Genomic DNA, 57,671 nt, shown 5'->3' with positions numbered 1-57,671 from the left:
TACAGCGCCGCCAGTCGTGCCGGCAAGTTAATGCACGGGCTGGGTTTTTCCGCCGAACAGGAATCGGTGCCGGTGCGCGAATTTTCCGGCGGCTGGCGCATGCGCCTGAATCTGGCCCAGGCGCTGATGTGCCGCTCGGATCTGTTGTTACTCGATGAGCCGACCAACCATCTGGATCTGGAAGCCGTGGTCTGGCTGGAAGAGTGGTTGCGTGCCTATCCCGGCACGTTGTTGCTGATCTCCCACGATCGCGACTTTCTGGATCGGGTGACCACCCACATCGCGCATATCGAGCAACAGAGAATGACGCTGTATACGGGCAACTACTCCGCCTTTGAAGTCCTGCGCGCGCAGCACCTGGCCAACCAGCAATCGGCGTATGAAAAACAGCAACGCGAAATCGCCCATATCCAGAAATTTATCGATCGCTTTCGGGTGCAGGCCAACAAGGCGCGCCAGGCGCAAAGCCGGATCAAGGCGCTGGAGCGCATGGAAGTGATCAGCCAGGCGCATGTCGACTCGCCTTTTCATTTCCGGTTCTACAATCCCGATCAGTTACCCAACCCGTTATTGCAACTGGATGAAGTCGATATCGGTTATGCGCAGGAACCGGTACTGAACCAGGTCAAGTTGACCATCGCCCCGGGGGATCGCATCGGTCTGCTGGGTTACAACGGGGCCGGCAAGTCGACCCTGATCAAGTTACTGGCCGGTGAGCTGATCCCGCTGGCGGGAGAAATCACGCCGGCCAAAGGACTGGCAGTCGGCTACTTTGCCCAGCATCAGCTGGAGCAACTTGATCCGCAGGCCAGTCCCCTGTTGCATTTGCAGCGGATCGATCCCAGGGCGAGCGAACAGGCCCTGCGCAATTATCTGGGCGGTTTCGGCTTTGGCAACGAGATGGCCCTGTCGCCGGTGGCGCCGTTCTCCGGCGGGGAAAAATCGCGCCTGGTGCTGGCCATGCTGGTCTATCAAAAACCCAATTTGTTATTACTCGACGAGCCCACCAACCACCTGGATCTGGAAATGCGTCATGCCCTGACGCTGGCGCTGCAGGAATTCGACGGTGCCATGGTGGTGGTCTCGCATGATCGCTATCTGCTGCGCAGTGTCGCCGATACCCTGTTGCTGGTTGCCGATGGGACGGTTTCGCCCTTTGACGGCGATCTGGACGATTATCGCCAGTGGGTACAGGAACAGGAAAAAGCCTTCGCGGCGGACTCCCGTGGTAAAACCGCACCCGGGCTCAACAAAAAGCAGCAACGCCAGCAGGCCGCCGAACAGCGCCGTCAGATGCAGCCGTTGCGCAACAAGATCAAAAAACTCGAGCAGCGGTTGGATATCCTGGCCAAACGTCAGGAAGAATTACATGCCGAGCTGGCTGATAACAGCCTGTACGAGGAGGCGAACAAGGACGAGCTACAGGAACTGCTCGCCAAACAGGCCGATCTGCAACAGCAGCAACAGGCGGCCGAGGCCGAGTGGCTGGAAGTCACCGAACAGCTCGAGGTGTTCGAGCCGCTATAAAGATTCACCACGAAGACACGAAGACACGAAGACACGAAGAAGTAATTATGAAAAATATGATCCCCGGATGTCCTGGTGGTGAAAGGTTTTCCGCACAAGGCAGGCTGGACAGAGCAACGCGGTGTCCGGCAATCCGGAGGTGTGCCCGATACCGCGGAGTTTATGCCCGCAGGGTGCTATATCGGGCCGACGATTGGAAAGAAAAATCGGTTCCATTGATTGTAGGAGCGCCTCTGGCGCGACAGGTTGTGCCGGCGGTGAGGTCTATCGCGGCGCAGCCGCTCCTACCTCATCATTTCACTGCCAACTCAGCACTCAGCACTATCTCAGGGTTTACCCTGAGAATATGATGGTGTTACAGGGATGGCAGGAAAGAAGAATTGTTATATGATTAGCATAGAAAATAGCCACTGATCAGACACGGAGGCCGGCGCCTGTCGACACAACATAACTGACGCCATGCTGTTTACAACAAAACCCAAAACCGACAAACCCGAGCCGGATCTCGATAGCAGCCAGTTTGGCCATTTCGGCAACCTTACCAGGCCTTACAAGGATGCCGAGCGCAAGGATCTCGACAGGGAGCGTTATCTGCAAACGTTGACCAATTACCAGCGGGCGCCGGTGCGGCTGCTGGAAGAGGCGGTGCGCATCCAGGCCAGTCTCAATCGCCTGAAAATGAAACCGGAAAAACGCGAGCAGCTGACCCAGACGGTACTGGGGCAGATTTATCCGGTGGTGGCCATGTGGTACGAGAAATTCCAGGCGGAGCAAAGCAGCCTGCCGGAGAGTAATGAACGGCGTAATGCGCTGGAGACCAGTATCAAGGCCGTTGAGCAGGTGGCGATCAGCTACAAACTGCTGTTTCACGCCGATTACAGCGCCAGTCCTTCAAGTTTCGCGCGTAACCAACAGCAGCTGTATGCCCGGGGCCTGCGGATTATCGAGCTATTGCGGTTGATGCAGCGGTTAAAGGCTCTGCGTTATCAGAAGATGAGCAAAACCGACTGGCTGGACGTCAATCAGGTGTTTTTCTCCATGTTGTTGCACAATGCCGTGAACGATAAGCTGGATCTGCTGGGCACGGTTGGCGCCAGAAGCCGGCAGAACAAATCGGAGCGCAGCAGCACCTCGAAAGGCTCCATGCAGGAGATCTACCTGTCTATCCAGCTGTTTGGTCTGCTTGAAACCAATAGTTGGTCGACCCGTTTGTTGCATATACCGGATGCCTGGCTGAATACGTTGGGCATGGAGAGTTTCCGGATAGTGGCGGACACTCATGCCCCTTTGCAGCCGGGAAACCTGATTACCTATCTAAATAATAACAGTCCGCCGCAATTCCAGCGTCGCGAGGACATCAAAGGCCCGAGTATACTGATCGACTATACCGGGTTGTACAACGCGCTGGTCAAGGAACATGAAAACATTGGCAAGATGAGATTTATCGGGGCTGTTGATCCGAAAAAACTCACCAAGCCTTTGCAGGAACTCAACGACGAAGAGCGGTTACCGGTTATCGAGTCCATGCTGATCGCACTCATACAGCGCAGCCGGCAGAAGAAACGCCACCGTGTCCACACTTATGATGCGCTACGCGTTTATTTCGGGCTTAACGAAGTTTTTCGATTGTTGAGAGATATTTCTTCCAAAGATATGCAGCGGATTATCGACTCGCGTCAGTTTGTCGACAAACTGGCCCGGCAATCCTCGTTGTTGGCCGATGATGCAAAGTCGCACATGAATACCCAGTGGGCTATGATCAACTTCAGTTCCGGCGGCTTGCTGATCGGGACCGAAGAAACCGCCTTCAGTACACCCATCAAGATTGGTCAGCTGGTCGCTTTCGGTCCAGTTGACGCAGAATTGCATCGGATTACCCTGGGCTATATTAACCGGTTGCATCGCACCGAAGACCACCGTGTGGAAGTCGCCATTGTCCGGCTGTCGAGCCATGCCGAAGCGGTGGTAATTCAGACTGAACAGGATATTCAGGAAAAATCGGGCCATACTGCAATATTGGTGAAGGATTTGCGTGGCCAATGGCAGTTAATTGTCAATACTGGCCTGGCGGTCAAAAGTGGCGATCCACTCAAATTGATCCGCAACGACGGTTCCCGGTTGCCGGTCAGGCTGGGCGAAGTCTGGCTGGTGGAAAAAGAGTTCACTATATACGAGCTGCGTTCGCCGGGACTTAGATGAATTTTGAATTTTGAATTTTGAATTAATGTAAAACAACGCTGGCGCAGCCAGCGTCTCATCAACTCAACATTCAAAACTCAACATTTATCATTCGCTAACCCGCATCGACAGATCCACGGCCTGGATGTCCTTGGTCAGGGCACCGACGGAGATGAAATCAACACCGGTCTGTGCGACATCGCGAATATTTTCCAGTGTAATCCCGCCGGAGGCCTCCAGTATCGTGCGGCCGCTGTTCAGGCTGACAGCCTGCCTCAGTGTCTTGAGAGACATGTTATCGAGCAGGACCCGTTCGACGCCGGCTTCCAGGGCCTGCTCCAGTTGCTCCAGGGTTTCGACTTCCACTTCGATTTCGAGTTGCGGTGATAATCGTCGCGCCGTTTTGACCGCTTCCAGCAGGGAACCGGCGGCAGTGATATGATTCTCCTTGATTAATACCATGTCATACAGGCCGATACGGTGGTTGGTGCCGCCACCGCAACTGACCGCGTATTTTTGTGCCAGACGCAGGCCGGGCAGGGTTTTTCGTGTGTCGAGGATTTGCGCACCGGTATCGGCTATCTGATCGACATAGTGGCGCACAGATGTAGCGGTGCCGGAAAGCGTTTGCAAAAAGTTGAGCGCGGTACGTTCGCCGGTTAACAGCGAGCGAACCGGGCCGTGCAACTCACAAAGTAATTGCTCGGGTTCGACACGCTCGCTGTCGTTGACCTGCCAATGGATAGTGATAGTCGGGTCGAGTTGTCGAAATACCTCGTCAAACCAGGCACGGCCGGCGATTATCGCGGACTGGCGACAAATGACCCGCGCATCGACCTGATCGGCTTCCGGTAACAGGGCAGCGGTGACATCACCGCTGCCGATATCTTCGGCCAGAGCGAGTTCGACCTGTTGTTGAATTTTCTCGGGGGAGACGGTAAACGGCATAGTCTGTTTTTACCTGGCTTCGGCAAAACCGGTAATGACATCGCGCAACTCATTATTGAGTCGATCATTCAGACTCTGGAGTGCCCGTTGACGAGCAAGCAAGGGTTGACTGGCGGCCTGCTTGATCTCCCAACGATGGCTGCCCTGCACGGACTTGTTGGACAGGGAGCGTAGCACGATGGTCAGGTTACCGTGCACCCAGTGCCATTGTTGATCCGGGAAGGAGGTCAGATCCAGACTGGCATCAAGCTGGTAATTGGCATGGTCATCAACCTGCCGGAAACCCGCTTCGGCCAGGGCGCCATTGATAATGGTCGGTAATTGCCCGCTCGCATCCTGTTCGATATGGGTACGGATGCGGACTCGCTGGGCCAGATTATTACGGTCATGCAGCAGTCTTTCGAGTTGATAACGGCTCGGCACGCCCCTGCCGATGGGATCGATCACCTGCAACTGGCGTTGCAGGGCACGGCGCTGCAGCTGGGTCTCGACGGCGCGATTGGCCCGCGCGAGCTGGCGCAGCAGTTCACTTTGCTGCCAGGCATCCTCGATCACCTTACCGGTCAGGTTATCCAACTGTTGGATTGCATCCCGCAGCTGTTGTCCGGCCTTGAGGCGATCGAGTACGGCAAGGGCGTGATGGCGCCCGCTGTCGGGGTCCTGCCATATCTCGGCGATTTCGATATTTGACAGGGTCTGGTCGGTGCGGGTGGCGATCTGCCGTGAGATGGCAGTCTCCAGGCTGGATTGGGTTTGCTCGCCGCTGCCGGTGGTTCGACTGTATTCGGTGATATCCCGGCTCTGTTCGCTGATGCTGACCTCAAATATCTTGGCCAGATCAGCGCGGGCCCGATCCCGGGCCACAGCGGCATGTTCCGCTTCACCGCGGCCAATCAGGTATTGTTCGGTCGGATAGGCCTTGCTGTTACCGCTGATCCACGCGGGTCTGTCGTCACCCGTGCCAGGACCGGCACAGCCGGTCAACATCATGACCAGCGCGGTCATGACAAGGGGAGAAAAAAAACTGGCGGGGTTGTTCATGCTAGTGCCTCGTTGTTGGGTAAGCCGGGAACCATAAATAGGACAGATAACGTTTGCCGCCGCGTGTCAGATTGATTCGATCGAGCTGCCGGGTAGCAGTCACCTGGCCGGCTTGTCCGATCAGCTCCAATGTCACATTATAGTCGCCCGGCGGCAGTGTGACACGCGCCATCTGGATCTCGCCGGGCAGGGTCAACCAGCTGCGGGTATCGGCCTGCTCGGAGATCACGCCGGCGATATTCATCAACAGGCCGGCAAGCCCGTCGTTTTCCCCGGCCTGGCGTGACATCTTGTATTTGATCACCGCGCGGGCCAGCGCGCGGGCGGTGATCGCGGGCATACTTTCCTGCAGGGTGCGCAGGGCGATGCCGCTGATGTTTTCCATGGGTTCGGTACGGACCCGTTGCTCAGCGACCACAACCCGGGCATGACTGAGATAGCTGTGGCGTGGTTCATAAACCGGCACGGCAAAATGGACCAGATAGCCGCTAGCGGGATCGACCTGGGCGATCCGTTGTGAGCGTTTGATAGGGGCCAGGTCCTTGTGAAACAGCACGATTAGCTCGGCCCCGTCCCGGTCAAACTGTCGGGCATCGGTGTCAAAGCGCGCACGATATTCAGCGTACTCTTCGGTGAGTCCCAGTTGTCGACTCAAACGTAACAGATCCTGCTGGAGGATCCGGGGGACATTGATAGCGTAGACTTTTCGGTGTTCCAGGTAGGCGTTATAGGCCTTGCGGTAGGCGATCATGGCGTTGTCGCTTTCACCCAGTTGCTCGTAGATCAGCCCGGTGAGATAGCGGACAAAGGGATCGATGCTGAGAATACTGTCGGGATTGGCATCCTGTAGCTGGCGCAGGCGCACATCGATCTGCAATGCCTCGACCCGGGCCGCATCCACCTGATTTTGCAACAGATAGTTGATGGCCGCGTAGACGTGCAGCATCAGCTGTTCGAGTGACGAGCCGGTGTAGGTGCGGGTACCGTCGTTGATGAAAAATGCCGCACTCTCCTCAGAGATACTGGCTGCCTGGTAGTGCTCAATAATTTTCTTGGCCTGCTCGAACTCGTTGTTGCTCTCAGCGTAGTCGCCGAGCATGTGCAATAACATGGCTTTGTTCAGGTGATAGAGCAGCTGGTTGCGTTCGGGATGGTGCTGTTTTTCCAGTACTTCGAGAGCGGCAGCCGGATCCCGGCTGGCAAGGTTCTGAACTTCCTGTTCAAAGTTGCGGCTGTAGGTGGTACAGCCGCTTTGCTGCAGAAGCAGAACGCCGGCCAATAGCCAGCCGGCATAGCGAACAGGGCGCTGTGGCAGGCGCAGGCGCATGAGATAAGCCTGGCGGCGCCATCTAGTAACGCAGCTTGCTATTGACGACCTCTTTTTTGATCTTCTTCTGCCCCACCCAGGCCTTGCGATTATCCGTCAGACTGATCAAGGTGAGATCCACCTGGTAGTAGCGGACCTGGGTGCGCCCTTCCATGTCGATGATGGTGTTGATCTGGCCGCTGAGCATGTAATCGGCGCCGTATTCCTGACCCATAGCTTTGCGGGTTTCCGCACTGGCATGAATGTCCTGATCCAGCCGTTCATCACGAATCTCGTCACGTTCGACACGCGAGGCGACGAATGTGACCCGCCCGGAGTTGGTCAACTCGCGCTGGATATCGTTGACGAAAGTATTGGTGTTGATGTGTTCGTGGCTCAGGTTGCGCACGGTGCCGACGATGACCACCGGCTGCTTGCCGGTCTGGCGTTTGAAATCATTCACCCAGGGACGTGACAGCATGTCGCTGATCATCTCCTCCGAGACCAGGCGCGAGTCGGTATCGTTCCAGGCCCCGCTGAGATCGCGTACCTCTTCGGGCTCCAGTCGCTCGACCTGGGTGCCGCAACCGGCCAGCCCCGCCATCAGGAGGACACCGCCGAGTAAAAGGAAAAGGGTTCGGATAGTACGATACGGCATGCTCAGTTCTCCTGCGCCAGTGAATCGAAAATGTTGCCGCCCTGATCGCTGATATAACGTTTCAGATCGGCGTTCATGTCGTCGACCTTGTCCAGCGTCTCGGCTATCCGGGCCATGTCCAGTTCCGCGATGGACCAGATATTCCCGGTCTGCTCGTTTTGCCAGTGGCCGATGATCCTGACGCCGGTCAGGTTCACCCTGGTCAGATTATTAATCTGCCGCGAGACGTTTTGCTGGTTGATCGAACGGCCGGCACTGGCGGCATGGGCGCTGTAATCATCGCTGACCACATCCATGTACGAACTGAGAATCCGGGCTACTTCCGCGCGGGCCCGGTTATCGGCGGTGGCGATTTGCAGCGACTTGTCACCCATTGGCGGGGTATGGCCGACACCATGGAACAACCGTCCGTCCCGGTCGTTCAGATACTGGGTGCCTTCGTTGACCCATTCGGGCCCGCCACGGATACCCAGATCGCTTTCCACCTGAGTCTTGCCGCCGCAGGCCGCCAGCCCGATGACGAGGCTGATGAGCAATCCCTGTTTCAGGAGCTGCAATTTGTTCATAGGTCGATCTCCTTGTCGATAGCTGCCACAGCAGGCCGAATTCATTCTTTCATTCTAGCGCGTTCAGCCCGGCATGCGACGGAAATAATCGTCGGACAGCTTTTTCGCCAGCCCGGCGAGCAGGATCAGGCTGATCAGGTTCGGGGCCGCCATCAAAATATTGGCGATATCGGCAAAGTTCCACACCAGCTGCAGCGGTACATAAGCACCGACCACCACCAGGACGGTGAATATAACGCGATAGGGCATCACCGCCCGTTCGCCGAACAGGAACTCGGCACTGCGATCGCCGTAATAGGACCAGGCGATCATGGTCGAGTAAGCGAAAAACACCAGGCCGATGCCGACGATCCAGCCGCCGATGCGACCCAGCCCCTGTTCGAAGGCGTAGGCCGACAGGGCCGCGCCTTCCAGTCCGTCGGGCCGGGCCTCGCCCCAGGCGCCCATGATCACGATGACCAGCGCGGTCATGGTACAGATGACGATGGTGTCGATGAACGGCCCCATCATGGCCACCAGCCCCTCGCGCACCGGTTCGCTGGTGCGCGCGGCGGCGTGGGCCATGGGTGCCGAGCCCAGCCCTGCCTCATTGGAAAAGACCCCGCGCGCCACGCCGTACTGGATGGCGGCACCGATGGCCCCGCCGCCGGCGGCCCAGGGATTCAGAGCCAGGTTAAAGATGGTGGCAAAGGCGGCCGGAATCTGCTCGATATGTAAAAACAGCACCAGCAGCGCCGCGCCGCAATAGAACACCGCCATGAAGGGGACGATGCGGGAGGTCACCTTGGCGATACGCTTGATGCCGCCGATGATCACCAGGCCGACCAGAATGGCGATGATGACGCCGATCCCGAGCCGGTAGTCGATGATGCCGGGAAAGACATAGGCCAGCCCGTCTACCACCGAATTGGCCTGCACCATGTTGCCGATACCGAACGAGGCGATCAGGGTAAAAGCCGCGAACAGGACAGCCAGAGTCTTGAAATTGAGTCCGTACAGCAGGGTGTACATCGGCCCGCCGGAGACCGAGCCGTCGGGGTGAAAACGGCGAAACTTGAGCGCCAGCGAGCAGGAGGCAAATTTGGTCGCCATGCCCACCAGCGCGGTAATCCACATCCAGAACACGGCGCCGGGCCCGCCGAAGGCGATAGCCGTGGCCACGCCGGCGATGTTGCCGGTACCGACCGTGGCCGACAGCGCCGTGGACAGCGCCTGAAAGTGACTGACTTCGCCGGGGTCGGCCGGCTTATCGTAGTTGCCGCGAATGATTTGCCAGGAGTGCTTGAAGCCGCGCAACTGCACAAAGCGCAGGCGAATGGTCAGATAGAGTCCGGTGCCGACCAGCAGGATAATCGAGGGAATGCCCCAGGCATAATCCGAGACCGTGCCGGTCCATTCGGTCAATGCGGCCAACAGGTTGTCCATGCGGTTCTCCCGTGATGGTTATTTTTGTATTCAGGACAGGGCGGGGTGCTGTTGGTGATATTAACAGTCTGTGGCGGATGGTGTAATGTGAAGTACACAAAATTCAGGCTTGTCATAACCGCACAAGCGGGCTTACCACAGGAACGTTGCAGGGTGATGGAATAACCGATGCGGATCGATCTTCAAACCGGGCTGCTGCAGGGCGCACGACAGTGCCCCTCCCCCAATTACAACGCGCGCCCCGATCCGGCGGATATTTCCCTGCTGGTGATCCACGGTATCAGTCTGCCGCCGGATCAGTTCGGCGGGGTCGACATCGACCGGTTCTTCACCAATTGTCTGGATCCCGACCGGCATCCCTATTTTCGGGAGATTTGCGGTTTGCAGGTCTCTTCCCATTTATTGATTCGCCGCGACGGCGAGGTAGTGCAGTATGTGCCATTTGGCGAGCGGGCCTGGCACGCCGGTGACTCGGAGTTTGGCGGACGGACCAACTGCAACGACTTTTCCATCGGCATCGAGCTCGAAGGCAGTGATGAACTGCCTTACGAGCCGATTCAGTATCAACGCCTGCAAGAAGTCACCCGCCTGTTGCAACAGGCCTATCCGGCGATTACCCGTGAGCGGATTGTGGGCCATTGTCATATTGCGCCGGGGCGCAAGACTGATCCGGGGCCGGTTTTTGACTGGGGTCGGCTGCTGGCCGGGCTCTGATCACCCCCGGAAATGGGGAACAAGGCTTGATATTTACACCTTTTATATAGACACTTGGCATCATGAATCTGATAAGTATATTGCTGGCACTGGCGGTGGAGTTCTTCTACAAGCCGGTGTCCGATCTGCGCCGTTACGACTGGTTCGATCGTTACCACGAAACCCTCTATCAGAAACTCGAGGGCCAGCCGCTGCGCGACGGGCCGGTGGGGGTCATCCTGCTGATCGGGCTGGTGGCGCTGGCGGTCTGGATCGTGCTGGCGGCGCTGGGCGCCCTGACCGGGTTGCTGGCCTTTTTATTCGGGCTGGTGGTACTGATTTTCACACTCGGTCCGCGCGATCTGGAAGAGGATGTTCAGCCGGTACTGGACGCCCTGGAGCGCGACGATCCCGAAGCGGCGGCACTCGGTGCCCGCCAGCTCGGCGACGAGGCAGAAATCACCGCCGAATCACCCGCTGAACTGGTACAGCAGGTACGCGATCGGATTCTGGTGGAAGCCAACACCCGCATGTTCGGTGTGTTGTTCTGGTTTTTGATTCTCGGCCCGATCGGCGCGGTGTTGTTTCGATTAAGTTGTCAGGTGCGCCAGCAAGCCCCGGTCACCGACGAATATCGCAATGCCGCCCGCGATCTGTACCGGATACTCGCCTGGATTCCTGCCCGGCTCACCGTAGTGTGTTACGCCCTGGCGGGTAATTTTGTCGACACCCTCAGCCGCTGGCAGAGCCCCAAAGACCTCTGGGAACAGGACAGCGACACCTTCTTGATCGTCAGCGGTAACGGGGCGATACAGGGTGAATATACCGAGTCCGACGATGAAGCCGCGATCAATATTGCCCCGGCTCAACATGCCCTGGCGCTGGTCAAGCGGTCGCTGGTGGTCTGGGTGGCACTGCTCGCGCTGCTGACCCTGATGGGTCTTACTTTCTGATTTTCGTTCCAACTCATGCAGCAATTGATCCTTGGCGGTGTCCGCTCCGGTAAAAGTCGCTATGCCCAGCAATTGGCGCAGGACAGCGGCAAACCGGTCATCCTGATCGCAACGGCCACCGCCGGCGATGCCGAGATGGCCGAACGCATTCGTCGCCATCAACAGGATCGACCCGCCGCTTGGCAGGTCATTGAAGAACCGCTGGCGCTGGGCGATGCCTTGCAGAAAAGGGATGATCCCAGGGCAATTATACTGATCGACTGTCTGACCCTGTGGCTGACCAACCTGTTACTCGACAGCGATCCGCAACGGCTGGAACAGGAACAGAACAAACTGCTGGCCTGCCTGCCGTCGTTGCAGGCCGATCTGTTGTTTGTCAGTAACGAAGTGGGGCAGGGCATCATTCCCGCCGATCCGCTGTCGCGTCGCTTTGCCGATGAAACCGGCCGCCTGCATCAGCGCCTTGCCCGGGTGTGTGATCGGGTGACCCTGATCACGGCCGGATTGCCGCAAATACTCAAAGGATAAGTCATGACCTCACCCTGGCTGCAGCAGCCTGTCCACACGATCGATGTAAGTGCTCGGCACGCCGCGCAACAGCGGCAGGGCCAATTGACCAAGCCACCGGGGTCACTCGGTCGACTGGAGTCACTGGCCATTCAACTGGCCGGCCTGCAGGCGAACCCGACACCGGTGATCGAACACAGCTGGATCGCGGTATTTGCCGCCGATCACGGCGTCGCCCATCAGGGCGTATCCGCCTTTCCGCAAATCGTCACCACCGAGATGGTGCGCAACTTTACCCGTGGCGGTGCCGCGATCAGCGTCCTGGCGGCGCAACAGCATGCCCGCCTGGAAGTGGTCAATGTCGGTACCGCGCACGATCCGGGTAAACTGCCGGGGGTGGTCGACCAGCGCATTAGCGAAGGCACGGCCGACTTCAGCCGGCAACCGGCCATGACACCCCAACAGGGAGAGCAGGCGCTGAAGGCGGGCCGCGATTCGGTACAACGCGCACTGGAAGACGGAAGCCAGATCTATATCGGTGGTGAGATGGGCATCGCCAACACCACCTCGGCCGCGGCACTGGGGTGTGTATTGTTGCAGCAACCGGCCCGGGAACTGGTCGGACCCGGCACCGGACTGGATGATGCCGGTGTGCGACACAAGGCCGAGGTGATCGACGCGGCGATCGCCTGGCACGCGCTCGATCCCGATGATGTGCAGCAGATGCTTTGCTGTTTCGGCGGCTTTGAGATCGCGGCTCTGAGCGGGGCGTTTATGCATGCCGCCCAGCGTGGCCTGCCGGTGCTGGTGGACGGGTTTATCTGCAGCGTCGCGGCGCTGATCGCTGAACGATTGTTACCCGGCTGCAGTCAATGGTTTATCTACAGCCACCGCTCCGCCGAGCCGGGTCACCGGGCGATCCTGGATGCGCTGGGAGCCGTGCCGCTGCTCGATCTCGGCATGCGCCTGGGCGAGGGCAGCGGGGCGGCCGTGGCCCTGTCACTGCTGCGCCATGCCTGCGCGTTGCATAACGGCATGGCCACATTCGAAGAGGCGGCGGTCTCAAACAAAGAGGCGGGGGATGATTGACTGTCATACCTCTTCTTTAAGATATTCTGGAAATTAACGCAGAGGCAGAAAATAATTTTGAATTTTGAATTTTGAATGCTGAATTAATATCAATTTGCGGCGGAGATCATTGGCTTGATATCTCCCAGGTATGAGAGCTACTGGATGTGTTCACGTCCCCGGGTACAAAAATTCAAAATTCAAAATTCAGAATTCAACATTTATAGCCAGACCCTGGCGTCCTCTGTGGTAAAAAAACGAACTTGATTATGGCTGAAAAATCTGTAGTAACGACGGTTGACCTGCTGCGCCACGGCGAACCGGTGGGCGGCAAGCGCTATCGCGGGCAGATCGATGATCCGTTAAGCGAACTGGGTTGGCGGCAGATGCGCGAAGCGGTGGCCGATCACTGCCCCTGGGATCGCATTGTGACTTCCAGTTTATGCCGATGCCATGACTTTGCACGGGAGCTGGCCGAACGTCATAGCCTGCCGCTGCGGCCGGAACCGCGTCTGATGGAGATCGGCTTCGGCGAATGGGAAGGGCGTAGCGCAGAAGAGTTGATGGCCGAGGATCAACAGCGGTTGTTTCGTTTCTGGTCCGATCCGCTTAACAATACGCCACCCGGCGCCGAGACCCTGCACGAGTTCGAGCAGCGGGTGATCGGTGCGTGGGAAGACCTGTTGCAACAACATGCCGGCGAACATCTGCTGGTGGTCGGGCATGCCGGGATGATTCGAATGATCCTGCGCCATGTGCTGAATATGCCGTTGTCGAGCATGTTTCGTTTGCGCGTGGACCTGGCCGGGATTACCCGTATCGAGATCGAATCCCACGAGGGTCAACAACTGCCCCGGCTGATCTTCCACGGCGGCCAGCTCAAATGAGCGCGCTGCAGGCCCTGATCACCGCACTGCAATTGCTGACGCGTATTCCCCTGCGTCTGCCCCGTTATGCTACTGCCAATCAGGCGGCGATCGCCGGCTGGTCGGTGTTGTTCTATCCCGTGGTGGGATTGTTGATCGGGGGCCTGTTGCTACTGGTGTGGTGGTTGCTACAGGTTGTTGCAAACAGCGAGGCGTCTTTGCTGCTGGCCGGGTTACTGGTGTTGTGCTGGGTGGGCATCACCGGTGCCCTGCATCTGGACGGACTGGCCGACAGCGCCGATGCCTGGCTGGGCGGGTTCGGCGATCGCGAACGGACCCTGGCGATCATGAAAGACCCTTACGCCGGACCGGCCGGGGTAACGGCGATCGTCGTGGTTCTGCTGCTCAAATTCGCCGCGCTCGGCGAAATGACCTGGGCATTCTGCCCGCAGTTGCTGGTCATTCCGGTGCTGGCACGCTTGCAGGTGATGTTGCTGTTTCTGACCACGCCCTATGTTCGCTCCGGCGGCATGGGCTCGGCTGCCACCGAACACCTGCCGCGCAAGACAGCGTGGCTGTGGCTATTGTTAATCGCTGTGGCCGTGACCGTGTTGATCGAGACGGGCTGGTTGTTGATCGTCGGGATGGTCGTGGTCTTTATCGTGTTGCGCGCGATCATGCAACAGCGGCTCGGTGGCACCACCGGCGATACCGCCGGGGCCCTGATCGAAATTACCGAAGCGGTGTTGCTGTGTCTAATAGTTCTGAGTTCTGAGTTCTGAGTTCTGAGTTCTGAGTTCTGAGTTCTGAGTTCTGAGTTCTGAGATGAGTTGGCAGTTGGCAGTCATCAGTTGGCAGAGTGTAATAATTGGATGGGGGTTTGATATTTAGTTTATTTTTTTCATTACACCAACATGGATGAAAAATGACAAAATCAGGGAAGAAAGGTCCCCTCTCCCTCCGGGAGAGGGACAGGGTGAGGGGATCAAAATTCAAGGCACATGCACGATTTTGGAATCATGACGTTTTGGTAAATACCCGGGATGTCCTTGAAAGGATACGCCAGAGCCTGATTGATATCCCCTCACCCCCACCCTCTCCCTGAGGGAGAGGGAGTAGATTGTTCCTGTCTGCAGGATCGGCGCACGCGAAAAAAGCTAATGCTACTCCAGGCCTATAATGTTTTTTAGTTTGGCTATGTCCAGGTGCTGTTCGAGTGTAGTGGCCAGTCGGTCGATGGCGGCTTCCTGCAGTTGTTGATAGTCCGGTTGTGGTTCCGATTGCCGGGCAAGTCCGGCCCATTCCAGCAGGGCCTGGCAGGCCCGGGGTTCGTCGAATAGGCCATGCAGATATGTTCCCATGACATTGTTATCGCTCGATATCGCCCCGTCGTGGCGATCGTCGAGGATCACGGCCGGGGACGCGCAGGCGGGACCTTGCGTGTGGCCCATGTGAATTTCATAACCGCTGACCGGGACACCGGCAATGGTCAGGCGACCCTGCACGTTGTGCAGTTGTTTGACCGGTTCCAGGGTGGTTTCCATGGGCAGATAACCGAGTCCGGTTGTCGAACCGGGCGGCCCTTCCACTCCCTGCGGATCGTGCAGCTGCTCGCCCAGCATCTGAAAACCGCCGCAGATGCCGATCAGCTTGCCGCCGTAACGCAGATGCCGGGCGATGGCGGCGTCCCAGCCGTGCTCGGTCAGCCACTGGCGATCGGCGCGCACGTTCTTGCTGCCGGGCAGGAGGATCAGATCCGCCGGCGGGATCGGATCGTGGGGGCTGATATAGTGAAAGTTGATACGCGGATCCACGCGCAGGGGATTGAAGTCGGTATGGTTGCTGATCCGCGGCAGCAGCGGGACGATGACCTCAAAAGGCCGGTCAGTGTCACACTGCTGTTCAAGGTTGAGGCTGTCCTCGGCGTCGATCTGCAGATTCATCAGATAGGGAATCACCCCCAGTACCGGGATGCCGGTCTCTCGTTCCAGCCAGTCGAGGCCCGGTTGCAGCAGGCTGACGTCGCCGCGAAAGCGGTTGATGATAAAGCCCTTGATCCGTTTGCGCTCCGAGGGAGCAAGCAGTTGCACGGTGCCGACCAGCTGGGCGAAGACGCCGCCGCGATCGATGTCGGCGACCAGCACCACCGGGCAGTCCACCGCCTCGGCGAAGCCCATGTTGGCGATATCGTGTTCGCGCAGATTGATTTCGGCGGGGCTGCCGGCGCCCTCGACGAATAACAGCTCATACTGGTTCGCCAGCCGCTGCCAGGAGTCCAGCACCGCGGTTTTCGCGGTCTGTTTGTATTGGTGGTATTCTACCGCGTCCATGTTTCCCAGCGCCCGGCCCTGAATGATGATCTGCGCCCCGGTGTCGCTGGCGGGTTTGATCAGCACCGGGTTCATGTCCGTGTGCGGGGCCAGCCGCGCGGCCTGCGCCTGCACCGCCTGGGCCCGGCCGATCTCGCCGCCGTCCGTGGAGACCGCGCTGTTGAGCGCCATATTCTGTGGCTTGAACGGCGCGACGCGCTGGCCACGATTGGCAAACAGCCGGCACAGGCCGGTGACCATGATGCTTTTGCCGGCATCGGAGGTGGTGCCCTGGATCATCAGGGCGCGAGAGGTTCTCAAAATAACATCCGGTATCCAGTGAAACGAATCCGCTATTTTAATACAGAATGCCCCCCTGCCGGGTCACAAACCCGATGCTGAGCGTCGCGATCGTGCTGGCGGCCGTGGTGCTGGACCAGTGGCTGGGCGATCCCCGGCGTTATCATCCGCTGGCCGGGTTTGGTCGCCTGGTTCTCTGGCTGGAAGCCCGGGTTTACGGGCCACCTTCGGTGAGTGCCGCGCGGCGGCGCTGGCGCGGCCTGCTCGGTTGGCTGTTGCTGGTGGCGCCGCCGGTGGGGCTGACCGCCTGGCTGGTGATGGTTCTGCCGCTGTGGGGCGGGGCCGTGCTCGAGTTGCTGTTGCTTTATCTGGCCCTGGGCGGCCGCTCGCTGGCGCAACATGCGCGGCGGGTCGCCCGCAAGCTGGAGCAGGCGGATCTGGACGGGGCGCGCCACGCCGTGGCGATGCTGGTCAGTCGGGATACCGGGGTGCTGGATGCCTCGCAGATCAGCGCCGCCACGGTGGAATCGGTGCTGGAGAACGGCAACGACGCGGTATTCGCCACCCTGTTCTGGTTCCTGCTGCTCGGCGCGCCGGGGGTGGTGCTCTTCCGGCTGGCCAATACCCTGGATGCGATGTGGGGTTATCGTAACGACCGCTACCGGGATTTCGGCACCCTGGCGGCGCGTCTGGACGATGGTCTGAACTGGCTGCCGGCGCGGCTGACTGCCCTGAGCTATGCCCTGCTGGGCCACACTCGCCAGGCCCTGCGCTGCTGGCGGACCCAGGCGCCGCACTGGGAAGGCATCAATCCCGGCGTGGTGATGGCCAGCGGCGCCGGGGCGCTGAACCGGACGCTGGGGGGCCCGGTCAATTATCATGGCGCGCTGCGCGAGCGGCCGCCGCTGGGTGCCGGCCCCCCTGCCCGGGTGGGTGATATCACCCGGGCGGTGCGTCTCGTACAATACACGCTGATTTTATGGCTGGTGATCATCGCGATCGCAGGAGGTCTGTTTGCCACAACATGGGGGTAATCTGCTGGAAGCGGCACGCCGTTACGGGCGGGCACCGGACGCGTGGCTGGATCTGTCGACCGGGATCAATCCCGGGGCGTATCCGGTGCCGTCGCTGCCGCCGCGTGTCTGGCAGCAGCTGCCCCAGCAGGACGACGGTCTGATCGACATCGCCCGCGATTATTACGGTGCGCCCGCGCTGCTGCCGGTGGCCGGCTCGCAGCAGGCCATCCAGCTGTTGCCGGGCCTGCGCGCCCCCGGCCGCGTCGGGGTGCTCTCCCCGAGCTACAACGAACACGCCTGGCGCTGGCAGCAGGGTGGCCATACGCTGGTGCCACTGCGCCTGAATACCCACGGAGATACCCTCGAGGACAGCCTCGATTCGCAACTCGATACGCTGGATGTGCTGGTGGTGGTCAATCCCAACAACCCCACCGGCCACCGCTTTGCGCCCGCACAACTGCTCGACTGGCACCGGCGCCTGCAGGCCCGCGGGGGCTGGCTGGTGGTGGACGAGGCCTTTATCGATGCGACGCCCGAACTGAGTCTGGCCGCCCACAGCGCTCGGCCGGGGCTGATCGTGTTGCGCTCCATCGGCAAGTTCTTCGGCCTGCCCGGGCTGCGCGGGGGCTTCGTGCTGGGCGAGACCGGGCTGCTCGCGGCACTGTCCGAGCGGCTTGGCCCCTGGGCCGTAGCCGGCCCGGCCCGCTTCATCATGCAGGCGGCGCTGGCGGATGACGCCTGGCAGCAGCGGATGCGCGAGCAACTGCCCCGGGCCAGCGAACGACTGGTGCACTTGCTCAGTGAATACGGTTTGCCGGTCGGCGGTCATTCGCCGCTGTTTGCCTGGTTGCCGACATCGACGGCACGCGCGCTGCACGAGCAGCTGGCCCATGCAGGGATCTGGAGCCGCTATTTTGACCCGGCCGCCGGCGGTCCCGGTTTGCGCCTGGGGCTGCCGGGCGAGGAGGCCGACTGGCAGCGACTCGGGATCGCGCTGGCACAGATTCATCCATCGAAACGCAACCAGGCGGTGCAGGCATGAAATATCGTTGGATCGCAACAGGCTGGCTCTGTCTGTTCGCCGGGCTGGCGAGCGCCGGGACCTTCAGCGTCACTGATTATACCGGGCAGAAGGTCCAGCTGGATCAGCCGGCCCGGCGCATCGTCAGCCTGGCGCCGCACATTACCGAGTTGCTGTTCAGCATCGGCGCCGGCGAGCGCGTGGTGGGAGCGGTCAATTACAGTGATTATCCCGAGGCCGCCGAATCGATTCCACGAGTCGGCGGGTATAACGCGCTGGATCTGGAACGCATTGTAACCCTTGAGCCGGATCTGGTGGTCGGCTGGCAAAGCGGCAATAATCCGGCCGACCTGGAAAAGCTCCGGCGTTTCGATCTGCCGTTGTTCATCAATGAACCCCGCCGCCTGACCGATATCCCCGATACCCTGCGGCGCCTGGCGGTATTGACCGGTAATCAACAACAAGCCGAGACGGTGATCGTCGAGTTCAAGAATCGCCTCGAATATTTGCAGCGTTTCAGCGACCGGCAACCGGTCAAAGTCTTTTACCAGATATGGGATCGGCCGTTGATGACGGTTAATGATGAACACCTGATCGGCGATGTGATCCGTTTGTGCGGCGGGCATAATGTCTTCGGCGAGACGGTCAGTCTGACGCCGCAAATTTCAGAAGAAGCGGTGATCGCAAGAGCGCCGCAGGCTATCGTGATCGGCGGTATGGGCGAGCAACATGCCGAATGGATCGAACGCTGGCAGCGCTGGAAATCGATTCCGGCGGTGGCGCAGGATCACCTCTTTATGATCCAGCCCGATCATCTGCAACGCCACACCGTGCGCATCCTGCAGGGGGCCGAGACCCTGTGCCGGCAATTGGAGCAGGTCCGCACAGACCACGATACTTCTTCCCCCGCAAAGAACTAGGGTGCTTTTGCTCCAGACGCCCGGGAAGCTCGGAACAAATCCTTTCTCGTCAGAATCTAAATAACGAATTCTGTCGGTCACGCTGGCGTTAGCCTGCGTGACATCCCTGCCGATACGGAGAATGTCAGGTAGCGCTGCGCGCAACCTGACCTACACCTACACCTACACCTAGGAGCCTGGAGACTAGCAACTGTTCTGTATCTCCCGCAGTTTGGGCACCTTGAGATCGGCCTCGTCGGCGTAAGCCAGGGCACGGGCCAGCCGTTTCGGGGCGCTGCGGCCGGTGCACTGGTGGCGCAGATCGCCTTCGATCGCTTCGACCATGCCCTCGATCAGTTTGTCCCGTTCCAGATGATGCCCGACCAGCCAGGCCTGGATGTCCATCACTTCATCGGCCACCTGGCGGGCCAGATCCCGATGTTGATCCCACAGTTGCTCCACGTCGCCGCCGACCACCATGCCGGCAATGTTGGTGGTCAGGATATAGACATTCTTGCGCACCAGCTCGAACTCTATCGCTTCGGGCGTGGCGACTTCCCAGGTCGGAATCTCGAGCGTCGCCAGGGCGTTTTCCAGCAGCGGCGCCTGGGGGCCGTAAGTGGGGGAGGGAATCAGTACCTTGTAGTCCTGACCCTTTTTCTTCTCGAACCAGACCGAAATGACGGTCGGGTTGGCGATGTCGTGCTGCTTCCAGTCACCCGGCAGCAGTTCGTTCTGCAGCAGGCCGAGATGATTTTTCCAGGCATCTGGCAGGCCCTTGAGCGTGGGGTGCAGATCGTCCTCGCCGACCGACACCAGCACCAGCCGGGGATCGGGCACCGCGGCGGCGATCCTGTCCATGTCCGAGTGGCGGGTGACCGGGAAAACCGGGTGGCCAAGACGCAACAGGCCGCGGGTGAATACGCCGCCCATCTCGCCGATGCCGACGACTATGACAGGATCATTCATGAAGCAGATTCCTTGATTTGGCTTGGTTTATTTTGGGTCATGAGACGGATAGACTGAAATTGTACGAGTCGCCGGGACCTTTGGCCAGCATAGCCGTTTTTCGGTCAGGTTGCCGGGCAGGATAGCTCAAAAGGACAACAGGGAATGCCGCTATATAGAGTGAACCGCTGCTTGTATTGTATTTCTGTCTGGCAGGCGGAGGATATATTTGCCAGTATCGGGAATCACCGCACGGTGATGGCTACCTTATCTTTGGACAGGACAGTCGGCGATCGGGTTTGAATAACAAGACACTGCTCAATATTCCCAGCGTTCGCATCTCGGCCGCCCGTATCGCCGCCTATTACGGGCTGTTCGGCATTGCCTGGATACTGCTCAGCGACTGGTTCGTGTCGCTGGTGGCGGTAGATGCCGATGCGCTGAGCACCCTGCAAAGTGCCAAGGGCCTGATTTTCATCGGGCTGTCGACCCTGTTGGTTTTCCTGTTGTGTGTGCGCGAGAACTATCGCACCCACCGTGCCGCCGAGGCACTCAGCGAAGAGCGCCGGCGGCTGGCCGGCATCCTCGAAGGTACCCGCGCCGGTACCTGGGAGTGGCATGTGCCCAGCGGCCGGACGGTGTTCAACGAACGCTGGGCCGAGATGATCGGCTATACCCTCGACGAGCTGGCGCCCGTCTCCATCGACACCTGGTCGGAACATACTCATCCCGATGATCTGCGCAAGGCCAATGAGCTGTTACAACGCCATTTTAACGGTGAACTGGACTATTACGAATGCGAATGCCGTATGCGTCACAAACAGGGTCACTGGGTCTGGGTGCAGGATCGTGGCCGACTGCTTACGCGCACGCCGGAGGGCAAACCGTTGTTGATGCTGGGTACCCATATCGATATTACCCGGCGTAAACAGTCCGAGGCGGAGATCCAGCGTATGAGCCGTCTCTATGCGACGCTCAGCGAGACCAATCAGGCGATTGTCCGGATATCGGAACAGCAGGAACTGTTTCAGCGGATCTGTGACATCGCCGTCGAGCACGGCGGTTTCAGCCTCGCCTGGGTCGGCTTGCCGAATCAACGGGAAGAGAGTATTGAAGTGAGCGCGGCCAGTGGACAGACGGGCTATCTGGAAGGTCTCCATATCGCCATCGATCCCGAACAACCGGAAGGTCGCGGGCCGACCGCGCAGGCTTATCGAACAGGGGAACGTCGGATCATCAACGATTTTGCGCAGAACGAAATGACCCGGCCCTGGCACGAACAGGCGGCGCAATTCAATATTTGCGCCTCGGCCGCATTTCCCCTGCGACGCAACGGCATGATATTTGGTGTATTGAATATCTATGCCAGTGAACCCGGCTTTTTTCAGAACAAAGAGATCCATCTGTTGGAAGAGATGGCCGAGGATATCGGCTTTGGGATGGAGAACTATCAACGGACTCTTGAGCTGGCCGCCAGCGAGGCCCGCTTTCATGCTATCGCCGAGGGTATTGGCGATGCCATTGTCATGGCCGATCCGCAACGAAATATCCGGTGGATCAATTCCAGGGTTATCGAGATATTCGGTTACAGGCTGGATGATATTCAGGGCAAGCAGAGCGAGGCTCTTTACGAGAGTGCCGAAGAGTATATTCGACAAGGGCAGTTGAGATATAACCGGGACGCCAATACACATGAGGACCGCTACGAGGCCCGTTACCGACGCAAGAACGGCGAGATATTTATCGGCGAGACCATTGGAACCGCCTTGCGTAACGAGAACGACGAACTGCTGGGTTATGTGGCATTGATCCGGGATGTAACCGAGCAGCGGGCGACTCAAGAACAATTACGCATTGCCGCTGTCGCATTCGAAGTGGAAAACGGTATTATGATTACCAATCGGGAACAGATTATTGAGCGGGTTAATCGGGCGTTTACCCGCATCACAGGTTACGAGGCCGACGAGGTGATCGGCAGGGTTCCGACCTTTCTGAAATCGGGCCAGCACAGCAAGGCTTTTTACCAGCAGATGTGGCAAGAGATCAATGAGCAAGGTTACTGGGAAGGCGAAATCTGGAATCGAAAAAAGGGCGGGGATATCTACCCAGAGTGGCTGACCATCAGTGTTGTGAAAAATAATCAGGGCCAGGTCACCCACTACATCGGTTCGTTTTCCGATATTACTGAGCGTAAGGCGGCCGAGCAACATATCCATCAACTGGCGTTTTATGATCCGCTGACCCGGCTGGCCAACCGGCGGCTGTTCATCGATCGTATCGAGCATGCGAGGTTGACCGGTGAACGCAGCAAACAATATGGTGCGATTTTGATGCTGGATATGGACCACTTCAAGGTATTGAATGATACACGGGGACATCATGCAGGAGATCAGTTATTGATCGAGGTGGGGAAAAGACTCAAAGAGCAGGTGCGCGAAGCAGACACAGTGGCCCGCTTCGGTGGGGATGAATTTGTGATTTTGCTAGAAGGCCTGAATTCAGAGAGGGATGTCGCCGTTAACCTGGCCAGTGATCTGGCCGATAAAATCCAATCTGCTCTAACCATTCCCTACCATCTTGATGAAGTGAAGGACTATCGCATCACACCCAGTATCGGCGTGGTTCTGTTTCTCGGGCGTGATACCAGTGTGGAGGAGCTCCTCAAGCAGTCAGATGTGGCATTGTACGAAGCCAAGGCGGCAGGACGTAATGCCGTTCGCTTCTTCAATCCGGAGATGCAGGACAAGGTGGAACAGCGCGCCAGACTGGAAACGGCCTTGTCCAAGGCGCTGGAGCAGGAAGAGTTTCTGCTCTACTACCAGCCACAGGTCAACCACAACGGCGAGTTGCTGGGCGCCGAAGCCCTGTTGCGCTGGGTACCGCAAGACAGTGGCTCCATGGTCTCACCGGCGGACTTTATACCCCTGGCCGAGGATACCGGCCTGATCGTGCCGATTGGTTACTGGGTGATCGAGACCGCTTGCCGGCAATTGCGTGCCTGGCAACAACAAACCCCAAACAGGTCGTTCAACCTGGCGGTCAATATCAGTGCCCGGCAATTTCATCAACATGATTTTGTACATCGCCTGCAGGAAATTGTTCAGAATACCGAAGTTAATCCGAGCAGCCTGAAGCTGGAGTTGACCGAGACGGTCGTGCTGGATGATATCAACTACGTTATTGAACGCTTGCAGGAATTGAAAAAACTCGGCATCGGCACCTCGATGGATGATTTTGGTACCGGGTATTCATCATTGTCTTATCTCAAACGCCTGCCGATTGAGCAGATCAAGATTGATAACTCCTTTGTGCGGGATATCGCGCATTCCATGCATGACTCGGCAATCGTTCGCGCGATTATCGCCATGGGCCACTCGCTGGGACTTCAGGTTGTCGCCGAAGGGGTCGAAACCGAAGAGCAGAGGGCCTATCTGGAAAAATACCAGTGTGATGTCTATCAGGGTTATCTCTTCGACCGGCCGATGCCGGTGAGAGACTTCGAGAAGTGGCTGAGCTGATTCGGGTTATTTACTCATATTACGCAAGTATAGAAGGTGCAGTGACAGTACGCGTGCGGTGCTGCGGTAATCTTTCGATCCGGTCGTTGAATGAATAAAGGACCGCACTGGCTGATTTGTGAACTCCCCTGTATTCGACATTGCCCCGGAATGACTTGATCATTATCAAGGCGGCCTCAACGCCCGCCGGGTTGTGATGGCACAGATTTTGGTATGCTAACTGGATTTAGACCAGTTCTATTGCTACATCAAAAAATCATATGGCACGATAAAAGTGTTGATATGTATTGAATAATAAAACCGGATAGCATGCGAAATAATAACCATTTTTCATAAGGGAGGAAGCGGGATGTCTGGTGAATTGGTGTTTGCCCTGTTGTGCGCAGCGGGGGCCATTGGGTACGGGATCTTCTCCACGTTTCGGATTCTGGCACTGCCGGGCGGCAGTGACGAAGTCAAGCGAATCGCTCTGGCGATCCAGGAAGGGGCCGCGGCTTATCTGAAAAGACAGTACATGACGATCGGGGTGGTCGGTGTGCTGCTGTTGATTGTGATCTGGTTTGCACTCGGGTGGCTGAGTGCACTTGGCTTTGCGATTGGCGCGATCTTTTCCGGGCTGGCAGGCTTTATCGGCATGCACGTGTCAGTGCGAGCCAATTCGCGCACGGCCGAAGCCGCTAAATCCGGTATCAATGCCGGTCTGCAAGTCGCCTTTCGCGGCGGTGCGGTGACCGGCATGTTGGTGGTGGGCCTGGGCCTGCTCGGGGTTGCCGGGTTTTACGCGCTACTGGAGTTTATGACCGAAACGGGCGAAACCGTGCTGGCTCCCCTGATCGGACTGGCCTTCGGGGGCTCGCTCATCTCGATCTTTGCCCGTCTGGGTGGCGGTATCTTTACCAAGGGGGCTGACGTCGGCGCCGATCTGGTCGGCAAGGTCGAAGCGGGGATCCCCGAGGATGATCCGCGCAACCCGGCGGTCATTGCCGATAACGTCGGCGACAATGTCGGTGACTGCGCCGGCATGGCGGCGGATCTGTTCGAGACCTACGCGGTGACCATCATTGCCACCATGATTCTGGGCAGTTACTGGATGGGCGGCGACACTCTGCAGGCAACCCTTTATCCGCTGGTCATCGGCGGTGTTTCGATCATCGCTTCGATTATCGGTACCTGGCTGGTGCGGGTGCGCGAGGGCGGTAAGGTGATGAATGCGCTCTACAAGGGGTTGATTACCGCCGGCGTTCTGGCCGGTATTGCATTTTATCCGGTCACCGAAATGATGTTTCCCGGCAGCAGTCAGGAGACGATCAACGGTCTGTATAGCGCGGCACTGGTCGGACTGGGTGTGACCGGCATGTTGGTGATGATCACCGAGTACTATACCGCCACTGATTTCTCCCCTGTACGGCGGGTGGCCGAAGCCTCCACCACCGGTCACGCAACTAACATTATTGCCGGACTGGCCTTGTCCATGCGCTCCACCGCGGGACCGGTACTGGTGGTTTGCCTGGGTATTTTACTGGCGCACTATTTTGCCGGGCTTTACGGCATCGCTATCGCCGCCACCTCCATGCTGTCGATGACCGGCATCATCGTGGCCCTGGATGCCTATGGCCCGATCACCGACAACGCCGGTGGTCTGGCGGAAATGTCCGATATGGATCCGGAAGTCCGCAAGGTGACCGATGAGCTGGATGCAGTCGGTAACACCACCAAGGCAGTCACCAAGGGCTATGCCATCGGCTCCGCCGGTCTGGCCGCACTGGTGCTGTTTGCCGACTTCACTCGTGAGTTGTCCCACGTTGGCGGGGCGGGCATGACGTTTGATCTCTCCAGCCACAAGGTGATCATCGGACTGTTCATCGGCGGGCTGGTCCCGTATTTGTTCGGTGCTCTGGCAATGGAAGCCGTCGGACGTGCCGCCAGCGCGGTGGTCGTGGACGTGCGTCGCCAGTTCAAGGAGATGCCGGGGATCATGGACGGCACCCAGAAACCGGACTACTCGCTGACCGTGGACATGCTGACCACCGCCGCGATCAAGGAGATGGTTCTGCCCTCATTGTTACCGGTGCTGGTGCCCATCGCGGTCGGTTTCATTCTCGGCCCGCAGGCGCTGGGTGGCTTGCTGGTGGGTTCCATCGTCACCGGCCTGTTCGTTGCCATCTCCATGACCACCGGTGGTGGCGCCTGGGACAACGCCAAAAAGTATATCGAGGATGATCATCATGGCGGCAAGGGTTCCGAGGCGCACAAGGCCTCGGTGACCGGCGATACGGTCGGCGATCCCTACAAGGACACCGCCGGACCGGCAATCAACCCGCTGATCAAGATCATCAACATCGTGGCATTGTTGATCGTGCCCTTGATCTGAGGAGATAAGGATCTGAGGAGATAAGGATCTGATGAGAAGGGTATGCAGGTAATATCACATTTTTATAGTTCACTGTGAATAACGCGGAGGACGCAAAGGCGCAAAGACGTTTATGCCCGTTGTTTGGGTGCAGAGAAACAAAGGAAATTGGTTCTGACTAGTAGTTGGCATTAACGGTATGGGAAGGCGATCCGCCCGGGCCTTGTATCCGGCCCGCTCGCAAGCCCGGAGACCGGCCTGAAGTGAATGGTTGGTATTGCGGAGGGCGATGCGACGGCCGGCAGATCATTGACGCTGTTTCCGTCTGAATCACATTCTCCGCTGAACTTGTTATTACTGATACGCGTGGTTTGACGCGAGCGGAGGAAACTTCATGGTTTTTTGTCCCGCACTTTTCATTGCGGCACCGGCTTCCGGACAGGGCAAGACCACGGTGACAGCCGCACTGGCGAGACATTACCGGGATCGGGGGAACCAGGTCCGGGTGTTCAAGTGTGGACCGGATTTTCTTGATCCCATGATCCTGGAATACGCTTCCGGGGCACCGGTCTATCAACTCGATTTGTGGATGGGCGGGGAGCAACACTGTCGTCAACTTCTGCACGATGCGGCAAAGGAAGCCGATCTGATCCTGATCGAAGGGGTGATGGGGTTGTTCGATGGCGAACCGTCCAGCGCCGATCTGGCGACTTTGTTCGATATTCCGGTACTTGCGATCATCGATGGCAGCGCCATGGCCCAGACGTTTGGCGCCATCGCGCATGGCCTGTCAACGTATCGCGACGATCTGCCGTTTGCCGGGGTCTTTGCCAATCGGGTGGCGGGTGAGCGCCATTACCAGATGCTCGCCGAGAGTCTGCCGGCCGGGATGACCGCCTACGGCTGGCTGGCACGGGATACCGAACTTGCATTGCCGGAACGTCATCTTGGTCTGGTGCAGGCCACCGAGGTGGGCGATCTGGAGTCACGCATAGCCCGGGCCGCTGCGGCGCTTGGCGAGATGAATATTCCGTTACCGCCTGCGGTCGAAATCACCGCTCCGACACCGCACTCCCTTGAACCGCGATTGAAAGGGCGGCATATTGCTGTGGCAAAGGATGCCGCTTTTGCCTTTTTATATCGCGCCAATCTCGAGCTTTTACAAACTCTCGGTGCCCAACTTGAATTTTTCTCGCCGCTTGATGACGAAGCCGTTCCCGACGCCGATGCTCTGTATCTGCCCGGGGGATACCCCGAGTTACATCTTGAACAACTGGCATCCAATAGCGCCATGAAAAACGCCATCCTGGCATTTCATGCCAGTGGCAAGGCCGTCGTCGCCGAATGCGGCGGGATGCTGTATCTGCTGGAGTCGCTGACCGATGTCAAAGGTGAACAGGCGGATATGCTGGGCTTGTTGCCGGGGCAGGCCAGCATGCAGAAGAAACTGGCCAACCTGGGCCTTCACCATGTCGAATTACCCGAAGGCAGATTACGTGGACATACGTTCCATTATTCACAGGTGGAAAGTTCACTTGTTCCCGTTGCCTGGAGTGAGGGGCAACGTGCCGGGCGCCGCGGTGAGCCGGTCTATCGGGAAGGCAATCTGGTCGCCTCCTATTTTCACTTCTATTTTCCCTCTAACCCTCACGCCGTTGCGAAACTGTTTGCACCGTCGCTTTAATGCTCTCGCAGCCGATTGCCGGACACCGCGTTGCTATGTCCGGCCTACCACTGCGAGAGATAAGCTTTTTTAATTAACTTACCTTCGTGTCCTTTGTGGTTTAAAGTAGTATTAATCTGCTGACCAGTGGTTTTCGAAAACGAGATCATCCAGGCTGGCGCGTTGCGCCCAGTTTTCCTGTTCCAGCATGGGCTTGTCATAGAATGCTTTTACATGGCCCAGGCAAAGTATAGCGACAGGCTCGGCTCCTTCCGGGGCCTGTATCAATTGGGCCAGTTCGGCGGGATCGAACAGCGAGACCCAGCCCAGGCCCAGCCCTTCGGCCCGGGCGGCCAGCCACAGGTTCTGAATGGCGCAGGTAGCCGAGGCGAGATCCATGTGGGGCATGGTGCGCCGGCCAAATACATGCTTCTCGCGCCGGTCCATCAGCGACACCACCAGCAATTCGCCGCAATCGAGAATACCCTCGACCTTGAGCCGCATGAACTCCTCTTGCCGCTTGCCCAGCGCCTCGGCGGTGGTCACTCGTTCCTGATCGACCAGTTGATGAATGTTTTGGCGCAGGTTGTTGTCGGTTATTCGAACAAACCGCCAGGGCTGCATATAACCGACACTGGGGGCGTGATGGGCAGCCTGCAGCAATCGTTGCAGCAGGGTCGGGTCGATCGGATTCGGCAGAAAATGGCGCATGTCGCGGCGTTCTTCTATCACGCGATAAACCGCGTCGATCTCCGCTTGTGAATAGCGATGCGATCGGTCCATTACAGCTCGACGCCCTGCTGGGCGCGGATCCCGGCCTTGAAGGCGTGCTTGATCTCTTTCATTTCCGTCACCGTATCGGCGACCTCGATCAGTTCCGGTTTCGCGCCGCGGCCGGTGAGGATGACGTGTTGCATGGCCGGTTTGTTGGCCAGCGCGTCAATCACTTCATCCATCGGGATATATTTGTATTTGAGGGCGATGTTGATCTCATCCAGCAGCACCAGGTTGATAGCCGGATCCAGCAGCATGGCCTGCGCTTCTTGCCAGGCGTGATAGGCCATCTCGGTATCCCGTTCCCGATCCCGGGTCTCCCAGGTGAAGCCTTCTCCCATGACATGATACTGCACCTCGGGAAAACGACGGAAAAAGGTCTCCTCGCCGGTGGAAAAGCTGCCCTTGATAAATTGCACGACACCAACCTGCATGTTGTGGCCCAGGGCGCGCGCCACCATGCCGAAGCCCGCGCTGCTTTTGCCCTTGCCGTTGCCGGTATGTACCAGGATCAGGCCCTTGTCCTGATCGGCCCGGGCGACTTTCTCGTCCACCACGGCTTTTTTGCGTTCCATGCGGCGTTGATAACGTTGTTCTGCGGTTTCTTCATTACTCATGTTCTTCTCCAATCAAAATCAGCTTGCCGGTTTTGCGATCGCGGTAGACTTTGCCGACGGACTCATAGCCGGCGCCGGCTTCACCGGCGACGCTCGGCATCTCCGGGATCTCTCTGCCCTGTTCAATGGTTTGACCGCCGGCCCGGGTATAATCGGCCAGGCCGCCCTGGCTGGCGGCCAGCGCGGCGATCAGCCCGCAGGCGAAGACCAGCATAATATCCACCAGATTGGCCAGCGGGCCCAGCGGCTCCTGATCCGGCGGATCGAAGCGGTTGCTGTCGAGACGATGTCGGGACTCTCCGTGCATAGTGGTCGCCTCCCTATACCGCGCTGGGGATGGGGGTCAGCGTGCGGATTAACAGGATACTCATGTCACTGAACGAGTCGGGACAGCTGGCCAGTGTCCCCGACCAGTGATCCTCCTCGCCGCTGAGATTTTCCCATACTTCCAGAGGATGCCGCTCATCGACGCCCTGCTCGATCAGATAACGGCTGATCTCGTGCGGCATGAAATCCCACGGGCGGGGAATCACGATCGCGTTCCAGCCTTCCTGCAGGGTGTTTACCAGCCGTTGCTGGAAAGGCTGCAGATCGCCGCGTCGATGGAAGGTGATGAAAGTGGTCTCGTCAAAGCAGACATCGCCGGCGGCGGCGACCAGTTGCGCGGCGCTGATCCCGGGAATGCGTTCCACCCGCTCGCCGCAGGCCCGCTCCAGCCGTTCCAGCATCTGATAGCCCGAAAACAGGAAATCGCCCATGAACAGCACCGCGCAACGCGCGCCGGCGGCATGCCGGGCGGCCACGTGCGCCAGTTGATCTTCCTGGTTGCGGTAGGTCAGGACCACGCGCTCGGCGCTGGCGGGAATCAGTTCGCCGGCCAGTTTCAGGACCGTCTCAAAGCCGACCACGAGTTCGGCTTTTTGCAGACGGGCTTCGCCAAGGCGGGTCATGTAGTTGGGGTCGCCGGGACCGATGCCGATGGCGCTTATCATGCGGTGCTCTCCTGTGTGCGGGTTTCCAGGGTGTCGAGAAGCTGGTCGTACCAGCGGCGGCGCAGGCGACCGAGGATAAAGCCGGCGATCCCGACCAGCAAACCCAGGACGGTCGTATCGAAGGCGACGGTGACGGCGCGGGCCAGGGTCTGCAGATCCCCCTGGCCGAGCGCCGCCAGTCCCGGGCCCAGGGGGATCAGCGTGCCCATCAGGCCGAGCATGGGGCCGATACGGGCCAGCAGATCGGCCCGTTCGATCCGTCGGCGTCCCTGCGCGGCGCTGCGATCAGGATTGTTCTGTTGCACCAGTTTATTCAACCCGCCGAAACGTTCGCTCAGGGCGATACCGCTCTCCCACAGGGCGGCCAGTACCACGAACAGCAGGCAATAGATGACCGGTTGTAACAACCAGTCCACGGCATAATGCATCATCTGAATGGATTGTTGGGTAAACATACTCATCGACCTCGGTTTGTTGTCAGCCGGCGCCCCGACAAATAACGTTCATACAGGGCACCGCCGGTTATCACCAGCAGGGCAATGGCCAGGATCAGCCACTTTTCCTTGCCCGGTTCATGGGGTTCGGACGGTTTCGCTTCGCTCTCACTGGCAGGCGATTCGGTTTGCGTCGTGCTGGATTCAGGTTTGATTTCACTGATGGTGGTGGTCACGGTGTCCGGTTTAGCCGGCTGTTGGGGGCCGGCGGCCGCCGCCAGCACGTTTTCGAACGTCCGGCGGGTCGGTTCATCCAGCAGGGGCTTGATCCCCTGCAGCATGGGATGGTCCGCCCGGGTATGCCCGCTGCCGGGCAGGCCGTGGCGGTTGACCAGTTGCGCAAAGGCCCGGGCCAGTTCCTGTCGCGTCTGCGCGTCGACCTCCCAGAATTCCTTGTGCGCGGCGACCAGCATGATCGCCAGCATGTTGGTTTTCACATGCGCGTTCCGGCCCTGTTCCAGAAACTCGTCCAGGCCAAGCTGGTGACGATCGTCGATGTAGACCGCTTTGACCTCATCCCAGACCCAGGACTTGATGATCGCCGGGTTGGTGATTTGCCAGCCCCACAGGTATTCCATAAATTCACTGCCCATGGTGCGTGCGCCGGCATAGTCATGTTTCATCAGAGCTTTCAACCAGGCCGGATTGAGAAACCGGCCGCGCAGTTCCTGCAACAGGGCGCTGTCCAGGGGCTGGATACCGGCATTGTTTGGATCGGCGTGCTGGATGACGTGATTATCCGGTGCCGTGCCGGCGGTGTGTTCCACCGCCATGCTCAGGCCGCCCAGATAATCAAAGGCATCGTTGTTATCCATCAGCCCGTACAGGTTGCTGGCGCGGCCGAGATAGGTGTGCCGAACCTTGCCCAATGAGGCCCTGAAGCTGTCATGGGCGGGCAGGCCGTCAAGATCGGCGCCGTAGGCATGCCCCATGCGATGGATATAGGTCTGGCTCAGTTGCCGCCGATCCGACCAGGCGCCGGAACGCTCGGCGAGCCGGTTTACGCCGGCACCGTAGGATCCCGGCGCATCGCCGAACAGGCGCAATGTCGCCAGTCGGCCGGCCAGAGCCGCGTTTTTATTCTTATTAATAAGTTCCTGTGCCTGCTGGACCCAGTTGGCGGCGACGTGATTTTGGGCCAGGGATTCGTTGCCGGGATCGCGCTCGTCGCCCAGCGGGGCCAGCGCATGCTGCAGGGCCTCGGCCAGTTGCGGATGCTCGCGGCGGATGGTTTCGCTGGCGCCATTCAGGGCCAGCAGCACTGCCTTGTCCAGCCAGACCAGCAGGTTGGCGTAGAGATCGCGAAACAGGCCCGAGGTAGTGAACACCATATCACGACGCTGGCGACCCGCTTTCAGTTCGAGCCGTTCGATGCCCTTGAAGATGCCGCGACTGTTCCAGATTGGCTTGATCCCCAGCATGTCCATCCCGAAGGCGACCATCGCCCCTTCGTCGCGCACCGTATCGGAGGCCCACAACACCAGCGCCTCACTGCCCGGTGCCTCGTCGCGGTTGTTGTGACGGGCCTCGCGGGCCAGTTGCACGCCCAGTTCGTACCCGATCCGGGTGGGTAGTACGCTGCCGTCCAGTGCGTGAAAATTTCGGCCGGTCGGTAACGCCTCGGGGGTGCGGATCGGATCGTTACCCTTGCCGGGTTTGACGAAGCGGCCTTCCAGCCCGGCGAGCAGGGCGCGGATCTCCTGCGCCGGTGAGTTTTCCAGCGCCGCGCGGGTATCATCGCCGGGGCGGCTATCCCCGGATCGATCCGTCCCGGATTGATCCATCCCGGATTGCTCGATCCTGGATTGTTCGATCATGGAAGCGAGCATGGTGTCGACGGCCTCGCTTTCCCAGTCGCGACCGAACACATGCAGTCCCAGCGGCATGAAGCGTTCCTGCATCTCGGTCAGATAATGCCCCACTTCGTGGACCAGCAGATCGTCGTCGACCTGTTCGAAATCGATCTGGCGCACGGCCAGCTCTTTTTGCATCACCGCCTCGAGTTCCTCGCGCAGGTTGAGTTCGTCGATCAGCGCGCGAATTTTTTCCACGGCCTGCGTGCGAGTCGGGCTGTTATCACGCGAGGCTTCGAAGCTTTCGACCAGCTGGCGCAGCTGCAACAGATCATCGTACAGCGGCGTGGTCTTCAGCGGCGGCGTCAGGTGATCGACGATCACCGCCAGGCCGCGTCGCTTGGCCTGGATGCCTTCGCCGACGCCGTCGACGATATAGGGATATACCCCGGGGAGGTCGCCGGCCATCAGGGTCGGATAATCCTCGCCGGTCAGCCCGACCCGGCGTCGCGGCAGGAACTCGTACGTCGAGTGGCGACCCAGATGCACCAGGGCATCGGCCTTGAATTCATTTTGCAGCCAGCGATAGAAGGCCAGATATTGATGCAGCGGCGGAAAGGCGAGGTTGGCGTGTAGCAGCTCCTCGTTCACCTCCCAGCCGCGCGGCGGTTGCGGGCCGATAAAGACATTGCCGAAACGGATGCCGGGCAGCACAAACCGGTTGTCGTGTACCATCACCTTGCCCGGCGGCTCGCCCCAGCCGCGCAGTCCCTCGATCCCCGTGTTTCGCAGCGCCCGGTTCAGGCGCCGGATCGCGTTGTTTCGATCCTCGCCGGCCAGCGACGCCCGGTGGGCCGTCTGCAACTGCTCGAGCAGATCCAGCGCCCGTTGCCGGGCCGGGTGGTCGACACTCTCCAGCAGATGACGGATATCGTTCATCGTCCGTTCAAGTAGCGCCTTGCCGATCCGCGGTTGCTGGCGCTCGCGCGCCTGTTTCAACATGGCGGTGAGATAGGCCAGCGGTCCGTGGCTGAGCTCATCGCGGACCGCCTCGGGCAGGGTGTCGAACCAGTCTTGATAGTCCGCCAGGCTGAGCCGGCTTGTCTTGCCTGCCATCCGGGTCAGGGCAGCATGATCCTCGGGCAGGTTGAGCCCCTGATCCTGGATCCGCTCCAGCAGGGCTTCGGGGTCTTTGGGGAGCGGCCCGGTGCGGTAACCGGCCTTTTTTAAATGCTGCAACAGATCCCAGAGCGAGGCGGGCACATCGAGGTTGTCGGCGCCGACGTTGTGCCGTCCCGGCGGATGATTGTAGTAAATAACGGCAATGCGCTTCTCACTGTTGGGTTTGCGTTGCAGCCGGTGCCAGTTGGACAGGCGCGCAACGATCCGATCCACCTGACGGGATGCCGGTTCGAGCGGCGCAATCTCCAGCCCGGTCAGCGGATCGATAAAGGGTTCGCGGCGGGTGGCCAGCACCAGCGGCTGGCTGCTGCCCTGGATCTCCGGCATGGCGACCTTGTAATGGACGTCATTCCAGGGAACGCCGTCTTCGGAGAGTTGCCACTGATCCGCCGTGCGCTCGGCCAGGCGGATGCCTTTTAATACCGGGACATCGATCTGTTCCAGCAAACGGGTCGCCTCGCGGCGATGTTCCCCGCCGCCGACCGCGAAATCCTGCAAGTTGATGATGGCAACCGGTTTGCCGCCGGGGATCCCCTGTGACAATTGCCGCAGTGCCTGAACACTGGCCTGGCCCCAGCGGGCGAGGATGCCCAGGCACTGAAAACGTCGTTGTTCAAGCCGCTCGCACAACATCTCCAGCAAGTCGATATCCCCGGCCCGATCGCCGGTGTGGTAGTCGAGAATGGCGATCAGCGGTTTGTCGGGATCAAGCTCGAGTTTATCCGCTGACGTCATTCGCTCGTCATTGTAATAACGTACGGCGGCCCGGGGGTTCAGTGGCGGTACGCTGATTGTGGGGTCGGTCTTTTGTAAAAGACTGGCGATCAACCCGGCCACATTGTCGCTGCCGCGGTTTTGCCAGTAGGCGCGCAATTCCAGCCAGCGTTGTTGCGCCGGGTAGGCGTCGATCAGGTTTGCCAGATGCGCCCGGTACGCTTCGTCGTGCGCCGGGTTCTCGTTGATCGCATTCAGTTGCTTGTCATCGAGGTCTTGCAGTACGCGCTTGCCACCAAGACGGGAGAGGCGAATCAGTCGTCGGTCGCTGTGGGTGATGAACAGTGGGATATCTTTCGCCAGCGCGGTTTCGTCAAGCAGCCGCTGCAGGCGGGGAACCGGCTCGGAAAAGATCGCGGCGATCAGGATGGCGTCGGCCTTTTGCAGTTGTTCCACAAGCTGCTTGTCCGAATAAGCGGCGATCTGCGAGGGCGTGCGCAGCTTGAGCGTGTGTCCGGGGTGGCTTTCAGCGAATTGTCTGGCGCCGGCGACCAGGTCCTGGGCGGAGCGCTCCGAGACAATACCAAACAGCGTGGCGCTGCTTGCCGTGCCGGAGGCGAACAGCCCGGCGCAAAGCAGCAGCGCCTGAAGGATTCTTATTATATAGGCATTCATCGGGATCGCCTGTGAGTTGGCCGCGCGGGGAGGCGTTCCCCGCCTGTCGGGAAAGTGAGATCGTTATCGGTTCTTCCCCGGTTGCCACAGGACTTCCTCGCCGTTTTCAAACCGCGCCAGCACCCGGGCGACGACAAACAGCAGATCGGAAAGCCGGTTCAGGTAGATGAGTCCCGCCGGGTTGATTGCTTCACTGGCGGCCAGGGCCACAGCGTCGCGTTCAGCGCGGCGGCAGACCGCGCGGGCCAGATGGCAGGTGGAAGTAGCGATGCCCCCGGCGGGAAGAATGAACTCCTTGAGGGCCGGCAAGGTGTCGTTGAATTTGTCCAGCTCGGTTTCCAGACGCTCTGCATAACTTGCATCGACGGCTTCGTAGCCGGGCACGCTCAGCTCACCGCCGAGATCGAACAGATCGTGCTGAATCGCCACCAGGCAGTCACGCACGGCCTGCGGCAGCTCATGCGCCAGGATCATGCCGATCAGGCTGTTGAGTTCATCCACCGTGCCGAAGGTTTCCACGCGCGGGTGAGTCTTGCTGACCCGACTGCCGTCGCCCAGGCCGGTTTCGCCCTGATCGCCGGTGCGGGTGTAAATTTTCGATAAGCGGTGTCCCATGTTCAGCCCTCCGTGAGGATGTATTGGATGGGTAATTTTATTTTGACGCTGGGCTCATGCACCAGTTGGTTCGCCCAACCGACCGCCATGCGACTAGCCGCGTCTCTGGCGGCCAGATCGAGGATCCGGTAGCCGGAACTTTTCAGGATCTGAATCTCGGCGATATACCCTTGCCGATGCAGTTCGATTCCCAGGGTGACCGTGCCCTGGTAGCCCTGGCGGCGCGCCAGGCGCGGATAATAGAAATGATTGGGCATTTCCTGTTGCAAACGCTGCTGTACCAGTGCCCTGTCGGTGGTCGGTTCTGCCGGTGTTGGTTCTGCGTGTAAGGTCTCGGTCTTTTTTATCTGCCTGTTCTGTTTTTGATCGGGTGTCTTAATCGTTTCGGATTGGCGTTGCTGTTCCTTTTTCTGAGAATCCTTGTCCTGTTGCTCAGGTGTTGGTTCTGGCTTGTGATTTACCGGTTCTGGTTCTGTTTCAGATGGCATTTTTTGCCTGGCGACGGTTTTTGCCTCGGAGTCGTCCGCGGTCCGGTTGTGTGTGGCGCTTGCCGCGATCCGTACAGACATGCCCGGCGCCGAGTCGGCGACGGGCAGGATCACCGGCGCGGTAAAATAGGCGAGCAGGGGCAGGTGGAGCGCCAGCGAGAGTGGCAGCAGCAAGACAAGGCGTTGCCGTGACTGTGGTTGCCAGCGCTCCACCATGGCCTATTTCCGGTTATCGAAATAGTAGATAAAGTCGATAAACATGCTGCGTCCGATAGTGTTGTAGTCTCCACCGTAACTGCTGGAGAGCACATACTCCTCGTCAAACAGATTCTCGAAACGAATCCGGCCGGTGGCCTGTTTGGCATAATCCCACTGGTAGTTGAGATTGAAGATGTGATAGCCATCCAGCTCGACACTGCCATCCCGGTCCTTGCGCGTTCCCGCGCCAAGCAACTCCATGGTCAGTTTTTTATCATCTTCGCTCCACAGCGCCTGAAGCTTCATTTTTTCCCTGGGCCGGTTATCCAGTTGTACCCCCGTGGCATCGTTTTTGGCCGACAGCAGGGTGAACGAGCCGGACAGTTCCCAGTTCGACAGCCGCGTGGCAGCAATCAATTCCAGACCACGAATCGTCGCGTTTTCTATGTTGCTGGGCGTGGTTGTGAATTCGTCGGCGCCGGTCTGGGTGGTTTGCCAGTCGATCAGGTTGTCGAGGTTGGTCTGGTAGATGGAAACCTCATACCGACTGTTGGCAGTGAGCTGGTGGCGTAACCCCAGTTCCAGCGTGTCGCTCTCTTCCGGTTCGAGGTCCGGATTGCCTTCGCTGATATAGGTGGTGCCCAGGAAGGTACTGGTACTGTTGGGCCAGTAGAGATCATTGATCGAAGGCGCTTTAAAAGCCGTGCCGTAAGAGGCCAGATAACGCAGATTGCCGACCTTTTTACTCCAGCCCAGGCTCCAGGTTTCATTCGTGCCGGCATCGCTGTGATCATCGACGCGTGCACTGGCGGTCAGTTCGCCATAACGGGTGGCATTTGTCTGATGTTGAATAAATAAGGCCTGGTTATCAATACTTTCATCGATGATGCCGCTGTCGTCCTTGGTGGCATTATCCTGCCAGAAATCGATCCCGACGGAGGTCAATCCCCCGGACCAGTCTATGTCGTTTTGCCAGCCGGCACTGTAGCGTTTGGTTGTGATGGTGGAAGGTATCGTCGGACTGAAGGACTCGCTCCGGTCCAGGGTATAGCCCAGCAGGAACTGCTGCATCCAGTTGGGACTGCTGGTGTGGGTCAGCTTGCTGCTGACGGTCTGGTTGGTGTACCGGCTGTCGCCAGTGGAGGGATCCAGTTCGTTTTTCCCCTCGTTGTGATTCACCCGTAAATTCAATCGGTCGGCCTCGGAAAGGTTCCCCCGGATTGCCAGACTGGCATGGCTGTTGGTGAAGCCATGATCTTCTGTCAATGTGGGATTGGTCGGGATGCCGTCGGTAATGCTGCGCCCGGCTTCGAGGTTATAGCGCCAGTCTTTGCCACCGGCAGTAGTAAAAGTGGCTTCGCGGGTGCGATGACTGCCGCCGGTGATTTTAAGCGAGGTCCGTTCGGCCTCGCGGGTAAAAATCTGGATGACGCCGCCGATGGCGTCCGAGCCATAAAGTGCGGCGCGAGGGCCACGTACTACCTCGATCCGTTCGATATTATCCAGGGAGAAATTTGCCCAGGCGAAACTGCCCAGGGTGGCGGAAGCCGCGCGCACGCCGTCGACCAGAACCAGTACATGGTCTGATTCGGTCCCGCGCATAAATACCGAGGTATTCTTGCCATAGCCCCCGTTGCGGGTAATGTCGATGCCGGGTACATTGCGCAGCAGTTCATCAATGGACTGGGCCGGACTGGCTTCAATATCCTCCCGGGTTAACACCGTGACCGAGGCCTGACTTTCATCCGCGGTCTGGGCGGTGCGTGTCGCCGTGACCTGAATGGTGTCTGCGGTTTCGGCTGCCTGGACCAGCGGGCTAGTTATAAATAAGGCAACAGCCGCACTGACTGTGCGGCGGCAGGATGATACTCGCATGTTAAATTCCCCTGTTGGACGCTCACCCGCGTCGTGGTTGTTGTGTGGTGGCACAGAGGGGAATTCGGAAGGGTAAAAAAATTACAGCACGCCTTCGGCGTCGCCCTCCGCGACACATCCGTTCGCTTTCAGGCCGGTCTCCGGGCTTATGAGTGGAAGAAACTTCCGGGGTCGTCGCCTTCCCACATGAATATGCAGTGGCGCAGTGACGACCTTTGACTCAATCACCGTTGCGGGGGCAGCGCCGGACTCGTCGCGAGCGACTCACCGGCTTCCCGTTTCACCCCAGTACGACTTTACTGGGGCACCTGAAAGTGTGCGCACATTATCTGGGTATTCGAGCCGGTGTCAACCACAAGATATAGACCTCTTTTAAAACAATGATTTATGTTGATTTGTTATATAAACTTATAAAGGTCAGCGGAAAATTGAACCGCGAAACGTGAAGCAGAACACACCGCGATCGACGATGCTGACTGGTTAATGACTGACCGCTGGTGTAGTCTGAATAGACAAGCAACGGAAGCCGACGATGCAACGAATCCTGGTCCTCAACTCCAAGGGCGGCTGTGGCAAGACGACGATTGCCACCAATCTCGCCAGCCTGTATGCCGGCTATGGCTTTGCCACGGCGTTGATGGACTACGATCCGCAGGGCTCCAGCACGCGCTGGCACAGCCTGCGGCCGCAGGACAAGCCGGCCATCCACGGGGTACGCGCCTGGCAGCGGGCCGGCGGCGCCCAGACCAGCGTCTGGCAGTTGCGTTTACCGCCACAGACCGAGCGGGTGATCCTGGATGCCCCCGCCGGGATCAGCGGTCAGCAACTGGTCAATTACGTGCAGCGGGTGGATACCATCCTGGTGCCGGTGTTGCCGTCGCCGATCGATATTCATGCCGCGACTCACTTCATCAAGGACCTGCTGTTGATCGGCAAGGTGCGCAGCGCCGGGGTGCGGGTTGGCGTGATCGCCAACCGGGCCAAAAAGAATACGCTCGTCTATCAATCCCTGGAACGTTTTCTCAATTCCCTGCGCCTGCCGTTGCTGGGGACCCTGCGCGATACCCAGCACTATGTTCATGCCGTCGAACGCGGCATCGGTGTGCACGAATTGTGGGACAGGCGCGCCGAGGAAGATCGCCTGCAATGGGTCAATATCTTCGAATGGCTGGAAGACCGCCGTGCCGCCGTGACGGCGCAGCAGCGGCATGCGCCGTGAAACCAGGTGCTAGTCTCTAGGGGCTAGTTGCTAGGGACTGATAGCTAATAGGGTGCGCGGCACGCATCTGATTCACACGCAAATATTTAATACCTTCTCTCTTTCTTATGTCTGTTTTCCTGAAACGTGCCTACGAACCTTAGTCCTCAGTACTCAGTACTCAGTACTCAGTACTCAGTACTCAGTTCTCAGTATTCAGTAAGGAGCATTGCATGTCATTCCGGTCTTGAGCCGGAATCCAGCGGTGTGCCCCCATTCGAGACTGGATGCCGGCTTTCGCCGGCATGACGAGGAGAGTCGGCGGTGGTTTATCCTGCCAACTGAGAACTGCCTACTGCCAACTTTCTCTTCAGCACTTTTCACCCCGCCACAAAGACCGTCTGCTGTTGTGACTCAACCTGTTTGATCGGATGGCCGTACAACGCACTCAGCCTGTCCGGCGTCATCAGCGCTTCACCCGGCCCGCCTTCGACGCGGCCGTCTTCGTGCAATAACAACACATGATCGCAGTAACGGGCGGCGAGGTTGGGATCGTGCAGCACCATGATGACGCTCCTGTTTTGTGTGCTGCAAAGCCGTTGTAACAGGCCGAGGATCTGATGCTGATGGCGCAGGTCTAGATGGTTGGCCGGTTCGTCGAGCAAATAGAGCTGCGGTTGTTGTGCCAGCAGCGTGGCGATATACAAGCGGCGGCGTTCGCCGCCGGAGAGGGTCAGCAGGTTGCGTTGTTCAAAACCGGCCAGATCCACCTGGTGTAAGGTCTCGCGCGCCAGGGCGATATCCTGCTCGCCTTCCCACTGCCAGGCCTTGAGATGGGGGTGGCGGCCGGTGAGGACGGTTTCAATGGCGCTGCCGGGGAAGGCTTCTTCGTTGGTTTGCAGTAACAGGCCAACCTGGCGGGCGAACTGTTTGCGCGGGATCTGATCGATGGGGGTGCCGTCCAGATAGATACGGCCGGTGTAATCGTGGTGCAATCCGGCAAGGGTGTGCAGCAATGTGGTCTTTCCGCTGCCGTTGCTGCCGAGGATACCCCAGCACTGGCCGTCTTCGATGCTCAGATCAAACGGCTGACAAAGTCGCCGCAGCCCGCGCTGCAGTTGCAGTTGCTCAAGTTGCAGCTTCACTGGCGCGCCCCCCGATAGAGCAGATACAAAAACAGCGGCACACCGATAAACGCGGTGAGGATCCCGACCGGCAGTTGCTGCGGGGCCAGCAGGGTGCGGGCGGCGGTGTCGGCCAGCAGCAGCAGGCTGGCCCCGAGCAGGGCGGCGGCGGGCAGCAGAATGCGGTGATCGTGATAGCCCAGCAGTCGGATCAGGTGCGGCACCACCAGTCCGACAAAGCCGATGCTGCCGGCCTGGGTGACGGCGGTGGCGGTCAGCAGCGAGGCGATCAGATAAATCGCCAGGTGCAGGAGATCGGTACGAATGCCCAGCGATCCGGCCACCAGTTCGCCCCGGGTCAGGACGTTGAGCTGGCGGGCCAGCAGCAAACTGGCAAGCAGGCCCACGATCAGCACGAGCGAGGGCAGACCGCTGGCGCGGGCAAAGCCGAGATCCCCCATCAGCCAGAACATCATCCGCTGCAGGCTGCTGTCCGGTGTCAGACTGAGAATAAAGCCGATGGCCGCACCCCAGCCGGCGGCCAGTACCACGCCGGTCAGCAGCAGGCGGTTGCTGTTCCACTGGCCGTGCCCGCGCGAGAGCACGAACACCAGCAACATGGCCACCAGCGCCCCGACAAAGGCGCTGCCGGTCAGTAAGTTACCGCTTACCCCGGCCAGCATGGCGAGCAGGGCGGCCACCGAGGCGCCGCCGGAGATGCCCAATATATAAGGATCGGCCAGCGGGTTGCGCACCAGCACTTGCATCAGGCAACCGGCCACCGCCAGCAGGGCGCCGGTGGTCAGGGCGGCCAGGCTGCGCGGCAGGCGCAGCTCGCGGACCAGTTGCGAGCCGATATCCGTGCCCGGCGACCACAGGGCATCCCACACCTGACCGGTGCTTAGCGCCATACTGCCACTGGAGAGTGAGACGCCCAGGCTGAGCAGACATAACAGCCCCAGCAACAGCAGTAATCCCAGTGGGTGGCGTGCAAACATGTGAATGCTCACACGCGCAGGCTGATAATCGGCCAGCCCCGGGCCGTGGCGTGATCGGTCAGGGTTTCGTCGGGGTCGACCGCGACCGGGTGAGCCACCCGCTCCAGCAGGGGCAGGTCGTTGCGCGAGTCGCTGTAAAACCAGCTGTCGGCCAGGTTGAGACCGGTCTGTTTGAGCCACTGCTCCAGCCGCTCGACCTTGCCCTCGCGAAAACAGGGAATGCCGCTGACCCGGCCGGTGTAGCGGCCGTCGATCTGCTCCGGATCGGTGGCCAGCAGGTCATCGACCCCCAGCTCTTCGGCGATGGGCGCGGTGATAAAGCGGTTGGTGGCGGTGATGATCAGCAGAAAATCTCCCTTTGCTCGGTGTCGGGCGAGCAGATCACGCGTGGGACGGGTGATACGCGGACGGATTTCACTTTCCATGAACTGGCGATGCAGTTCGCTCAGTTCCGTCGGCGGGATTTCGCTCAGCGGTTTGAGGCTGAAGGCGAGAAACTCCTGGATATCGAGCTGACCGCGCCGGTACTCCTCGTAGAAGCGGTGGTTTTCCCGCTCGTAGGTGTCGCCGTCGACCCGGCCCTGTTCGACCAGAAAACGGCCCCACAGATAATCGCTGTCACCGTCGAGCAGGGTATTGTCCAGATCAAAGATTGCCAGCGCCACGCAGGTTGCCTCCGGTTATTCAGGGTTGCACAAAAGGGGGCATGATAACGCAAACCGTCCCCGGTGCGAGGAGAAGCGGTTGGGTGCGCCGCGGGGCGGGATGGCGTGGCGTCTATGAGCTCCGTCTGAATTATTTAACTCTATGAAAAATCAGCAAATATGTGCTCCGTGACGCAAGAATTTGCGGTTGTCCGGGGGCTGTGAAAGAATCTTGAGTAGTGTCACAAGAGGGAGCTGCAAGTGATTGATTCAGAAGGGTACAGAGCCAATGTGGGTATCATTCTGTGTAATCCCGCCGGGCATCTGTTCTGGGCCCGGCGTATCGGTCAGCAGGCCTGGCAGTTCCCGCAAGGCGGTATTCGCGCCCACGAAACCCCCGAGCAGGCCCTCTATCGGGAGCTGGGCGAGGAGATCGGTCTCGGTTGCGAGGACGTGGAACTCATCGGGGCGACCCGCGAGTGGTTGCGCTATCGCCTGCCGCAACACCTGATCCGGTATCATCGCGAGCCGGTCTGTATTGGTCAGAAGCAGCGCTGGTTTTTGCTGCGCCTGCTGGGCGATGAAAGCAAGGTCAATCTGCTGGCCAGCGGCAGCCCCGAGTTCGACCGCTGGCGCTGGATCGCGCCGAATGAGCCGGTCTGCGAAGTGGTGCCGTTCAAGCGCCAGGTGTACCGGCGCGCGCTGGAGGAACTGGGGCCGTTGTTGATAAAAGTGACCGGTAAACTCTCCGCCGGGCGACTCGCCTGACGCCGGAATCCGGCCGTCATGTGGTACCCTTCCTGAGACAGGTACAGACCTGATTCATTGTATGGAACCTTATGCTTGATACCTTACGTCGCTTAATCGAAGAGGTGAATCTGGCGCGCAATCTCGAGCAGGCGCTGGGAATCATCGTGCGCCGCGTCAAACAGGCCATGCAGGTGGATGTCTGTTCGGTCTATCTGACCGATCAGGACAATGAATATTATGTGCTGAAGGCGACCGACGGCCTCAACCAGAGCAGCGTCGGCAAGGTGCGCCTGAGCCAGGAACGCGGTCTGGTCGGACTGGTGGCCAAGCGCGCCGAACCGGTCAACCTGGATAACGCCCCCGAACATCACCGTTTTTGCTATTTCCCCGAATCCGGCGAGGAGCCCTATCACGCCTTTCTGGGCGTGCCGATCATTCATCACCGCAAGGTCGTCGGCGTGCTGGTGGTCCAGCAGCACGGCTCAGAAAAATTCGATGAAGACAGCGTCACCTTTTTGATCACCATTGCTGCGCAGCTGGCCGGCGCCATCGCCCATGCCGAGGCCAGTGGTGAGGTGGACATTGTCGGTCAGGTCTCTTCCCAGTCGCATGACAGCCGTCCGATCAGCGGCCAGCCGGGTGCCCCCGGGGTGGCCATTGGGACCGCCAAGGTGGTCTACACCCTGGCCGATATCAATGCGGTGCCGGATCGGCGCACCAGTAATCCCGATGCGGAGATCATGGCGTTTAACGCGGCGCTCAATGCGGTGAAAAAAGATATCAAATCCCTGTCGAAGCAGTTTGTCGACAAGTTGCCGCCCGAGGATCACGCCCTGTTCGATGTCTATATGCTGATGCTTGACAGCGACAGCCTGGCGGGCCAGACCCGGGAGCGCATCGAGGCCGGTAACTGGGCGCAGGGGGCGCTGCGCCAGACGATCTACGATCACGAACGGATTTTCCGCGAGATGGAAGACAGTTACATGCGCGAGCGGGTCGATGATGTGCGCGATCTGGGGCAACGCATTCTGTCCCATCTGCAACAGGATTCTCAGCGCCCGCTGGAGTATCCCGAGCAAACGGTACTGGTCGGCGAGGAGATCAGTGCCGCCATGCTCGCCGAGGTGCCGCCGGAAAAACTGGCCGGAGTGATCTCGGTACGCGGCTCACGCACCTCCCACGTGGCAATCCTGGCCCGCGCGCTGGGTGTGCCGGCGGTGATGGGCGCCACCGATCTGCCTGTATCGCGCATGGACGGCGCCGAGGTGATCGCCGACGGCTACAGCGGCCGGGTCTATGTGGCACCGGCCCAGCCCATCCTTGAGGAATACCGGCGGCTGGTCGACCAGGAGGTCGAACTGACCGAGGAACTCAAGGCACTGCGCGAGCTGCCCTCGGAAACCCTGGATGGCGAGCATATTCCCCTGTATGCCAACACCGGGTTGATCTCGGATATGACACCGACCCGGGAAAGCGGCGCCGAGGGGATCGGGCTTTACCGAACCGAGTTTCCGTTCATGATCCGCCAGCGTTTCCCCGGCGAGGACGAGCAACGTGTCAACTACCGGCAGGTCCTGGAAGCCTTTGCACCGCGGCCGGTGGTATTGCGTACCCTGGATGTGGGCGGCGACAAGGCGTTGCCCTATTTCCCCATCGAGGAAGAGAATCCGTTTCTGGGCTGGCGCGGGATCCGTATTACCCTGGATCACCCGGAAATTTTTCTGGTGCAGATCCGTGCCATGCTGCTGGCCAGCGCCGGGCTGGGTAATCTGAACATCCTGTTGCCGATGATCAGCGATGTCAGCGAGCTGATCGACAGCCTGAGTCTGATTCATCAGGCTTACGAAGAGCTGCTGGAAGAGGGGCAGGATATCCGCATGCCCAAGATCGGCGTAATGATCGAGGTGCCCTCGGCGGTGTATCAGGCGGGCAATCTGGCCAAGCGGGTCGATTTTCTCTCCATCGGCACCAATGATCTGACCCAGTATCTGCTGGCGGTGGACCGCAATAACTCCCGTGTCGCCGAGCTGTACGATTCCCTCCATCCGGCGGTGATCCGCGCCATCTTGCAGGTGGTGGACAGTGCGCGAGTTCACGACAAACCGGTGAGCGTCTGTGGTGAAATGGCGGGTGATCCGGCGGCGGCAATCCTGCTGCTGGGGATGGGCATCCACAGCCTGAGTATGAGCGTCTCCAGTTTGCTGCGGGTAAAATGGGTGATTCGTAATCTCAGCCGGGAGCGGGCTTCGGAGATTCTCAGCGAAGTGCTGGTGATGGAAGACGTGCATGAAATCCGCCGCTACCTCAATACACAACTGGAAGAGGCGGGCATGGGCGGTTTGATTCGCGCAGGTAAATAATATAATGCAACAACCTAAAGTCGGCACAGGTGATCGTCATCTCGGCCTGCATGAACTGATCCACGATCTGGTGGAAGATGGCCGGCTGGATAAAAAAACCTCTGATGAGTTTCTGATCCCGGCCCGGACCGGACGCCTCGAAATTCACCCGCTGGTGATCATCTCGCAACAGGAGTGGGACGATCTGGCCCGACCGGGCAAGAAGCTGACCCTCGAGGTGCTGACCCAATGGCTGGCCGAACGGGCCGGGTTGCCCTATTTTCGCATCGATCCGCTCAAGGTGGATGTCACTGCGGTGACCGCCGTTACTTCGTCGGCCTATGCCGGCAAACATCGTATCCTGCCGGTCAAAGTGGACAAGAACAAGGTCGTCATTGCCACCGCCGAACCGGATATCCGCAGCTGGGAGGATGAGCTGGCGCACATCACCGGGCTGCAGATCGAGCGGGTGATCGCCAACCCGCTGGATATCGCCCGTTATCTCAATGAGTTCTACTCGGTCAGCCATTCGATCCGGCGCGCCACCTCGGACAAGGACGCCGGACACATTCCCGGTATTACCAATCTCGAACAACTGGTGGAGCTGGGCAAGACCGGTAACCTGGATGCCAACGACAAGGACGTGGTGCAGATCGTCGACTGGTTGCTGCAATACGCTTTCGATCAACGCGCCAGCGACATCCATATGGAACCCCGGCGCGAGAAGGGCCATATCCGCTTTCGCATCGACGGGGTGATGCACCAGGTCTATGACATGCCCACCCCGGTGATGACCGCCGTCTCCAGTCGCATCAAGGTGCTGGGACGCATGGATGTAGTGGAAAAACGCCGCCCACAGGACGGGCGCATCAAGACCCTGTTACCCGAAGGGGGCGAGATCGAACTGCGTTTGTCGACCATGCCGACCGCCTTTGGCGAAAAACTGGTGTTGCGTATCTTTAACCCGGATGTCCTGGTCAAGGATTTCACCGCGCTGGGTTTTTCCGCCAAAGACATTACCGGCTGGAACCAGATGGTCAACCAGCCCAACGGGATCATCCTGGTCACCGGCCCCACCGGTTCGGGCAAAACCACCACCCTCTATTCCACGCTCAAGCAACTGGCCCAGCCCGAGGTCAATGTCTGCACCGTGGAAGATCCCATTGAAATGGTCGAGCCGGCCTTCAACCAGATGCAGGTGCAGCACAATATCGGGCTCGATTTTGCCAGCGGGGTACGCACCCTGTTGCGTCAGGATCCGGACATCATCATGGTCGGCGAGATCCGCGACAAGGAGACCGCTGAGATGGCGATTCAGGCGGCCCTGACCGGCCATCTGGTGCTCTCCACCTTGCACACCAACGACTCCTCCTCGGCAGTAACCCGCTTGCGCGAGATCGGTGTGCCGGCCTATCTGATCAATGCCACGTTGCTGGGTGTGCTGGCACAGCGACTGGTGCGCACCCTCTGTCCGCACTGCAAACAGCCCGCCGAGGTGGACCCGGATCTGTGGCAGGCCCTGACCCGGCCCTGGAAGCTGAGCGGTGAACCGAAGTTTTACGGCCCGGTGGGTTGTGATGAATGCCGCAATACCGGCTATATGGGCCGAATCGGACTTTATGAAATGCTGCGCATGACGTCGCCAATCCGCAGCCAGCTGGGCCCCGACAGCGACGCCACCGAGATCCGTCGCATCGCCGTCAACGAGGGTATGATCCAGTTGCGCATCTCCGGCGCGCAAAAAGTCGCCCAGGGCCTGACCACCATGGAAGAAGTGCTTAATGTCGTTCCGCCGGACAGTGAAATCTAGAAATTAATTTCTGCTGTCTGAAAAGCGGCAGGCAATACTGGAACGCCTCCTTACGAGGCCTGGCACAATTTCACTGAATAGCGCTGGATCTGGCCAAGGAGTTCCGCATGGTTAAAGGGCTGGACAATGTAATCATCGGCCCCAAGCTGCAGACCGCTGCTGACATCCTCCATGGTATAGTGTTCCGCCAGCAGCAGGACCGGTGTGTCGCGCCAGCCGGGGATCCTGTGCAGGGTATCGATGAACCGGCACTGCCCGTCACTGACGAACGCCACATCCAGGAAGATCATGCTGGCAGGCGGCATTCTGCTCAGCAGCGCGGAGGCGGTTTCGCAAGAGGTAGTGCAGACCACGTTGTATCCTTCGCGACTCAACAGATAGTCCAGCAGGTAGGCGGTATGGGCGTCTTTTTCGAGAATCAGGAGGGTTCCCTGGTGATTTGTTTGAGCTCTGGCCATAGACAAATATCCGGTTGATTTAATTTGGTAAAATGGCGTAATGCCACACTCATGGCGTATACATCGGCGGTGAAATGGCCGACCTTGAGTACCGGCTGAGCTGGATGTGACCTATGCACGGGTTTAGCGGCCCGGCAATGATTAAGCGGTAAAACAACATCATGGATACACTGACGCATGGCCTGAGCAGTGTCCTGCTGGCACGGGCCACAGCCCCCGAATCCCGCCGTTTTGCGGACAGCCGGACCCTCTCTCTGCGTACCCGCCTGGCGGCGGGGTTTCTCGCCGGCATCTTCCCGGACAGCGATTTTCTGCTGCGGCTGATCGACGGGCCCCTGTCCTACCTGAAATATCACCGCGGCGTGACGCACTCTGTATTGATGCTGCCGTTATGGGCCGGGCTGCTGTCGCTGTTGTTTATGCTGTTATGGCGCGGCCAGTATCACTGGAAAGCCTTTTATGCCGTGTGTGTCATGAGCCTGGGGATTCATATCTTCGGGGATGTGATTACCTCGTTTGGCACCATGATCCTGGCGCCGTTCAGCCATGCCAAGTTTTCCCTGCCGTCTACCTTTATTATCGATTTCTGGTTCACTGGCATCATTGTGCTGGCATTGATTGCCGCCTGGGTCTGGCGCCGGCAGGGGCAACAGCTGGCGCTGACCGGCCTGGCCACGCTGGCGTTATATGTCGGTTTTCAACATTACCAGGCCTGGGAGGCGCGCGATCTGGGTCGGGAGTATGTCCGACACCAGGGACTGGAGCAGGCCGAAGTGCACGCCCTGCCACAACCCCTGTCGCCGTTTAACTGGAAGATCGTGATCGAGCAGCCACAGCACTATCACGTGAGTTATGTAAACCTGCATCGCGAGCAGGTGGTTCCGGAGCCGGATGAACAGGCCGGTATGTTCGCCCGCATCAACGCAATCTACCGCCCGCTGGACAATGTCGCCTGGCAAACTTTACCCCGTTACGGTGAGGGAATCGGACAGAAACTGGCGCAGGATGTCTGGGAACAGGATGTGTTAAAAGACATTCGCGAGTTCATGCTGTTTCCCGCGTTGTATCGCATTGAACAGCGCGAACAGGGGCTGTGTGCCTGGTACGAGGATCACCGTTTTATTCTGGGCGATACCCGCAATGTCCCGTTTCGCTTCGGCGCCTGCAATAATGGCGATGATGACTGGCGGCTTTATCGCCATCAGGGTGATCGTGTTATTCCGCTACGCTAGTGATCTGAGGGCAGGGCACAAAACGAACGAGGTGTTCCAATGAATGATATCTACCGGATCAATATCAGTCTGCGTATAGAAACGATCCTGGAGCCCGAAGCGGAGGCGGCCTATCCCCGCTGCCTCGCCGGTGAAGGCGCACGAAGCGCATGACGATGCGCAGGAATGGCTCGGGGAGGAATTCGACCCGGCCTATTTTGATATTGAGCATGTCAACGCAATGCTGGGCCTGGACATTGAGGATTTTCTTCCCTCATCCCCCGTTTATGAGGGTACTGAACTGGCGGCGATGTCGGAGTCGGGGTTGCTCGACAGCCTGGCGGAAAACGGCGATCGCGTGCCGCGCAATCTCATCGACGAATGCGCCCGCCGCGGCGATGCCATCTGGATGAACTGGAGTCTTTGCTGCAAACCCGGCCTTACTGGGATGAGGCAAACGATGAGGCCTGGTGGCTGCCGCTGCATGCGGTGATGATTCTCGGGTTGATGTCCGGCGAGCGGGCCGGACGACTGCTGTGTGACTATTTTTTCGCTATTGTCACAGGTGACGAAGACGATCTGCAGGACTGGCTCGCCGGTTACTGGCCGGCAATAATGCGTGTTCCCCACGCACGTGGGGATAAATGTGCAAGGCCTGTGAGATAGAGCTGCGCAACAAGTTATATCAAACTTGATATATTCAGGATAAGGGACTATCATGAGAAAGGTCGTATTCGAGGGCGATTCCCTGGACGTAATTCGTGCGTTACCGGGCGATGCGCGTCATCGTGCCGGTTATGAGATTGACCGCGTACAACGGGACAAGGTGCCGGAAAACTGGAAACCGTTTCCAACCATTGGTCAAGGTGTACGCGAGCTCCGGATACAGACAGGCAGGCAATTTCGGGTTGTTTATATCGCGAAGTTTGACATGAAGGTTCATATCCTGCATGTGTTTGAGAAAAAAACGCAGAAGACCCGTCAGTCAGACATTGAGATAGCGAGAAACAGGTTTAAGGAAGTGGTCAAGAGGTACCGTTAATCATGGTAAAGGAATTCGACAGTGTTTGGGACGCGATTGAAAACGATCAGGTGCAGGCCGCAAATCTGAAACTGCGCGCCCGGTTAATGATGGAAGTCGCCGACTATGTCAAACAATCCGGCCTGACTCAGGCCGAAGCGGCAAAGAAGCTTGGCATAACCCAGCCGAGGCTCAATGATGTGCTCAAAGGCAGAATCGAAAAATGCACCATCGATCGCCTGGTGAACATGCTCTCGGCGGTTGGCTATAAAGTGAATCTGGAGATATCACACGCGGCCTGATTCCCATCAGATAACCAATAAAAATCGCTCTTTAACAATTCGCATTATTATCAATTAGTTACAACAACGCACGAAAATTCGGGTAAAAAGCCCAAAAATACGTTAAGTGGTTGTTGTAACTTATTTTTTGTATGTAATATTGGTGTTCACTGCCGCACAGGCAGCTTAGAAAAGCTGGAATTCACCCGGATCGACTGTGAGACGAGGGTTTCCGTTTGCCTGATTCCGGCGTAATCGCACTTTGCTGGAAGAGGCAGCGATGATTACAGGGAGCGGTAAAGTGTGAAAATGGAAAAAGGCACAGCTTCGCGTCGTTCTTCATCGACTCATTCCGGGAACCCCGTTTCGATCATTGCGGATGATCGCGAGGCGCGGGGTGGCATGATTGATATTTTGCGTGGCATGCCGGAGTTTTCCGTCGGTGTTGAGCGGTTATCCGTCGGGGACTATCGGGTGGATAACCGTTTTCTGTTCGAGCGCAAAACCTTGCCTGATCTGGTGGCCTCGATAGCTTCTGGGCGGTTGTTTCAACAGGCATTGCGGCTTGCCGGGGTGGAGTCATGGCGAACCGCGATGATACTGGAGGGGACTGCCAGGGATATTGAAGGCAGCGGTATGTGCCGGGAGGCGATACAGGGGGCGCTTGTTACTGTGTCCCTGTTCATCGGTCTGCCGTTGTTGCGTACCCGCTGTGCCCGGGAGACAGCACGCGTCATGCTTTTTGCGGCGCGTCAGGGGCGGACAGTCGCCAGCGGTGGCCTGCCACGGCAGGGAAAACGCCCGACGGGCAAGCGCGCCTTGCAATCTTATCTGTTGCAGGGGTTGCCCGGGATTGGCCCGGCGCGCGCGGCGAGGTTGCTGGCGCATTTTGGCAGCGTTGAAGCGGTGTTGATGGCGGGTCGGGATGAGATTGAAGCGGTAGCCGGGATCGGCCGGCATATCGCCGCGCTGATGCGCTGGGCGGTTGAGGAGTCCGCCCCGCCATATCGGTCGGTTGACGATTGCGCGTGTGGTCGGGTGACTGAATGGGATGATCTGTTGACGTTTTTTCAATCCTCACCCTGGGCGAGAACGGATATTGATTTGATTCGGGGCTGACACAGGGGTGTGGGGCTGCACCTGGTAGCCCCGTGGGCGATGCGTGGCGGACTGCCGTTCCCGCCAATTTACCCCGGTGAGGACGGGTTTAGAACCTGTTGGGAGCCAGGCACATCCCTCAGTGGTAGGCCGGACATAGCAAAGCGGTGTCCGGCAATCGGAGGTGTTGCCCGATACCGCAGAGTTTATGCCCGCAGGGTGCTTTATCGGGCCTGCAGTACACCCCGGCTCTCGTGTTGTGAAGCTTACTTCGAGTTGCCCGATATCGCTTCGCTTTATCGAGCCTACGGTACTATTGCTCTGTGTGGTTATTTGAACAACGCCAGGATCTCGCCGGCAGTGTTGCGCTTTTCGCCGTTGCAACTGATGTAGCGCTGGACCTGAAAAGGCTTTCGCCGAGTGGCAGGTTTGTAGATTTTGCGGGTGTAGGCGGTATTGTGGTTGGAGATCAACACCGGGACGCCGCGCTGCGCGCAGGCCTGTGCCAGTTCGGCTAGCGTTTGTTGATCATCGAGGCTGAAGCCGCCGGCGCTGTAGGTGGTGAAGTTGGCGGAGGTCGACAGCGGCACGTAGGGTGGATCGCAATAGATCACATCGCCCGGTCTGGCCTGTTGCATGGTCTGTTCAAAATCTCCCAGCAGGAACTCGGCGCGCTGTGCCCGGTGATGAAAGGCGAGCATCTCCTTTTGCGGGAAGTAGGGGCGCTTGTAACGGCCGAAGGGGACGTTGAAACCGCCGCTGGCGTTATAGCGGCACAGGCCGTTGTAGCCGTGGCGGTTCAGGTAGATAAACAACGCGGCGCGCAGGTGTGGTTCGTCGCACGCATTGAACTGTTCGCGCAGCCGGTAGTAACGCTTTTCCTGGTTGTTGCGCGCAATGAAGTATTGCGCGCAATAGTCGATGAATTCGGCGCCTTCCTGCTTGAGCAGGTTGTACAGGCTGATCAAATCGGCATTGCGATCGCTAAGCAGATAGCGGTCGTAATCGCTGTTGAGAAACAGCGCGGCGGAGCCGGCAAACGGTTCCACCAGGCGTTTGCCCTCTGGCAGCATCGGGATGATGTGTTCCAGAATCCGGAACTTGTTGCCCGCCCACTTGAGAAATGGTCGCCGGGGCATCGGTCGTGCTGGTCGACCGGCTTTGCGCAGGGGGGCCACAGCGTCGGAGCGGACAGCCATCAGTCCAGTTCCTTGATGAACACCTTGGACTGGCGCTGGTAGTTATACAGTTGCTGGCGTTTGACCGGCAGATTTTTGATATCTTCCGGTTTGAAGCCGCGTTCGCGAAACCAGTGGGCGGTGCGGGTGGTCAATACGAACAGTTGCCGCACGCCGAGCTGACGACAGGTTTTCTCCAGATACTGTAACAGGGCGTCCCCCCGGCCCTGGTTACGGTAATCAGGATGGACCGCCAGGCAGGCCAGCTCGCCGACCTGTTCATCGATGAACGGATACAGGGCGGCGCAGCCGATGATCATGCCGTCGCGTTCGACCACGGTGAAATGATCCACCTCGGTTTCCAGGCGTTCGCGCGAGCGGCGCACCAGGATATCGTCCGTCTCCAGCGGTTTGATCAATTCCAGGATGCCACCGATGTCGTCAATAGTGGCGCGGCGCAGATCCTCGTAGGGATCGTTACTGATCAGGGTGCCGCAACCGTCGCGGGTGAACAGCTCCAGCAACAGGGCGCCGCCGGTATGTCGGTTGATGATATGCGCACGATTGACGTCGCGGCGGCAGGCATGGATCGCGCTGCGCAGGGCCTGTTGTTGTTCACTATTGAGTTTATTGCTTCCCGCCAGCAGGGCCTCGGCCCTGTCGGGCGTCAGCTCGCGTAACAGCCGTTTGCGGTTGTCGATAATTCCCTTGCTATCGATCAGCAGGATCAGTTTGTCGGCCTGCAACTGGCTGGCGGCGGCGGTGGCCACATCCTCGGCACTGAGGTTGAAGACCTCGCCGGTGGGCGAATACCCGATGGGCGAGAGCAGGACCAGATCGTTGTTATCCAGATGCTGGCGAATGGCATCCCGGTCCACCCGCCGGACCTCGCCGGTGTGGCCATAATCCACGCCGTCGCGCACGCCCAGCGGCTGGGCAGTGACAAAATTCCCCGACACCAGCCGGATACGCGCCCCGGCCATGGGCGAGTTGGCCAGCCCCATGGAAAGCAGCGCCTCGATATCGACCCGCACGCTGCCGGCCGCTTCCTTGACACAATTAAGCGCCGTGGTGTCAGTGACCCGCAGGCCGTTGACATAAACCAGCTCGGCATCGCGGCCTTTCAGGCAGGTTTCGATCTGCGGGCGGGTGCCGTGCACCAGCACCAGCTTGACCCCGAGGCTATTGAGCAGGGCCAGATCGTGCACCAGCGGCGCGAACTGCTCGTCCGCCAGCATCTCGCCGCCAAAGGCGATCACGAACACCTTGCCGCGAAAGGCATTGATATAGGGCGAGGAGTCGCGAAACCAGCGGACAAAATCGGTGTCGGTGGGGGGTGCTTTGGGAGCCATTTGCCGTGTCGAGTCAGGAGTTATTATCTGACGGTAGTATGACATATCGGACAGATACTAGGTACTGGGAACCAGGGCTATGAGCAGTGGGAGTAGTAAAACTCTTCTCCGGCTTTGGGAAGTGCCGAGGGCCGAGTGACGAGGTACGAGGTAGATCAAAACCTGAAGGATGGCAGGCGCTGCTTCGAGGTGGTGTCACGCAGGCTGTCGCCAGCGTGACCTACGCAGCTCTATTCCAGTATTGAGAAGGGCCGAGGGACGAGTCAGATCAAATCCCGAAGTCGGGCAGGAGCGGCTGCGCCGCGAAGGGACTTGCGTTAGCGCAGGAAATGTCGCGCCGGAGGCGCTTCTACATGGGAATTGCCCAGGGAGAGTTACGAAGTACGGGGTGATTCGGCAGGTTGTCGCCAGCGAGACCGATGTTGTTCCTCGTCACTCGTAACTCGTCCCTCGGCCCTCGGCCCTGTGTTGTCACCAACTGCTCTGTTTTTTCCAGCGGATGCGGGGGATCAGCAGGCCCAGCAGCAGGCCGCCGAGCAGGACCCCGGCACCGGCGATGAACCACTCGCGTTCGGCGCGATCCTTGAGCACCTGGTTTTCTTGGTTGAGGATCTGCAGCTCTTTTTCCAGGGCCACGTTTTTTTGCTGTAATTCACGGTTTTCCCGGTCCAGTACGAGCGGTTTGGCGGCGACCTCATTGAGATGATCCAGCTGCTTTTCGACTTCTTCGGTCTTGCCGAGCAGTTCGTCCCGCTCGCTGGCCAGTTGGGCGCGTTCTTCCTGGATTTCGCTGAGGGTGCTGCGCAGTTTTTCGTTTTCTTCCTGAAGGTTGTTCAGTTTGCGGGTGGCTTCTTCCAGCTGCATGGCCGAGGTGGAGTCGTCCATCAGATACTGGCTGCGCACCCAACCCTCGGTGCCGTCACTGGTACGCACCCGGGTATAACCCTGGTCGGTTTTCTCCAGTACTTCCAGCCTGGTGCCGGTCGGCAGGGTCTTGAGGACCTGATACGAGTTACCCTGGCCGTTGCGCAGGGTGATGATCAACTGGTCCGATACATATTGGTATTCGGCGGCCTGTACGGCGGAAGCGGTGGCGGCGAACAGCGCCAGGGTGATGAGCAAGTATCTCATGGTCAATTTCGGTCCTGCGGTGGTTTGTGCTCTAATATATATTGTACCGGCGGAATCCGGCCCGGATAGCGATTGTATAGTCTAGCGCGATTAGCCCGGTGCGTGCCAAATCACATTTTGCTGACGGCGGCCGGCAATCCCGGTGTCTGGCATCCGTCAGGGCGTTGTCATATGGTTGTCATATTCTTCGGCTGTAATGCCGGCGTGAAAGAGGCAGAGGCAAACCGTTATTATCACCCGGATGTCATAATCCCATGAGTCAGGATATTACGCTCCTGGTGGTCGAGGACGAAGCGGCCATCCGCGAAATGCTCGAATTTACCCTGGCGCGGGCCGGTTTTCGGGTGATCGAGGCCGGTGATGCCCGCGAGGCGGGCGAGCGCCTGGCCGAGGAAAAGCCCGATCTGGTGCTGCTGGACTGGATGCTGCCGGGTATCAGCGGGGTCGAGTTTGCCAAACGGTTGCGCCGGGATGAGGCAACCCGGGATCTGCCGGTGATCATGCTGACCGCCCGCACCGAGGAGGAGAGCAAATTGCGCGGCTATGAAGCCGGCATTGACGATTATGTAACCAAACCGTTTTCCACCCAGGAACTGGTGGCGCGGATCCGCGCGGTCCTGCGCCGCAGCAGTGCCGGCCAGGAAGCGTCCGAAACAATCGAGATTGCCGGTTTGACCCTGGATACCGCCAGTCACCGGGTAAGCCTCAACGGCGAACCCATCAATCTGGGGCCCACGGAATTTCGCCTGCTGCACTTTTTCATGACCCATCCCGAACGGGTTTACAGCCGCGATCAACTGCTCGATCAGGTCTGGGGCAATCAGGTGTATATCGAGGACCGCACTGTCGACGTGCATATTCGCCGGCTGCGCAAGGCGCTGGCCCCGCATGGCTTTGACCGGCATGTGCAGACCGTGCGCGGTGCCGGCTACCGGTTCTCAAAACAGGTCTGAGCTATGCACTACAACTGGATCAGCGAACTGTGGCGGATTCTGGCGAGTCTGGCTCTGGCCGTGTTTTTTGGCTGGGTGTTCAACAAGATACTGCCTGCACTGTTGCTGGCGGTCTCGTTCTGGTTTGCTATCTATTTTTTGCGTTTGAAGAAGCTGGATCACTGGCTACGTTTCGATCGCAAACAGGAACCGCCGCTTTCGAGCGGATTATGGGGTGAGGTTTTCACCGCGATTTACCGTTTGCAGCAACGGGCCCGCAAGCGAAATAAACGCCTGGTCAAGGCGATCAAACGTTTTCGTGAGACCACCGCGGCCTTACCCGACGGGGTGGCGGTACTGCGCGAGGAAGGTGAAATCGAATGGTGGAACGCCGAGGCCGGGCGACTGTTGCGCCTCAAATATCCGCAGGACGTGGGACTGCGGCTGGCCAACCTGCTGCGTCACCCGGATGTCTCCGCTTACTGGCGGGGTGAATGGCCGGATGAGCAGGTGACCATCAATTCACCGTATGATGATGCAACCCGACTCAGTATCCGGATGGTTGAGTACGGCAAGAACCAGACCCTGGTGATCGTTCGCGACGTTACCCTGTTCGAGCAGGTCGAGCAGATGCGGCGTGATTTCATCAGCAACATTTCCCATGAGTTGCGCACGCCCCTGACGGTGCTAAGCGGTTATATGGAAAGCCTGCTGGAAGAGAACGCCGACGACGAACAAATGCAACATACCTTCAAGGTGATGCAGCAGCAGACCCGACGAATGCAGCAGCTGACCGAAGATCTGATGTTGTTGTCCAGTTACGAGAACCAGCGTCGGGAACGCAAGCAGGTGGTGGTTGATGTGCCGCAAATGCTGAGCAGCCTCAGGGAGCAGGCCGAAATCCTCAGCGCTGAACGTAATCACACCATCCTGCTGGAAGCCGAGCCCCGGCTTTGTCTGCTGGGCGAGCAGCGTGAACTGGACAGTATTTTTACCAACCTGGTCGTCAACGCCGTCAATTACACGCCCAGCGGTGGCGCGATTCGCATTCGCTGGTTCGAAGACGACAAGGGCGCCCATTTCGAAGTCAATGACACCGGCATCGGTATCCCCCAGCACCATATTCCACGCCTGACCGAACGCTTCTATCGCGTGGACGAGGGCCGCTCGCGCCATACCGGCGGCTCCGGCCTGGGCCTGGCCATCGTCAAACACGCCATGCAGCGCAATAACGGTAGTTTGCGGATCGACAGTGAAGTAGGGCGGGGCAGTACCTTTATCTGCGACTTTCCTCCCGAAATCGTTCGTCATGCTGACGAACAGGGACGAGGTACGAGGTACGAGTGACGAGGACAGCATACTGCTGCGCGGTGTAATGGTTTCCCCTCGGTCCTCGTCACTCGTCCCTCGTTACTCGCCTCCGGGCGGAGCCCGGGGCGTTGTCATATTGCCGTCATATTTAGTTCATAACCTTGTCACAACCGGTTTATACAGTACCCGCAACAAAACACAATTCTCGTAAGGAGAGCATCCATGTTCAAGAAAAAGCAGCTTCTGGCCTCGCTACTGGCACTGAGCTTTGTCTCCGGCCAGGCTTTTGCGCAAGCCAAAGTCGATTCCAATCTTCCGGACTACCAGAGCGCCAGTGGTGTTTCCGGCAACTTCTCCAGTATCGGTTCCGATACCATGAATAACCTCATGACGTTGTGGGCAGAGGACTATGCCAAGTTCTATCCCAACGTCAACATCCAGATTCAGGGTGCGGGTTCTTCTACTGCGCCGCCGGCCCTCGCGCAAGGTACCGCAAACTTTGGGCCGATGAGCCGTCAAATGAAAGGCAAGGAAGTCGAAGCCTTTGAAAAGAAATTTGGCTATCCGCCGACGCCTGTTGCAACCGCTATCGACGTTCTGGCGGTCTATGTCAATAAGGATAACCCGATCAAGAGTATGTCAATCCCGCAGGTCGATG

50 protein-coding genes and 1 riboswitch (2 of these 51 only partly in view) are annotated in these 57,671 nt (G+C 58.9%); of the genes, 26 read left to right on the top strand and 24 right to left on the bottom strand.

The genetic code is table 11. The features are described from left to right. Both U5J94_RS15000 and U5J94_RS14995 read left to right on the top strand, forming a co-directional pair. A protein-coding gene (locus tag U5J94_RS15000) for an ATP-binding cassette domain-containing protein (RefSeq protein WP_322566430.1) crosses the window boundary here: on the top strand, positions 1-1,527 show its 3' portion. 366 nt of this gene lie to the left of the window's left edge; only the last 1,527 of its 1,893 coding nucleotides appear in the window; the start codon falls outside the window, past its left edge; the stop codon is at positions 1,525-1,527. Positions 1,528-1,986: 459 nt separating this feature from the next. Then, positions 1,987-3,726 carry a hypothetical protein gene (locus tag U5J94_RS14995; RefSeq protein ID WP_322566429.1) on the top strand — a complete coding sequence of 580 codons (1,740 nt, stop codon included), beginning with the start codon at positions 1,987-1,989 and terminating at the stop codon, positions 3,724-3,726. A gap of 87 nt (positions 3,727-3,813) precedes the next feature. Here the strand turns inward: U5J94_RS14995 and nadC are convergent, their stop codons facing one another. The 6 genes from nadC to U5J94_RS14965 form a co-directional block, all read right to left on the bottom strand. Continuing rightward, complete coding sequence (gene nadC / locus U5J94_RS14990; RefSeq protein ID WP_322566428.1) at positions 3,814-4,653, bottom strand: carboxylating nicotinate-nucleotide diphosphorylase; 840 nt, start codon at positions 4,651-4,653, stop codon at positions 3,814-3,816. A 9-nt stretch (positions 4,654-4,662) separates the two neighbouring features. Next, positions 4,663-5,694 carry an LPP20 family lipoprotein gene (locus U5J94_RS14985; protein ID WP_322566427.1) on the bottom strand — a complete coding sequence of 344 codons (1,032 nt, stop codon included), beginning with the start codon at positions 5,692-5,694 and terminating at the stop codon, positions 4,663-4,665. 1 nt (position 5,695) lies between these two features. Beyond that, positions 5,696-7,021 carry a hypothetical protein gene (locus tag U5J94_RS14980; RefSeq protein WP_322566426.1) on the bottom strand — a complete coding sequence of 442 codons (1,326 nt, stop codon included), beginning with the start codon at positions 7,019-7,021 and terminating at the stop codon, positions 5,696-5,698. Between the two features lie 22 nt (positions 7,022-7,043). After that, positions 7,044-7,658 carry a penicillin-binding protein activator LpoB gene (locus tag U5J94_RS14975; RefSeq protein ID WP_322566425.1) on the bottom strand — a complete coding sequence of 205 codons (615 nt, stop codon included), beginning with the start codon at positions 7,656-7,658 and terminating at the stop codon, positions 7,044-7,046. Between the two features lie 2 nt (positions 7,659-7,660). Beyond that, positions 7,661-8,224, bottom strand: a complete 564-nt coding sequence (locus tag U5J94_RS14970) for a hypothetical protein (protein WP_322566424.1) — start codon at positions 8,222-8,224, stop codon at positions 7,661-7,663. Positions 8,225-8,287: 63 nt separating this feature from the next. Further along, positions 8,288-9,640 (bottom strand): alanine/glycine:cation symporter family protein, encoded by a 1,353-nt coding sequence (locus tag U5J94_RS14965; RefSeq protein ID WP_416224239.1) that lies wholly within the window; start codon positions 9,638-9,640, stop codon positions 8,288-8,290. Positions 9,641-9,817: 177 nt separating this feature from the next. Here U5J94_RS14965 and ampD point away from each other — a divergent pair, with 177 nt between their 5' ends. The 6 genes from ampD to U5J94_RS14935 all read left to right on the top strand — a co-directional run bounded on the left by ampD (position 9,818) and on the right by U5J94_RS14935 (position 14,518). Further along, on the top strand, positions 9,818-10,363 hold the full coding sequence (ampD, locus tag U5J94_RS14960; protein ID WP_322566422.1) for a 1,6-anhydro-N-acetylmuramyl-L-alanine amidase AmpD: 546 nt from the start codon (positions 9,818-9,820) through the stop codon (positions 10,361-10,363). 62 nt (positions 10,364-10,425) lie between these two features. After that, on the top strand, positions 10,426-11,295 hold the full coding sequence (gene ampE, locus U5J94_RS14955) for a regulatory signaling modulator protein AmpE (RefSeq protein WP_322566421.1): 870 nt from the start codon (positions 10,426-10,428) through the stop codon (positions 11,293-11,295). 15 nt (positions 11,296-11,310) lie between these two features. After that, positions 11,311-11,823, top strand: coding sequence for a bifunctional adenosylcobinamide kinase/adenosylcobinamide-phosphate guanylyltransferase (gene cobU / locus U5J94_RS14950; protein ID WP_322566420.1), 513 nt, complete (start codon positions 11,311-11,313; stop codon positions 11,821-11,823). Positions 11,824-11,826: 3 nt separating this feature from the next. Further along, entirely contained in the window at positions 11,827-12,891 is a 1,065-nt protein-coding gene (cobT, locus tag U5J94_RS14945; RefSeq protein WP_322566419.1) for a nicotinate-nucleotide--dimethylbenzimidazole phosphoribosyltransferase, read from the top strand. Positions 12,892-13,139: 248 nt separating this feature from the next. Continuing rightward, complete coding sequence (locus tag U5J94_RS14940) at positions 13,140-13,757, top strand: alpha-ribazole phosphatase family protein (RefSeq protein WP_322566418.1); 618 nt, start codon at positions 13,140-13,142, stop codon at positions 13,755-13,757. Then, complete coding sequence (locus U5J94_RS14935) at positions 13,754-14,518, top strand: adenosylcobinamide-GDP ribazoletransferase (protein WP_322566417.1); 765 nt, start codon at positions 13,754-13,756, stop codon at positions 14,516-14,518. Before U5J94_RS14940 ends, U5J94_RS14935 begins: the two co-directional genes overlap by 4 nt. A gap of 381 nt (positions 14,519-14,899) precedes the next feature. On the opposite strand, the gene U5J94_RS14930 is transcribed toward U5J94_RS14935, so the two are convergent. Then, the gene (locus U5J94_RS14930; RefSeq protein ID WP_416224238.1) at positions 14,900-16,345 is read right to left on the bottom strand and encodes a cobyric acid synthase; all 1,446 of its coding nucleotides are present in this window, start codon (positions 16,343-16,345) and stop codon (positions 14,900-14,902) included. A gap of 95 nt (positions 16,346-16,440) precedes the next feature. On the opposite strand from U5J94_RS14930, the gene cbiB reads away from it, so the two are divergent. From cbiB to U5J94_RS14915, 3 genes are read left to right on the top strand one after another with little or no spacing between them, the layout of a single operon-like run. After that, positions 16,441-17,379: an adenosylcobinamide-phosphate synthase CbiB gene (gene cbiB / locus U5J94_RS14925; protein WP_322566415.1), complete on the top strand. Its 939-nt coding sequence runs from the start codon at positions 16,441-16,443 to the stop codon at positions 17,377-17,379. Next, complete coding sequence (cobD, locus tag U5J94_RS14920; RefSeq protein WP_322566414.1) at positions 17,360-18,403, top strand: threonine-phosphate decarboxylase CobD; 1,044 nt, start codon at positions 17,360-17,362, stop codon at positions 18,401-18,403. The genes cbiB and cobD overlap by 20 nt, the downstream gene beginning before the upstream one ends. After that, positions 18,400-19,302, top strand: coding sequence for a cobalamin-binding protein (locus tag U5J94_RS14915; protein WP_322566413.1), 903 nt, complete (start codon positions 18,400-18,402; stop codon positions 19,300-19,302). Before cobD ends, U5J94_RS14915 begins: the two co-directional genes overlap by 4 nt. A 183-nt stretch (positions 19,303-19,485) precedes the next feature. Here the strand turns inward: U5J94_RS14915 and U5J94_RS14910 are convergent, their stop codons facing one another. Next, the gene (locus U5J94_RS14910) at positions 19,486-20,250 is read right to left on the bottom strand and encodes a hypothetical protein (protein ID WP_322566412.1); all 765 of its coding nucleotides are present in this window, start codon (positions 20,248-20,250) and stop codon (positions 19,486-19,488) included. Between the two features lie 278 nt (positions 20,251-20,528). On the opposite strand from U5J94_RS14910, the gene U5J94_RS14905 reads away from it, so the two are divergent. The 3 genes from U5J94_RS14905 (at position 20,529) to U5J94_RS14895 (ending at position 27,781) form a co-directional block, all read left to right on the top strand. Further along, entirely contained in the window at positions 20,529-23,747 is a 3,219-nt protein-coding gene (locus U5J94_RS14905) for an EAL domain-containing protein (protein ID WP_322566411.1), read from the top strand. A 349-nt stretch (positions 23,748-24,096) separates the two neighbouring features. Continuing rightward, the gene (locus U5J94_RS14900) at positions 24,097-26,118 is read left to right on the top strand and encodes a sodium-translocating pyrophosphatase (protein WP_322566410.1); all 2,022 of its coding nucleotides are present in this window, start codon (positions 24,097-24,099) and stop codon (positions 26,116-26,118) included. Positions 26,119-26,491: 373 nt separating this feature from the next. After that, the gene (locus tag U5J94_RS14895; protein ID WP_322566409.1) at positions 26,492-27,781 is read left to right on the top strand and encodes a cobyrinate a,c-diamide synthase; all 1,290 of its coding nucleotides are present in this window, start codon (positions 26,492-26,494) and stop codon (positions 27,779-27,781) included. 111 nt (positions 27,782-27,892) lie between these two features. Here the strand turns inward: U5J94_RS14895 and bluB are convergent, their stop codons facing one another. From bluB to U5J94_RS14850, 9 genes are all read right to left on the bottom strand, one after another. Then, a complete protein-coding gene (bluB, locus tag U5J94_RS14890) occupies positions 27,893-28,543 on the bottom strand; it encodes a 5,6-dimethylbenzimidazole synthase (RefSeq protein ID WP_322566408.1) in 651 nt (216 codons plus the stop codon). Then, complete coding sequence (gene cobO, locus U5J94_RS14885; protein ID WP_322566407.1) at positions 28,543-29,151, bottom strand: cob(I)yrinic acid a,c-diamide adenosyltransferase; 609 nt, start codon at positions 29,149-29,151, stop codon at positions 28,543-28,545. The genes bluB and cobO overlap by 1 nt, the downstream gene beginning before the upstream one ends. After that, positions 29,144-29,458 (bottom strand): DUF2149 domain-containing protein, encoded by a 315-nt coding sequence (locus U5J94_RS14880; RefSeq protein WP_322566406.1) that lies wholly within the window; start codon positions 29,456-29,458, stop codon positions 29,144-29,146. Before U5J94_RS14880 ends, cobO begins: the two co-directional genes overlap by 8 nt. Before the next feature lie 13 nt (positions 29,459-29,471). Continuing rightward, positions 29,472-30,143, bottom strand: coding sequence for a precorrin-6y C5,15-methyltransferase (decarboxylating) subunit CbiE (cbiE, locus tag U5J94_RS14875; protein ID WP_322566405.1), 672 nt, complete (start codon positions 30,141-30,143; stop codon positions 29,472-29,474). Next, positions 30,140-30,598: a MotA/TolQ/ExbB proton channel family protein gene (locus U5J94_RS14870; protein WP_416224237.1), complete on the bottom strand. Its 459-nt coding sequence runs from the start codon at positions 30,596-30,598 to the stop codon at positions 30,140-30,142. Before U5J94_RS14870 ends, cbiE begins: the two co-directional genes overlap by 4 nt. Before the next feature lie 2 nt (positions 30,599-30,600). Beyond that, positions 30,601-35,001 carry a cobaltochelatase subunit CobN gene (locus tag U5J94_RS14865; RefSeq protein ID WP_322566403.1) on the bottom strand — a complete coding sequence of 1,467 codons (4,401 nt, stop codon included), beginning with the start codon at positions 34,999-35,001 and terminating at the stop codon, positions 30,601-30,603. Between the two features lie 63 nt (positions 35,002-35,064). Continuing rightward, the gene (locus U5J94_RS14860; RefSeq protein ID WP_322566402.1) at positions 35,065-35,616 is read right to left on the bottom strand and encodes a cob(I)yrinic acid a,c-diamide adenosyltransferase; all 552 of its coding nucleotides are present in this window, start codon (positions 35,614-35,616) and stop codon (positions 35,065-35,067) included. 2 nt (positions 35,617-35,618) lie between these two features. Then, complete coding sequence (locus U5J94_RS14855; protein ID WP_322566401.1) at positions 35,619-36,320, bottom strand: TonB family protein; 702 nt, start codon at positions 36,318-36,320, stop codon at positions 35,619-35,621. A 3-nt stretch (positions 36,321-36,323) separates the two neighbouring features. Then, on the bottom strand, positions 36,324-38,177 hold the full coding sequence (locus U5J94_RS14850) for a TonB-dependent receptor domain-containing protein (RefSeq protein ID WP_322566400.1): 1,854 nt from the start codon (positions 38,175-38,177) through the stop codon (positions 36,324-36,326). Between the two features lie 113 nt (positions 38,178-38,290). After that, positions 38,291-38,504: riboswitch (cobalamin riboswitch) on the bottom strand. A gap of 205 nt (positions 38,505-38,709) precedes the next feature. On the opposite strand from U5J94_RS14850, the gene U5J94_RS14845 reads away from it, so the two are divergent. Beyond that, a complete protein-coding gene (locus U5J94_RS14845) occupies positions 38,710-39,396 on the top strand; it encodes an AAA family ATPase (protein ID WP_322566399.1) in 687 nt (228 codons plus the stop codon). A 359-nt stretch (positions 39,397-39,755) separates the two neighbouring features. Here U5J94_RS14845 and U5J94_RS14840 read toward each other — a convergent pair whose 3' ends face one another. The 3 genes from U5J94_RS14840 to U5J94_RS14830 are packed head-to-tail and all read right to left on the bottom strand — an operon-like array spanning position 39,756 to position 42,162. Continuing rightward, positions 39,756-40,520 (bottom strand): ABC transporter ATP-binding protein, encoded by a 765-nt coding sequence (locus U5J94_RS14840; RefSeq protein ID WP_322566398.1) that lies wholly within the window; start codon positions 40,518-40,520, stop codon positions 39,756-39,758. Continuing rightward, a complete protein-coding gene (locus tag U5J94_RS14835; RefSeq protein WP_322566397.1) occupies positions 40,517-41,497 on the bottom strand; it encodes an iron ABC transporter permease in 981 nt (326 codons plus the stop codon). The genes U5J94_RS14840 and U5J94_RS14835 overlap by 4 nt, the downstream gene beginning before the upstream one ends. 8 nt (positions 41,498-41,505) lie before the next feature. Further along, entirely contained in the window at positions 41,506-42,162 is a 657-nt protein-coding gene (locus tag U5J94_RS14830; RefSeq protein ID WP_322566396.1) for an HAD family hydrolase, read from the bottom strand. Positions 42,163-42,396: 234 nt separating this feature from the next. On the opposite strand from U5J94_RS14830, the gene U5J94_RS14825 reads away from it, so the two are divergent. The 3 genes from U5J94_RS14825 to U5J94_RS14815 all read left to right on the top strand — a co-directional run bounded on the left by U5J94_RS14825 (position 42,397) and on the right by U5J94_RS14815 (position 47,040). Further along, positions 42,397-42,909, top strand: coding sequence for an RNA pyrophosphohydrolase (locus U5J94_RS14825; protein WP_416224236.1), 513 nt, complete (start codon positions 42,397-42,399; stop codon positions 42,907-42,909). A gap of 71 nt (positions 42,910-42,980) precedes the next feature. Then, positions 42,981-45,251 (top strand): phosphoenolpyruvate--protein phosphotransferase, encoded by a 2,271-nt coding sequence (ptsP, locus tag U5J94_RS14820; protein WP_322566394.1) that lies wholly within the window; start codon positions 42,981-42,983, stop codon positions 45,249-45,251. Between the two features lie 4 nt (positions 45,252-45,255). Next, complete coding sequence (locus U5J94_RS14815) at positions 45,256-47,040, top strand: GspE/PulE family protein (protein ID WP_322566393.1); 1,785 nt, start codon at positions 45,256-45,258, stop codon at positions 47,038-47,040. Positions 47,041-47,090: 50 nt separating this feature from the next. Here U5J94_RS14815 and U5J94_RS14810 read toward each other — a convergent pair whose 3' ends face one another. Then, a complete protein-coding gene (locus U5J94_RS14810; RefSeq protein WP_322566392.1) occupies positions 47,091-47,498 on the bottom strand; it encodes a response regulator transcription factor in 408 nt (135 codons plus the stop codon). A 161-nt stretch (positions 47,499-47,659) separates the two neighbouring features. Here U5J94_RS14810 and U5J94_RS14805 point away from each other — a divergent pair, with 161 nt between their 5' ends. The 5 genes from U5J94_RS14805 to U5J94_RS14785 all read left to right on the top strand — a co-directional run bounded on the left by U5J94_RS14805 (position 47,660) and on the right by U5J94_RS14785 (position 51,130). Continuing rightward, positions 47,660-48,730: a metal-dependent hydrolase gene (locus U5J94_RS14805; protein WP_322566391.1), complete on the top strand. Its 1,071-nt coding sequence runs from the start codon at positions 47,660-47,662 to the stop codon at positions 48,728-48,730. A 130-nt stretch (positions 48,731-48,860) separates the two neighbouring features. After that, positions 48,861-49,202, top strand: a complete 342-nt coding sequence (locus tag U5J94_RS14800) for a hypothetical protein (protein WP_322566390.1) — start codon at positions 48,861-48,863, stop codon at positions 49,200-49,202. 225 nt (positions 49,203-49,427) lie between these two features. Then, positions 49,428-49,751: a type II toxin-antitoxin system RelE/ParE family toxin gene (locus tag U5J94_RS14795; RefSeq protein WP_322566389.1), complete on the top strand. Its 324-nt coding sequence runs from the start codon at positions 49,428-49,430 to the stop codon at positions 49,749-49,751. Between the two features lie 2 nt (positions 49,752-49,753). After that, a complete protein-coding gene (locus U5J94_RS14790) occupies positions 49,754-50,032 on the top strand; it encodes a helix-turn-helix domain-containing protein (protein ID WP_322566388.1) in 279 nt (92 codons plus the stop codon). A gap of 288 nt (positions 50,033-50,320) precedes the next feature. Beyond that, complete coding sequence (locus U5J94_RS14785) at positions 50,321-51,130, top strand: ERCC4 domain-containing protein (RefSeq protein WP_322566505.1); 810 nt, start codon at positions 50,321-50,323, stop codon at positions 51,128-51,130. 308 nt (positions 51,131-51,438) lie between these two features. Here the strand turns inward: U5J94_RS14785 and U5J94_RS14780 are convergent, their stop codons facing one another. The 3 genes from U5J94_RS14780 to U5J94_RS14770 all read right to left on the bottom strand — a co-directional run bounded on the left by U5J94_RS14780 (position 51,439) and on the right by U5J94_RS14770 (position 54,770). Beyond that, a complete protein-coding gene (locus U5J94_RS14780; protein ID WP_416224235.1) occupies positions 51,439-52,248 on the bottom strand; it encodes a Dam family site-specific DNA-(adenine-N6)-methyltransferase in 810 nt (269 codons plus the stop codon). 59 nt (positions 52,249-52,307) lie between these two features. Beyond that, complete coding sequence (argA, locus tag U5J94_RS14775; protein ID WP_322566386.1) at positions 52,308-53,639, bottom strand: amino-acid N-acetyltransferase; 1,332 nt, start codon at positions 53,637-53,639, stop codon at positions 52,308-52,310. 471 nt (positions 53,640-54,110) lie between these two features. Beyond that, positions 54,111-54,770, bottom strand: a complete 660-nt coding sequence (locus tag U5J94_RS14770) for a TIGR04211 family SH3 domain-containing protein (RefSeq protein ID WP_322566385.1) — start codon at positions 54,768-54,770, stop codon at positions 54,111-54,113. Positions 54,771-55,024: 254 nt separating this feature from the next. Here U5J94_RS14770 and phoB point away from each other — a divergent pair, with 254 nt between their 5' ends. From phoB to U5J94_RS14755, 3 genes are all read left to right on the top strand, one after another. Further along, positions 55,025-55,723, top strand: a complete 699-nt coding sequence (gene phoB / locus U5J94_RS14765; RefSeq protein ID WP_322566384.1) for a phosphate regulon transcriptional regulator PhoB — start codon at positions 55,025-55,027, stop codon at positions 55,721-55,723. A gap of 3 nt (positions 55,724-55,726) precedes the next feature. Beyond that, positions 55,727-57,049: a phosphate regulon sensor histidine kinase PhoR gene (gene phoR, locus U5J94_RS14760; protein WP_322566383.1), complete on the top strand. Its 1,323-nt coding sequence runs from the start codon at positions 55,727-55,729 to the stop codon at positions 57,047-57,049. 186 nt (positions 57,050-57,235) lie between these two features. Beyond that, on the top strand, positions 57,236-57,671 hold the 5' end (the start) of the coding sequence (locus U5J94_RS14755) for a phosphate ABC transporter substrate-binding protein (protein ID WP_322566382.1). 542 nt of this gene lie beyond the right edge of the window; the window shows 436 of its 978 coding nt (coding positions 1-436); its start codon is at positions 57,236-57,238; its stop codon lies beyond the right edge, outside the window.

Source organism: Thiohalophilus sp., assembly GCF_034522235.1.
Lineage (GTDB): Bacteria > Pseudomonadota > Gammaproteobacteria > UBA6429 > Thiohalophilaceae > Thiohalophilus.
Note: the sequence above shows the minus strand (reverse complement) of the source record. Positions and strands in the feature narration are given on the sequence as shown.

Coding starts and splice junctions, on each gene's coding strand:
- U5J94_RS14995 (WP_322566429.1), top strand. CDS start 1,987: ATGCTGTTTACAACAAAACCCAAAACCGACAAACCCGAGCCGGATCTC.
- nadC (WP_322566428.1), bottom strand. CDS start 4,653: ATGCCGTTTACCGTCTCCCCCGAGAAAATTCAACAACAGGTCGAACTC.
- U5J94_RS14985 (WP_322566427.1), bottom strand. CDS start 5,694: ATGAACAACCCCGCCAGTTTTTTTTCTCCCCTTGTCATGACCGCGCTG.
- U5J94_RS14980 (WP_322566426.1), bottom strand. CDS start 7,021: ATGCGCCTGCGCCTGCCACAGCGCCCTGTTCGCTATGCCGGCTGGCTA.
- U5J94_RS14975 (WP_322566425.1), bottom strand. CDS start 7,658: ATGCCGTATCGTACTATCCGAACCCTTTTCCTTTTACTCGGCGGTGTC.
- U5J94_RS14970 (WP_322566424.1), bottom strand. CDS start 8,224: ATGAACAAATTGCAGCTCCTGAAACAGGGATTGCTCATCAGCCTCGTC.
- ampD (WP_322566422.1), top strand. CDS start 9,818: ATGCGGATCGATCTTCAAACCGGGCTGCTGCAGGGCGCACGACAGTGC.
- ampE (WP_322566421.1), top strand. CDS start 10,426: ATGAATCTGATAAGTATATTGCTGGCACTGGCGGTGGAGTTCTTCTAC.
- cobU (WP_322566420.1), top strand. CDS start 11,311: ATGCAGCAATTGATCCTTGGCGGTGTCCGCTCCGGTAAAAGTCGCTAT.
- cobT (WP_322566419.1), top strand. CDS start 11,827: ATGACCTCACCCTGGCTGCAGCAGCCTGTCCACACGATCGATGTAAGT.
- U5J94_RS14940 (WP_322566418.1), top strand. CDS start 13,140: ATGGCTGAAAAATCTGTAGTAACGACGGTTGACCTGCTGCGCCACGGC.
- U5J94_RS14935 (WP_322566417.1), top strand. CDS start 13,754: ATGAGCGCGCTGCAGGCCCTGATCACCGCACTGCAATTGCTGACGCGT.
- U5J94_RS14930 (WP_416224238.1), bottom strand. CDS start 16,345: ATGATCCAGGGCACCACCTCCGATGCCGGCAAAAGCATCATGGTCACC.
- cbiB (WP_322566415.1), top strand. CDS start 16,441: ATGCTGAGCGTCGCGATCGTGCTGGCGGCCGTGGTGCTGGACCAGTGG.
- U5J94_RS14915 (WP_322566413.1), top strand. CDS start 18,400: ATGAAATATCGTTGGATCGCAACAGGCTGGCTCTGTCTGTTCGCCGGG.
- U5J94_RS14910 (WP_322566412.1), bottom strand. CDS start 20,250: ATGAATGATCCTGTCATAGTCGTCGGCATCGGCGAGATGGGCGGCGTA.
- U5J94_RS14900 (WP_322566410.1), top strand. CDS start 24,097: ATGTCTGGTGAATTGGTGTTTGCCCTGTTGTGCGCAGCGGGGGCCATT.
- U5J94_RS14895 (WP_322566409.1), top strand. CDS start 26,492: ATGGTTTTTTGTCCCGCACTTTTCATTGCGGCACCGGCTTCCGGACAG.
- bluB (WP_322566408.1), bottom strand. CDS start 28,543: ATGGACCGATCGCATCGCTATTCACAAGCGGAGATCGACGCGGTTTAT.
- cobO (WP_322566407.1), bottom strand. CDS start 29,151: ATGAGTAATGAAGAAACCGCAGAACAACGTTATCAACGCCGCATGGAA.
- U5J94_RS14880 (WP_322566406.1), bottom strand. CDS start 29,458: ATGCACGGAGAGTCCCGACATCGTCTCGACAGCAACCGCTTCGATCCG.
- cbiE (WP_322566405.1), bottom strand. CDS start 30,143: ATGATAAGCGCCATCGGCATCGGTCCCGGCGACCCCAACTACATGACC.
- U5J94_RS14870 (WP_416224237.1), bottom strand. CDS start 30,598: ATGTTTACCCAACAATCCATTCAGATGATGCATTATGCCGTGGACTGG.
- U5J94_RS14865 (WP_322566403.1), bottom strand. CDS start 35,001: ATGAATGCCTATATAATAAGAATCCTTCAGGCGCTGCTGCTTTGCGCC.
- U5J94_RS14860 (WP_322566402.1), bottom strand. CDS start 35,616: ATGGGACACCGCTTATCGAAAATTTACACCCGCACCGGCGATCAGGGC.
- U5J94_RS14855 (WP_322566401.1), bottom strand. CDS start 36,320: ATGGTGGAGCGCTGGCAACCACAGTCACGGCAACGCCTTGTCTTGCTG.
- U5J94_RS14850 (WP_322566400.1), bottom strand. CDS start 38,177: ATGCGAGTATCATCCTGCCGCCGCACAGTCAGTGCGGCTGTTGCCTTA.
- U5J94_RS14845 (WP_322566399.1), top strand. CDS start 38,710: ATGCAACGAATCCTGGTCCTCAACTCCAAGGGCGGCTGTGGCAAGACG.
- U5J94_RS14835 (WP_322566397.1), bottom strand. CDS start 41,497: ATGTTTGCACGCCACCCACTGGGATTACTGCTGTTGCTGGGGCTGTTA.
- ptsP (WP_322566394.1), top strand. CDS start 42,981: ATGCTTGATACCTTACGTCGCTTAATCGAAGAGGTGAATCTGGCGCGC.
- U5J94_RS14815 (WP_322566393.1), top strand. CDS start 45,256: ATGCAACAACCTAAAGTCGGCACAGGTGATCGTCATCTCGGCCTGCAT.
- U5J94_RS14810 (WP_322566392.1), bottom strand. CDS start 47,498: ATGGCCAGAGCTCAAACAAATCACCAGGGAACCCTCCTGATTCTCGAA.
- U5J94_RS14805 (WP_322566391.1), top strand. CDS start 47,660: ATGGATACACTGACGCATGGCCTGAGCAGTGTCCTGCTGGCACGGGCC.
- U5J94_RS14795 (WP_322566389.1), top strand. CDS start 49,428: ATGAGAAAGGTCGTATTCGAGGGCGATTCCCTGGACGTAATTCGTGCG.
- U5J94_RS14790 (WP_322566388.1), top strand. CDS start 49,754: ATGGTAAAGGAATTCGACAGTGTTTGGGACGCGATTGAAAACGATCAG.
- U5J94_RS14785 (WP_322566505.1), top strand. CDS start 50,321: ATGGAAAAAGGCACAGCTTCGCGTCGTTCTTCATCGACTCATTCCGGG.
- U5J94_RS14780 (WP_416224235.1), bottom strand. CDS start 52,248: ATGCCCCGGCGACCATTTCTCAAGTGGGCGGGCAACAAGTTCCGGATT.
- argA (WP_322566386.1), bottom strand. CDS start 53,639: ATGGCTCCCAAAGCACCCCCCACCGACACCGATTTTGTCCGCTGGTTT.
- U5J94_RS14770 (WP_322566385.1), bottom strand. CDS start 54,770: ATGAGATACTTGCTCATCACCCTGGCGCTGTTCGCCGCCACCGCTTCC.
- phoB (WP_322566384.1), top strand. CDS start 55,025: ATGAGTCAGGATATTACGCTCCTGGTGGTCGAGGACGAAGCGGCCATC.
- phoR (WP_322566383.1), top strand. CDS start 55,727: ATGCACTACAACTGGATCAGCGAACTGTGGCGGATTCTGGCGAGTCTG.